The organism is Coleofasciculus sp. H7-1 (assembly GCF_057473865.1).
The window spans coordinates 1-54,327 of record NZ_JBYCCT010000072.1 but is presented as its reverse complement, the minus strand read 5'-3'; the positions used below and the strand labels follow the sequence as shown (position 1 = coordinate 54,327).

General features: G+C 47.3%; 66 protein-coding genes (1 of these 66 only partly in view). 39 read left to right on the top strand and 27 right to left on the bottom strand.

What is annotated here, in order from left to right; translation table 11 throughout:
• Positions 1-975, top strand: the 3' portion of a protein-coding gene (locus tag AC2VDX_RS20435) for a LysR family transcriptional regulator (RefSeq protein ID WP_378184437.1). 24 nt of this gene lie to the left of the window's left edge; 975 of the gene's 999 nt are visible here — the last part of the coding sequence; its start codon lies beyond the left edge, outside the window; the stop codon is at positions 973-975.
• Between the two features lie 77 nt (positions 976-1,052).
• Complete coding sequence (locus tag AC2VDX_RS20430) at positions 1,053-2,126, top strand: anthranilate phosphoribosyltransferase family protein (RefSeq protein ID WP_378184436.1); 1,074 nt, start codon at positions 1,053-1,055, stop codon at positions 2,124-2,126.
• A 177-nt stretch (positions 2,127-2,303) separates the two neighbouring features.
• Here AC2VDX_RS20430 and AC2VDX_RS20425 read toward each other — a convergent pair whose 3' ends face one another.
• The 4 genes from AC2VDX_RS20425 to AC2VDX_RS20410 all read right to left on the bottom strand — a co-directional run bounded on the left by AC2VDX_RS20425 (position 2,304) and on the right by AC2VDX_RS20410 (position 4,804).
• A complete protein-coding gene (locus tag AC2VDX_RS20425; RefSeq protein WP_378184435.1) occupies positions 2,304-3,239 on the bottom strand; it encodes an MBL fold metallo-hydrolase in 936 nt (311 codons plus the stop codon).
• An 8-nt stretch (positions 3,240-3,247) separates the two neighbouring features.
• Positions 3,248-3,640 (bottom strand): aspartate 1-decarboxylase, encoded by a 393-nt coding sequence (gene panD / locus AC2VDX_RS20420; RefSeq protein WP_378184659.1) that lies wholly within the window; start codon positions 3,638-3,640, stop codon positions 3,248-3,250.
• 182 nt (positions 3,641-3,822) lie between these two features.
• Positions 3,823-4,359 carry an inorganic diphosphatase gene (locus AC2VDX_RS20415; protein ID WP_378184434.1) on the bottom strand — a complete coding sequence of 179 codons (537 nt, stop codon included), beginning with the start codon at positions 4,357-4,359 and terminating at the stop codon, positions 3,823-3,825.
• Between the two features lie 253 nt (positions 4,360-4,612).
• The gene (locus AC2VDX_RS20410; protein WP_378184433.1) at positions 4,613-4,804 is read right to left on the bottom strand and encodes a TLTLP motif-containing protein; all 192 of its coding nucleotides are present in this window, start codon (positions 4,802-4,804) and stop codon (positions 4,613-4,615) included.
• Between the two features lie 331 nt (positions 4,805-5,135).
• Between AC2VDX_RS20410 and AC2VDX_RS20405 the strand changes: the two genes are divergently transcribed.
• The 3 genes from AC2VDX_RS20405 (at position 5,136) to AC2VDX_RS20395 (ending at position 7,024) form a co-directional block, all read left to right on the top strand.
• A complete protein-coding gene (locus AC2VDX_RS20405; protein ID WP_378184432.1) occupies positions 5,136-5,333 on the top strand; it encodes a hypothetical protein in 198 nt (65 codons plus the stop codon).
• 105 nt (positions 5,334-5,438) lie between these two features.
• Positions 5,439-5,942 (top strand): DUF4112 domain-containing protein, encoded by a 504-nt coding sequence (locus AC2VDX_RS20400; RefSeq protein WP_378184431.1) that lies wholly within the window; start codon positions 5,439-5,441, stop codon positions 5,940-5,942.
• Between the two features lie 119 nt (positions 5,943-6,061).
• A complete protein-coding gene (locus tag AC2VDX_RS20395) occupies positions 6,062-7,024 on the top strand; it encodes an alpha/beta fold hydrolase (protein WP_378184430.1) in 963 nt (320 codons plus the stop codon).
• Here AC2VDX_RS20395 and AC2VDX_RS20390 read toward each other — a convergent pair.
• A complete protein-coding gene (locus tag AC2VDX_RS20390; protein WP_378184429.1) occupies positions 7,021-7,179 on the bottom strand; it encodes a hypothetical protein in 159 nt (52 codons plus the stop codon). The genes AC2VDX_RS20395 and AC2VDX_RS20390 overlap by 4 nt on opposite strands.
• Before the next feature lie 199 nt (positions 7,180-7,378).
• Between AC2VDX_RS20390 and AC2VDX_RS20385 the strand changes: the two genes are divergently transcribed.
• On the top strand, positions 7,379-7,870 hold the full coding sequence (locus tag AC2VDX_RS20385; protein WP_378184428.1) for a DUF4278 domain-containing protein: 492 nt from the start codon (positions 7,379-7,381) through the stop codon (positions 7,868-7,870).
• A gap of 114 nt (positions 7,871-7,984) precedes the next feature.
• On the opposite strand, the gene AC2VDX_RS20380 is transcribed toward AC2VDX_RS20385, so the two are convergent.
• The gene (locus AC2VDX_RS20380; RefSeq protein ID WP_378184427.1) at positions 7,985-8,356 is read right to left on the bottom strand and encodes a DUF5615 family PIN-like protein; all 372 of its coding nucleotides are present in this window, start codon (positions 8,354-8,356) and stop codon (positions 7,985-7,987) included.
• Entirely contained in the window at positions 8,353-8,646 is a 294-nt protein-coding gene (locus AC2VDX_RS20375) for a DUF433 domain-containing protein (RefSeq protein WP_378184426.1), read from the bottom strand. The genes AC2VDX_RS20380 and AC2VDX_RS20375 overlap by 4 nt, the downstream gene beginning before the upstream one ends.
• 145 nt (positions 8,647-8,791) lie before the next feature.
• On the opposite strand from AC2VDX_RS20375, the gene AC2VDX_RS20370 reads away from it, so the two are divergent.
• Positions 8,792-9,829, top strand: coding sequence for a hypothetical protein (locus AC2VDX_RS20370; RefSeq protein ID WP_378184425.1), 1,038 nt, complete (start codon positions 8,792-8,794; stop codon positions 9,827-9,829).
• 55 nt (positions 9,830-9,884) lie between these two features.
• On the opposite strand, the gene AC2VDX_RS20365 is transcribed toward AC2VDX_RS20370, so the two are convergent.
• Together AC2VDX_RS20365 and AC2VDX_RS20360 are read right to left on the bottom strand one after the other, a co-directional pair.
• A complete protein-coding gene (locus AC2VDX_RS20365; RefSeq protein ID WP_378184424.1) occupies positions 9,885-10,148 on the bottom strand; it encodes a transporter suffix domain-containing protein in 264 nt (87 codons plus the stop codon).
• A 91-nt stretch (positions 10,149-10,239) separates the two neighbouring features.
• Positions 10,240-11,085, bottom strand: a complete 846-nt coding sequence (locus AC2VDX_RS20360; protein WP_378184423.1) for a carbohydrate ABC transporter permease — start codon at positions 11,083-11,085, stop codon at positions 10,240-10,242.
• A 141-nt stretch (positions 11,086-11,226) separates the two neighbouring features.
• On the opposite strand from AC2VDX_RS20360, the gene AC2VDX_RS20355 reads away from it, so the two are divergent.
• The 7 genes from AC2VDX_RS20355 to folE all read left to right on the top strand — a co-directional run bounded on the left by AC2VDX_RS20355 (position 11,227) and on the right by folE (position 18,358).
• Positions 11,227-11,922, top strand: coding sequence for an aldehyde oxygenase (deformylating) (locus AC2VDX_RS20355; RefSeq protein ID WP_378184422.1), 696 nt, complete (start codon positions 11,227-11,229; stop codon positions 11,920-11,922).
• Between the two features lie 91 nt (positions 11,923-12,013).
• Positions 12,014-13,597: a B12-binding domain-containing radical SAM protein gene (locus AC2VDX_RS20350; RefSeq protein WP_378184421.1), complete on the top strand. Its 1,584-nt coding sequence runs from the start codon at positions 12,014-12,016 to the stop codon at positions 13,595-13,597.
• Positions 13,598-13,764: 167 nt separating this feature from the next.
• Complete coding sequence (locus AC2VDX_RS20345; RefSeq protein WP_378184420.1) at positions 13,765-14,790, top strand: long-chain acyl-[acyl-carrier-protein] reductase; 1,026 nt, start codon at positions 13,765-13,767, stop codon at positions 14,788-14,790.
• A gap of 719 nt (positions 14,791-15,509) precedes the next feature.
• Positions 15,510-16,490, top strand: a complete 981-nt coding sequence (gene accA / locus AC2VDX_RS20340) for an acetyl-CoA carboxylase carboxyl transferase subunit alpha (RefSeq protein WP_378184419.1) — start codon at positions 15,510-15,512, stop codon at positions 16,488-16,490.
• Positions 16,491-16,496: 6 nt separating this feature from the next.
• Positions 16,497-16,652: a hypothetical protein gene (locus AC2VDX_RS20335; protein ID WP_378184418.1), complete on the top strand. Its 156-nt coding sequence runs from the start codon at positions 16,497-16,499 to the stop codon at positions 16,650-16,652.
• A 139-nt stretch (positions 16,653-16,791) separates the two neighbouring features.
• A complete protein-coding gene (locus AC2VDX_RS20330; protein WP_378184417.1) occupies positions 16,792-17,517 on the top strand; it encodes an SDR family oxidoreductase in 726 nt (241 codons plus the stop codon).
• A 136-nt stretch (positions 17,518-17,653) separates the two neighbouring features.
• Positions 17,654-18,358 carry a GTP cyclohydrolase I FolE gene (gene folE, locus AC2VDX_RS20325; RefSeq protein WP_378184416.1) on the top strand — a complete coding sequence of 235 codons (705 nt, stop codon included), beginning with the start codon at positions 17,654-17,656 and terminating at the stop codon, positions 18,356-18,358.
• 228 nt (positions 18,359-18,586) lie between these two features.
• Here the strand turns inward: folE and AC2VDX_RS20320 are convergent, their stop codons facing one another.
• Together AC2VDX_RS20320 and AC2VDX_RS20315 are read right to left on the bottom strand one after the other, a co-directional pair.
• Positions 18,587-19,081, bottom strand: a complete 495-nt coding sequence (locus AC2VDX_RS20320) for a peptidoglycan-binding domain-containing protein (RefSeq protein WP_378184415.1) — start codon at positions 19,079-19,081, stop codon at positions 18,587-18,589.
• A 193-nt stretch (positions 19,082-19,274) separates the two neighbouring features.
• Complete coding sequence (locus AC2VDX_RS20315; RefSeq protein WP_378184414.1) at positions 19,275-19,916, bottom strand: phosphoribosylanthranilate isomerase; 642 nt, start codon at positions 19,914-19,916, stop codon at positions 19,275-19,277.
• 129 nt (positions 19,917-20,045) lie between these two features.
• Here AC2VDX_RS20315 and psaK (AC2VDX_RS20310) point away from each other — a divergent pair, with 129 nt between their 5' ends.
• From psaK (AC2VDX_RS20310) to AC2VDX_RS20295, 4 genes are all read left to right on the top strand, one after another.
• Positions 20,046-20,324, top strand: a complete 279-nt coding sequence (gene psaK, locus AC2VDX_RS20310; RefSeq protein ID WP_378184413.1) for a photosystem I reaction center subunit PsaK — start codon at positions 20,046-20,048, stop codon at positions 20,322-20,324.
• A gap of 123 nt (positions 20,325-20,447) precedes the next feature.
• Positions 20,448-20,738 (top strand): photosystem I reaction center subunit PsaK, encoded by a 291-nt coding sequence (gene psaK, locus AC2VDX_RS20305; RefSeq protein ID WP_378184412.1) that lies wholly within the window; start codon positions 20,448-20,450, stop codon positions 20,736-20,738.
• 184 nt (positions 20,739-20,922) lie between these two features.
• Entirely contained in the window at positions 20,923-22,134 is a 1,212-nt protein-coding gene (locus tag AC2VDX_RS20300) for a site-2 protease family protein (RefSeq protein WP_378184411.1), read from the top strand.
• Between the two features lie 36 nt (positions 22,135-22,170).
• Positions 22,171-22,662 (top strand): DinB family protein, encoded by a 492-nt coding sequence (locus tag AC2VDX_RS20295; RefSeq protein ID WP_378184410.1) that lies wholly within the window; start codon positions 22,171-22,173, stop codon positions 22,660-22,662.
• Positions 22,663-22,673: 11 nt separating this feature from the next.
• Here the strand turns inward: AC2VDX_RS20295 and AC2VDX_RS20290 are convergent, their stop codons facing one another.
• The 4 genes from AC2VDX_RS20290 to glnA form a co-directional block, all read right to left on the bottom strand.
• The gene (locus AC2VDX_RS20290) at positions 22,674-23,444 is read right to left on the bottom strand and encodes a lipoate--protein ligase family protein (protein WP_378184409.1); all 771 of its coding nucleotides are present in this window, start codon (positions 23,442-23,444) and stop codon (positions 22,674-22,676) included.
• Positions 23,445-23,482: 38 nt separating this feature from the next.
• Complete coding sequence (locus AC2VDX_RS20285; protein ID WP_378184408.1) at positions 23,483-23,986, bottom strand: YbjN domain-containing protein; 504 nt, start codon at positions 23,984-23,986, stop codon at positions 23,483-23,485.
• 261 nt (positions 23,987-24,247) lie between these two features.
• Positions 24,248-25,366, bottom strand: coding sequence for a class I SAM-dependent methyltransferase (locus tag AC2VDX_RS20280; protein WP_378184657.1), 1,119 nt, complete (start codon positions 25,364-25,366; stop codon positions 24,248-24,250).
• 500 nt (positions 25,367-25,866) lie between these two features.
• On the bottom strand, positions 25,867-27,288 hold the full coding sequence (gene glnA, locus AC2VDX_RS20275; protein ID WP_378184407.1) for a type I glutamate--ammonia ligase: 1,422 nt from the start codon (positions 27,286-27,288) through the stop codon (positions 25,867-25,869).
• A gap of 472 nt (positions 27,289-27,760) precedes the next feature.
• Here glnA and AC2VDX_RS20270 point away from each other — a divergent pair, with 472 nt between their 5' ends.
• Complete coding sequence (locus tag AC2VDX_RS20270) at positions 27,761-28,099, top strand: hypothetical protein (protein ID WP_378184406.1); 339 nt, start codon at positions 27,761-27,763, stop codon at positions 28,097-28,099.
• Between the two features lie 165 nt (positions 28,100-28,264).
• Positions 28,265-28,774, top strand: coding sequence for an allophycocyanin subunit beta (gene apcB / locus AC2VDX_RS20265; RefSeq protein WP_378184404.1), 510 nt, complete (start codon positions 28,265-28,267; stop codon positions 28,772-28,774).
• A 133-nt stretch (positions 28,775-28,907) separates the two neighbouring features.
• Here the strand turns inward: apcB and AC2VDX_RS20260 are convergent, their stop codons facing one another.
• Positions 28,908-29,246, bottom strand: a complete 339-nt coding sequence (locus AC2VDX_RS20260; RefSeq protein ID WP_378184403.1) for a hypothetical protein — start codon at positions 29,244-29,246, stop codon at positions 28,908-28,910.
• Between the two features lie 412 nt (positions 29,247-29,658).
• Between AC2VDX_RS20260 and AC2VDX_RS20255 the strand changes: the two genes are divergently transcribed.
• From AC2VDX_RS20255 to AC2VDX_RS20240, 4 genes are all read left to right on the top strand, one after another.
• Positions 29,659-30,180 carry an HNH endonuclease gene (locus tag AC2VDX_RS20255; protein WP_378184402.1) on the top strand — a complete coding sequence of 174 codons (522 nt, stop codon included), beginning with the start codon at positions 29,659-29,661 and terminating at the stop codon, positions 30,178-30,180.
• Positions 30,181-30,194: 14 nt separating this feature from the next.
• Positions 30,195-30,581 (top strand): alr0857 family protein, encoded by a 387-nt coding sequence (locus AC2VDX_RS20250; protein ID WP_378184401.1) that lies wholly within the window; start codon positions 30,195-30,197, stop codon positions 30,579-30,581.
• 106 nt (positions 30,582-30,687) lie between these two features.
• Positions 30,688-31,047 carry a hypothetical protein gene (locus tag AC2VDX_RS20245; RefSeq protein ID WP_378184400.1) on the top strand — a complete coding sequence of 120 codons (360 nt, stop codon included), beginning with the start codon at positions 30,688-30,690 and terminating at the stop codon, positions 31,045-31,047.
• Positions 31,048-31,049: 2 nt separating this feature from the next.
• On the top strand, positions 31,050-31,490 hold the full coding sequence (locus AC2VDX_RS20240) for a hypothetical protein (protein WP_378184399.1): 441 nt from the start codon (positions 31,050-31,052) through the stop codon (positions 31,488-31,490).
• Between the two features lie 336 nt (positions 31,491-31,826).
• On the opposite strand, the gene msrB is transcribed toward AC2VDX_RS20240, so the two are convergent.
• The 3 genes from msrB to AC2VDX_RS20225 all read right to left on the bottom strand — a co-directional run bounded on the left by msrB (position 31,827) and on the right by AC2VDX_RS20225 (position 35,251).
• Positions 31,827-32,321, bottom strand: coding sequence for a peptide-methionine (R)-S-oxide reductase MsrB (msrB, locus tag AC2VDX_RS20235; protein ID WP_378184398.1), 495 nt, complete (start codon positions 32,319-32,321; stop codon positions 31,827-31,829).
• Positions 32,322-32,474: 153 nt separating this feature from the next.
• A complete protein-coding gene (locus AC2VDX_RS20230; protein WP_378184397.1) occupies positions 32,475-34,391 on the bottom strand; it encodes a GTPase family protein in 1,917 nt (638 codons plus the stop codon).
• A 115-nt stretch (positions 34,392-34,506) separates the two neighbouring features.
• A protein-coding gene (locus tag AC2VDX_RS20225; protein ID WP_486928234.1) for an IS1 family transposase occupies positions 34,507-35,251 on the bottom strand; the annotation gives its coding sequence in 2 pieces (ribosomal slippage) (positions 34,507-34,992 and positions 34,994-35,251; 744 coding nt in all).
• A gap of 86 nt (positions 35,252-35,337) precedes the next feature.
• Here AC2VDX_RS20225 and AC2VDX_RS20220 point away from each other — a divergent pair.
• The 11 genes from AC2VDX_RS20220 to AC2VDX_RS20170 all read left to right on the top strand — a co-directional run bounded on the left by AC2VDX_RS20220 (position 35,338) and on the right by AC2VDX_RS20170 (position 43,827).
• Positions 35,338-35,595 carry a BrnA antitoxin family protein gene (locus AC2VDX_RS20220; protein WP_378184394.1) on the top strand — a complete coding sequence of 86 codons (258 nt, stop codon included), beginning with the start codon at positions 35,338-35,340 and terminating at the stop codon, positions 35,593-35,595.
• A 187-nt stretch (positions 35,596-35,782) separates the two neighbouring features.
• Positions 35,783-36,106 (top strand): flavoredoxin, encoded by a 324-nt coding sequence (locus tag AC2VDX_RS20215; protein WP_378184393.1) that lies wholly within the window; start codon positions 35,783-35,785, stop codon positions 36,104-36,106.
• A 19-nt stretch (positions 36,107-36,125) separates the two neighbouring features.
• On the top strand, positions 36,126-36,383 hold the full coding sequence (locus AC2VDX_RS20210) for a hypothetical protein (protein ID WP_378184392.1): 258 nt from the start codon (positions 36,126-36,128) through the stop codon (positions 36,381-36,383).
• Positions 36,384-36,702: 319 nt separating this feature from the next.
• A complete protein-coding gene (locus tag AC2VDX_RS20205; protein ID WP_378184391.1) occupies positions 36,703-37,719 on the top strand; it encodes a GIY-YIG nuclease family protein in 1,017 nt (338 codons plus the stop codon).
• 140 nt (positions 37,720-37,859) lie between these two features.
• Positions 37,860-38,297 carry a hypothetical protein gene (locus AC2VDX_RS20200; protein WP_378184390.1) on the top strand — a complete coding sequence of 146 codons (438 nt, stop codon included), beginning with the start codon at positions 37,860-37,862 and terminating at the stop codon, positions 38,295-38,297.
• Between the two features lie 710 nt (positions 38,298-39,007).
• On the top strand, positions 39,008-39,814 hold the full coding sequence (locus AC2VDX_RS20195; RefSeq protein ID WP_378184389.1) for a phytanoyl-CoA dioxygenase family protein: 807 nt from the start codon (positions 39,008-39,010) through the stop codon (positions 39,812-39,814).
• A 1-nt stretch (position 39,815) separates the two neighbouring features.
• Positions 39,816-40,859, top strand: a complete 1,044-nt coding sequence (locus AC2VDX_RS20190) for a glycoside hydrolase family 43 protein (RefSeq protein WP_378184388.1) — start codon at positions 39,816-39,818, stop codon at positions 40,857-40,859.
• Positions 40,860-41,274: 415 nt separating this feature from the next.
• Positions 41,275-42,246, top strand: a complete 972-nt coding sequence (locus AC2VDX_RS20185; protein ID WP_378184387.1) for a sodium-dependent bicarbonate transport family permease — start codon at positions 41,275-41,277, stop codon at positions 42,244-42,246.
• A 4-nt stretch (positions 42,247-42,250) separates the two neighbouring features.
• Positions 42,251-42,562 carry a P-II family nitrogen regulator gene (locus AC2VDX_RS20180; RefSeq protein ID WP_190456342.1) on the top strand — a complete coding sequence of 104 codons (312 nt, stop codon included), beginning with the start codon at positions 42,251-42,253 and terminating at the stop codon, positions 42,560-42,562.
• 115 nt (positions 42,563-42,677) lie between these two features.
• On the top strand, positions 42,678-43,394 hold the full coding sequence (locus AC2VDX_RS20175) for a carbonic anhydrase (RefSeq protein ID WP_378184386.1): 717 nt from the start codon (positions 42,678-42,680) through the stop codon (positions 43,392-43,394).
• 91 nt (positions 43,395-43,485) lie between these two features.
• Positions 43,486-43,827, top strand: coding sequence for a hypothetical protein (locus AC2VDX_RS20170; RefSeq protein WP_378184385.1), 342 nt, complete (start codon positions 43,486-43,488; stop codon positions 43,825-43,827).
• Positions 43,828-43,907: 80 nt separating this feature from the next.
• Here the strand turns inward: AC2VDX_RS20170 and AC2VDX_RS20165 are convergent, their stop codons facing one another.
• Positions 43,908-44,405: a DUF29 domain-containing protein gene (locus AC2VDX_RS20165; protein ID WP_378184384.1), complete on the bottom strand. Its 498-nt coding sequence runs from the start codon at positions 44,403-44,405 to the stop codon at positions 43,908-43,910.
• Between the two features lie 355 nt (positions 44,406-44,760).
• Between AC2VDX_RS20165 and AC2VDX_RS20160 the strand changes: the two genes are divergently transcribed.
• Positions 44,761-45,006 carry a hypothetical protein gene (locus tag AC2VDX_RS20160; protein ID WP_378184383.1) on the top strand — a complete coding sequence of 82 codons (246 nt, stop codon included), beginning with the start codon at positions 44,761-44,763 and terminating at the stop codon, positions 45,004-45,006.
• Positions 45,007-45,049: 43 nt separating this feature from the next.
• Here AC2VDX_RS20160 and AC2VDX_RS20155 read toward each other — a convergent pair whose 3' ends face one another.
• From AC2VDX_RS20155 to ilvA, 5 genes are all read right to left on the bottom strand, one after another.
• Positions 45,050-45,271, bottom strand: coding sequence for a type II toxin-antitoxin system HicA family toxin (locus tag AC2VDX_RS20155; RefSeq protein ID WP_378184382.1), 222 nt, complete (start codon positions 45,269-45,271; stop codon positions 45,050-45,052).
• Positions 45,268-45,498 (bottom strand): type II toxin-antitoxin system HicB family antitoxin, encoded by a 231-nt coding sequence (locus AC2VDX_RS20150; protein ID WP_378184381.1) that lies wholly within the window; start codon positions 45,496-45,498, stop codon positions 45,268-45,270. The genes AC2VDX_RS20155 and AC2VDX_RS20150 overlap by 4 nt, the downstream gene beginning before the upstream one ends.
• 101 nt (positions 45,499-45,599) lie before the next feature.
• Complete coding sequence (locus AC2VDX_RS20145; protein WP_378184380.1) at positions 45,600-46,097, bottom strand: DUF29 domain-containing protein; 498 nt, start codon at positions 46,095-46,097, stop codon at positions 45,600-45,602.
• Positions 46,098-46,258: 161 nt separating this feature from the next.
• A complete protein-coding gene (locus tag AC2VDX_RS20140) occupies positions 46,259-46,849 on the bottom strand; it encodes a nucleotidyl transferase AbiEii/AbiGii toxin family protein (RefSeq protein ID WP_378184379.1) in 591 nt (196 codons plus the stop codon).
• Between the two features lie 260 nt (positions 46,850-47,109).
• Positions 47,110-48,621, bottom strand: a complete 1,512-nt coding sequence (ilvA, locus tag AC2VDX_RS20135) for a threonine ammonia-lyase, biosynthetic (protein WP_378184655.1) — start codon at positions 48,619-48,621, stop codon at positions 47,110-47,112.
• 149 nt (positions 48,622-48,770) lie between these two features.
• On the opposite strand from ilvA, the gene AC2VDX_RS20130 reads away from it, so the two are divergent.
• On the top strand, positions 48,771-49,343 hold the full coding sequence (locus tag AC2VDX_RS20130; RefSeq protein ID WP_378184378.1) for a transposase: 573 nt from the start codon (positions 48,771-48,773) through the stop codon (positions 49,341-49,343).
• Between the two features lie 348 nt (positions 49,344-49,691).
• Positions 49,692-50,789 (top strand): sensor histidine kinase, encoded by a 1,098-nt coding sequence (locus AC2VDX_RS20125; RefSeq protein ID WP_378184377.1) that lies wholly within the window; start codon positions 49,692-49,694, stop codon positions 50,787-50,789.
• A gap of 471 nt (positions 50,790-51,260) precedes the next feature.
• Here the strand turns inward: AC2VDX_RS20125 and AC2VDX_RS20120 are convergent, their stop codons facing one another.
• Together AC2VDX_RS20120 and arfB are read right to left on the bottom strand one after the other, a co-directional pair.
• The gene (locus AC2VDX_RS20120; RefSeq protein ID WP_378184376.1) at positions 51,261-52,547 is read right to left on the bottom strand and encodes a DEAD/DEAH box helicase; all 1,287 of its coding nucleotides are present in this window, start codon (positions 52,545-52,547) and stop codon (positions 51,261-51,263) included.
• A 301-nt stretch (positions 52,548-52,848) separates the two neighbouring features.
• A complete protein-coding gene (gene arfB / locus AC2VDX_RS20115) occupies positions 52,849-53,271 on the bottom strand; it encodes an alternative ribosome rescue aminoacyl-tRNA hydrolase ArfB (RefSeq protein WP_378184375.1) in 423 nt (140 codons plus the stop codon).
• A 96-nt stretch (positions 53,272-53,367) separates the two neighbouring features.
• On the opposite strand from arfB, the gene AC2VDX_RS20110 reads away from it, so the two are divergent.
• A complete protein-coding gene (locus tag AC2VDX_RS20110; RefSeq protein ID WP_378184374.1) occupies positions 53,368-54,219 on the top strand; it encodes a tetratricopeptide repeat protein in 852 nt (283 codons plus the stop codon).
• The last annotated feature ends 108 nt before the right edge of the window (positions 54,220-54,327 follow it).

Sequence of the window (54,327 nt, the reverse complement as noted above, 5' to 3'; positions counted from 1 at the left end):
TTTCTAGCAGTTGCTGAAACCGGCAGCTTTCAGCAAGCGGCGCGAAAGTGCGGGTTCACTCAGTCCACTATTAGCAGGCAAATCCAGTCTCTGGAAACGGATCTAGGTATTTCCCTGTTTCATCGCACGGCTCAGGCAAAGCTAACAGTTGGGGGCGATCGCTTTTTGCCCCGCGCCCGCAAAATTTGTCAGGAGTGGCAACAAGCCACGCAAGAATTAGCAGACTTGTTGGCAGGGAAGCAACCAGAACTGTGTGTGGCAGCGATTCATTCGGTTTGCGCCCAATACTTGCCGCCGGTGTTACAGCAGTTTTGCCGAGATTACCCGGCGGTGCAGCTGCGGGTGACATCGTTGGGAAGCGATCGCGCCCTCAAAGTTCTGCGAGACGGAATGGTTGATGTCGCGATCGTGATGAATAACCGCTTTTTAACGGCTAGCCCGGATATGGTGGTCGATGTCTTATACAATGAACCCATCGAAATCTTGATGGCGGCAAATCATCCGCTGACCAAGTTCAAACAGGTGCCCTGGTCAGAACTCGTTCACTATCCGCAAGTGGTGTTTAAGGATGGGTACGGGATGCAACGCCTGGTACAAGAGCGATTTTTGCGGCAAGGTGCTAATCTCCAAGCGGTGATGGAGTTAAATACGCTTGATGCCTTTCGCGGTGTCGTGCGGCAGGGAGAATTGATTGCTCTTTTGCCCCAGTCAGCTTTGGTAGATGCTCGCCAGGATGCAACGCTGGCGATTCGAGTCATTGATTCCACACCAGCGCCGGGGACGGCAAACTTAGCCGACTCGCTGGCAGATCCCAGCTTGTCTCGTCAGGTGGTGATGGTGACAACGCGCGATCGCTTGCTCATTCCCCCCATTCAGCACTTTTGCCAGATGGTACGCGACTTAGTACCGATGCAATTAGAAGCAGCGATTGACAACACTGTAATCTGCTCGGATGCCTCTGTACCTCTTAACTAATGGCTAATTGCAAAAAAAGTCTTTTGATAATTAGCCATTAGCAAAAAACTGACGACTACTGACTACTACAAAATACTATGAGTAATGAGTTCAGGGAAATTCTGCGAAAAGTGGGTAGTGGCGTCCACACGGGCGAAAATATAAGTCGCTCCGAAGCCGAGGAGGCGACGCGGATGATGCTACTACAGGAAGCAACACCAGCGCAGATTGGGGCATTTATGATCGCCCATCGGATTAAGCGTCCCACAGGCGAAGAATTGGCAGGGATGTTAGACGCCTACGACGGACTAGGGCAAAAACTGCAACCCATCGACTCAGAACGCCCGGTAATCGTTCTGGGGACGCCCTACGATGGGCGATCGCGCACGGCACCCATATCGCCATTGACCGCTTTAATCCTGGCAACGGCCCGACAGGCGGTGGTGATGCACGGAGGCGACCGGATGCCTACCAAGGAAGGCTTGCCACTGATTGAGATTTGGCAGGGATTGGGCGTCAATTGGGCTGAGTTATCCTTACCTCTCGTCCAGCAGGTCTTTGAGGCGACCCAACTAGGGTTTGTTTATTTGCCCAAGCATTTCCCCCAGGCGGCGGGACTGGTTCCCTACCGCGACCAAATTGGCAAACGTCCCCCCTTTGCGACGATGGAGTTAATGTGGTGTCCCTACGCGGGGAAAGCTCACATTGTAGCGGGGTTTGTCCATCCTCCCACCGAAGGGATGTTTCAAGACGCTTCGGCATTGCGAGGCAATCCCCAGTATTTCACAGCAGTGAAGGGATTAGAAGGTAGCTGCGATTTACCGCGCGATCGCACTGCGATTATTGGAACTTGGCAACCCGGTTGCCCTCCGCAACGCCTCCTGCTTCATCCCCGTGACTACGGCTTTGAGGGCAAGGAAGTCTCTTTAAACTCCACAGATGAGCTGGTACAAGAAATGCAAGCAGTGCTGCAAGGTAACAAGAGCGAACTTATGCAAGCAGCCATCTGGAACGGTGGTTTTTACCTGTGGCATTGCGGTCTCGCCCCAGATTTATCATCCGGTTTGACTCAGGCAGAAACCTTATTGTGCAGCGGTCAAGTTGCTCAGAAACTACAGGAAATTAGTCAAGTGATTTCTTCTTTAAGTTCTTCGGTCTTCAGTAGTCGGTAAGCAATTAAAAATGCTTGCATTAAAAATGATCAAATCCAGTCTAAAGCAAGCACTTTGATTTTTTTCTAGTATGCCAATTAAATGTGGAACAGCTTAGTCGAAAGAATTAGTAAAATATTTTGAGTTTTGAATTCAAGAACTCTTTTCTCACTCAAAACTCAAAACTCTCATTCCCGATTACCCAACGGTTAAAATCATTCCTTCACGGGCGAGTAATCCATTCGGAAACACCAACTGGATTTGCCCTTCCACTTGGTCGAGAAAATCATCGTCGTATTCTGGTTCGTAGCTAAACATCACCAATTTTTTGACGTTAGCCGCATCAGCCGCCTTGATGCAGGTTTGCCAGAAGGGATTTTCGCAGGGTTCAACAGCAAAGTCACCCGCGTGAGAAGACTTGCCTTTTAGCCCCGAACCTTTGTCTAGTTCAGGGGAAGTCGCATTGCAAATGAGTAAATCGGCTCCACGGGCTAAGTGCAGCAGCTTTTCATCTAGGACGTCCGGATCGTTGTCTGCACCCGTAGCGTAAACAGCCGTGTGTCCCTGCCAGGTGACTCGGTAGCCTACTGTCCCCAGGGAATTGTTGGTTGAGCAGGTTTCAATCGCGATATCGTCTACCGCGACCGTCTCGCCGGGAGTCAGGTCATAGAACTGTAGTTCTGATTGCATCACCTGTATGGGGACTGGAAAATTCGGAGGCGTCATCTGGTCGCTGAGACTTTGTTTAATCGATGCTCCATTAGACCCGGCTGCCCCATAAATATGAAAACAATTGCCCTTAATAAAGGCAGGAACGAAAAAAGGAACGCCTTGAATGCGATCGCTTTGGGAGTCGGTAAAGAATATGTAAGCTTCCACCGGCATTTGGCGGAGTAATTGATTACCCAGTAACCGCAAGCCGGTACCGCCATCAAAAATTAATCGTTTGCAGCCTATCCGCATTTCCACACAGGGGGTATTGCCGCCGTAGCGAAGCGTCTCCTTCCCAGCGGCAGGAATTTTGCCCCGCACACCCCAAAACTGCACCACAAACTCGGCGTCAGCGTGGGTTGACTGACTCGCTGTGGGATTGGAGATTTGAGGATTTGGTGCCGCTGGTTCTTTTGAAGACATATATTCGCTCAAGAAGTTAGCTGCACGCTTAGCAGTTCGTCGTAGCGGCGGACTTCTATTAACCGATTTTGCGCGTCTACGAGAACAACTTTAGGATGATAAGTTTTTAGTTCTTCTGGGCTAAATTGTCCGTAGGTCATGATGATTAAGCGATCGCCCTTCATTCCCAAACGAGCCGCTGCACCATTGAGTTCGACTGCCCCTGAATTTGCCGGTGCGGCGATCGCATAGGTAATCAAGCGCTCTCCATTCGAGACATTAACAACTTGTACCTGTTCATAAGGTAGTATACCGGCGGCATCCAATAGGGTTCTATCAATACTGATACTCCCTACATAGTCGAGATTTGCCCTAGTAAGCGTGCAACTATGAATTTTCGAGAGAAGAAGCGATCGCTGCATACAAGAAAGGTTATTAACACCGTTGAGAAAGTGCAAGGCGCTGATTGCTTCTCCTGCGATGCCTGCACTTTCCTCATGTTGTATCTATCAGCACTAGGGTTTGGCGCATGAAAAGTTTTCTCAGCTAAAGCTGATTCTAACGTTCTCAAACCACTTCATCCCTCAATTTTTCCCTCGTTCGCTCACGTAGCGCTGCTATCTCTACTCTTTTTGCTACCAGCTTTAATGCATTGTTCCACCAATGGCATCACTTGATCGACATCTTGCCAACCGAGAATTTCCGTGACCTTCTTCTCTAAATTTTTGTAGGTTTTGAAAAATTCCGCGATTTCGTCCAGTCGGTGTGGTGCCAGGTCTTTGAGAGATTTGACTTGGGCGTAGCGCGGATCTTTGTCGGGAACGCACAGAATTTTTTCGTCCCGATCTCCCCCGTCAATCATCTCTAACATTCCGATAGGTCGCGCTTGAATGACACATCCCGGAAATGTTGGCTCATCGATCAACACCATGCCATCCAGGGGATCGCCATCATCTGCTAGGGTGTTGGGTACAAAGCCGTAGTCATAGGGGTACTGCACCGAAGAATAAAGCACCCGATCTAGGGCAAAAGCTTGTAAATCCTTATCGTACTCGTACTTATTTTTGCTACCAGCAGGTATTTCAATCAGGACGTTAATTAGACCTGGTTTGGGTTGAGCAGGAATGCGTGTTAAATCCAAGACGTTTCTCCAAGCAACACAAAGTATTGGGGGTGTCCTGATGTCAGGCTGAAGGCTCTTGAGCCTTAACGTAGTTACTTTACAGCCGCTACGAATCGCACCCGTTGTTGAAGGAGGAATTAAGATATTCCTCCTTCTTCCTTCATCCTTTCAGATAGCCCTTGTGAGCATTCTACGGGAAGAAGGTCAACACAGAATCTCTGGCAGCCCAGATTCAAGGATTACGCTACATCCATTTGTTGTATCCTGAAGGTCAATCTTCGGGTAACGGGATTGAATAGCTGGTTTGCTGCTGCAAGCCTTCAGCGCGGCTTGGAGAGTAGTGAGCGATCGCAAACACAGGTAAAGTCAAAGTCAACAAAGCAATTGCAGTTCCCAGAAACTCTGCCCACCTATGCGGAGGAGGTTGGTCAGAAGAGTTGGAGGACTGGCTACTTAATTCCATAAAAAGATAATTGCAAACTCAACACGATCAAATGAAACAGTGAAAAGAGGGTAAATTTTGAAATCCTCTATTCTTAATTCTAGCGAGTTCTTCTAGGCTGTCTGTCGTCTAGTAAACAATCTCAATCTACTGATACCAGCTACCAAATGCCTTGATGAATGTCAACTGTCTTTGGGGATATAAAATTGCAGGTTGAAGGTGGAAAGATTTAAGGTTAGTTTAAATATTTAACTGGCAACTTGTTAACTGGCAACGATCGAGACTTAACTCTAGCGCCCGACGAAGCTATGATGCATAAGAGAAGCTCACACCGGAAGACGGAGTGGTAGCCATGTACATTCCCACCGCCCTTGCCGACGAACTCAAGCTCTACCTCAATTATCTGGCTGACAAGGGAGATACACAAGCGCAAACCCTGTTGACTCAAATCGAACAGATTGCGACTCCTATCTCAACGCTGACAACGCTAACGGCTGTGGAACAAGAAATGTCTTCCGCACCCCCGGAAGGGATGGGTTTGAGGTGTTGAACACTGATTCCAACAGCAAGAAGAAGCTTTGTTCCTTGTCCGTCAGTAGTCGGTGGTAACGATTTTTTTCACTACCTGCTACCCAATACCCCATCATCGATTCTGATGTCTCAGCCTCCTCCCAAGCCTCCGATAAGATCGGCAGACGCCAAGTCAGCTAGAATTAAGCGCCTGCGATCGCTTAGTTATCTTCTGGATAATGCGATCGCAATTCCGGGAACCTCCTACCGCGTTGGCATCGATCCCCTACTTGGACTTCTCCCTGGTGGCGGAGATATACTAGGAAGTGCCTTTTCAGCCTATATCGTGCTGGAAGCAGCGCTGCTGGGACTACCGCGAGAAGCTTTGGTGCGAATGGTGCTAAATATTCTTTTTGAGACTTTAGTTGGTACTGTGCCGCTGTTAGGGGATTTCTTTGACGCTACCTGGAAAGCAAATGCCAAAAACATGGTGCTGCTAGAAGCTCATCTAGCTTCTCCTCGGCAGAGTCAAAGGGCAGACTGGTGGTTTATCATTCTGCTGTTGGGTGGGTTGATGCTCTTTGTGATTGGCATCGCTGCTTTAAGTATTTTTATCCTGAATCTGCTGTGGCAAGCTATAAACAATTAAAAATTAAAAATTAAAAACTTTAATCCAGTTCTCCTTTCCAATCAGGTATTTTTAATTGCTTGCAAGCAAAGTTTCTTGGCTAACCCTGGAATTCGATTCTCAAGGGCATTGTACAACAGATGAGTAAGAAAGACTGGTGGGAAGCCACATTTCCAAACGGGCGTCAAACTATAACAATTTCTGATGCTAACGGGAATCCGGTAAAAATTGCTTATGGCGAAAAAGGTACGGGTAAACCGCTATTTTTAGTGCATGGAGTGGCGAGTTGGAGCTACAATTGGCGTAACGCGATCGAGCCGCTGTCGCAACATTTTCGCGTCATCTGTTTCGATGCGAAAGGACACGGTTTTTCCGAGATGCCACTACACCCGGAAATACTCGGTCATCAAGCACTTGAACTAGAGCAGATCGTGCGAACATTATGCGATGAACCGGCTGTTGTCGTAGCCCAATCTTTGGGGGCGTTAGTGACACTTGCCACTGCCCAAGCGCATCCAGATTTGTTCGCCCGATTAGTTGTAATCAATGTACCGATTTTCCTCAAACGATTGCCATTTTGGGGGATGCAATTATTAGCAGATTTGCCGTTAGATTTAGTTAAGATAGCGGATAAGTTGCGCGTGACCCAACTGTTTGCACCGCTACTGTGGCAAATTGTAGCCTTCGGGCGTCGGGAAGTTGTCGTTGATTGGACACAGATCACACCCGAAGAAGTTTACTGGATTACTTATCCGTATGTTGAATTTCCCAATGCTTTGACGAAAACTGCCGAGGATTTACAACACGCGGCGCAAGAAATTCAGCGCTTGGTAAAGAATGAACCGAATTTAATTCGTAACGTACAAGATAACCTGAATGCGATCGCGTGTCCGACTCTGATTCTCTGGGGCGCACAAGATCAATGGTTTCCCGTTACCGATGGCGAAAAATTACACGCCTGTATGCCTGATTCTAAGTTTAAGATTATCCCCGACTGCGGTCATGATGCGGCGGGAAGTCATGCAGATGCGATCGCATCAGAGATTCTTGAGTTTATGCGCGATACGGACTTTCTAAAATCAGAATCTTTGTATCGTTTTTAGCAGTAAAATTCCCCTAAGTATTGTCCATTTGATGCCAAATTCCAGTAGGGGCGGAAAGATACCGCCTCTACTAGCGATATAAACAAAGTCCGCGCCGCCACCAAAGGCAAGCGATGAGAGAGATGTGTCGCTGCATTGTTAGGTTGCGATCGCATTCCCGTCAGTTATGATAGTTTCTTCTCTGGCTTGGAACATCAGCCAGTTCTTGAATACGACCTATTTAGGATTAAACTCTTCAACCAAAAGGATGAGGCGTATTAATCCGCGAGTAGTACGCTAATTGGCACCAGCTATCCTATATTTTTAAATACACTTCCCAATTTAGTTTCAGAGGCGATTTCAGGGATGATAAATATGCCTTTATTTTTCCTCATGCCACTGGCAATGGTCTTGGTAGCTGTCTATATACTTCAAAATTCTGCTGACGAAATTTCCTATCTCGCCGCCGCAATTTCTATTGTTGGCTTATTTGTAAGTTTGGTTGTAGCGCCTTGGCAAATTCAGCTATTGCTGCTATTTCTTGGACTGCTAAGCGCGAGACGACTCTTGCAGCAATGTCAGCCTGTAGTTGAACCTGAAGCTCAACCTCAAGTTGAGTTTCAGGAAGACAACAAGACTCAACTCAGCTATCGCGGGGTTAACTACGACTCCACCCCTCCAACAGTTGAAGTAGCAGAAGTTGAAGTTACAGGAAAATACCGGGGTCAGGTTTGTAAACTCCGTAAATCAGAAAACATTCCTTTGCCTCAACCAACATCGGGATTAAAATATCGAGGTGCTACCGTGATTTCTCAAGGTTCCCCCACACCTCCGGTTGAAGAATCAAAACAGACGCCAGAATCTTAGCTATAGATACAACACCAGCAATTGAGCGAATTTTGCTGTAAGCGATCGCTCTGGTTGAATTATGCTAAAGCTAATAAGATAGCGATCGCTATCACCAGAGTCGAGTTCAAGCTGCTATTCAGCTCTAATGTAAGCGCCCAGGAACACCAGTTGGTTTCTCATTTCCTCGGCTGACTTAATAGCCATTAACTTCACGATTCCCCGTAACTGTTCGCCTACAGAGTAACTCTGACGTTCCGCAACAATAATTCCTGAATGCTCAATACCTTGTTCCATGTAAGTTTGATGTAACCGGCAGAAATCTCTCATATTAAAGCTGTAAATAACGCGGTTTTGCGCTGTTGCCCAGATTAGCTGTTGCTCATCTGTACAACTAAGATTATTAACTTCTGAAGTTGTCACTACGTCTATATCAGCATTTCGCAGAGCCTGTATCAAAGCTCGCCTAATCATATCTTCATCCAGATATAAACGAATCTGACTCACTTCAGCTTACCTGCGATATATTCTGCTTCTAAACGTTCATACTCGGCTTTTTCCTCTGCTAGATATGCCTCTATTTCATCTTTGTTGGCGTGATAATATGCCAAAGCTGCATATATCTGTGCTAGGGTCACAAACTCAAACTCCTCGGCAATCTCCTCTGGACTCATACCCTGTTTGTACAAAACGGCAATTGCTTGAACAGAAACTCTCCTTCCGGCAATTCGCGGACGACCTCCACAGGTTTCTGGAGTACGCACAATTAATGTCCCGATGTCGGTGATAGTTGACATATTTACCTCTGTAAGCTTTGGCTTATATTTTAACGTTGCAGCGATAGCGAAGCGCAGAAAGAGTCAGTTCGCGCTTTTGTGTTAAGGAGTCTTCGGCTACGGGTTGTGCCATAATAAGGCGATCGCCCCCCTTTGAGCGCTACTAATGGTGCAATCACCCGAATCTCCCAGCGAACTTGCTGCTGCCCTTCAGAACCCAGTCGATCTAAATTTCGATCTGCCCGATCCAGAGGATGAGCAGATTCCAGAGTTTGAGTTTCAGCAGCTGGTAGATAATGCTTGGCTGGTGTGCGATCGCTTCGACTTGCAGACGGAAATCTGGCGGGGGCGGATTTTGCGGGTGGTGCGAGATCGAGAAAAACAAGGCGGTGACGGACGCGGTACGGGATTTCTCAATTGGCTCAAAGAACGGGAAATTAGCAAAAGTCAGGCGTATTCCTTAATTCAACTGGCAAATAGTGCTGATACCCTCTTAGAGCAGGGACATCTTGACCCGGATGCGATTCGTAGCTTCAGCAAACGCGCCTTCATCGAAACCTCTAAGGCTTCCCCAGAAATCCAACAACTGGTGACAGATGCGGCAAATAAAGGCGATCGCATTACCAGGCGCGAAGTGCGGCAACTCTCCGACGAGTGGACAGCAATGAATTCAGAGTTGCTGCCAAATGAAGTCAAGGAAAAGGCAGCTGCGGGTTCTCTTCCCCCTCGATATCTGTCTCCTCTGGTGCGGGAAATGGAGAAATTACCAGAATCTCACATCAGCGCCCTGCAAGAAGAAGTCGCCGAGAACCCCGATGTCGATACGGTTAAACAAGTAACATCAGATGCCCGGAATTTATCTAAGTACCTAGACGCTGCCGCCCAAGTCCAGGCAATTGAGCGCACCTCGATTGACGTGGAAATGGCGCTAGAGGAAGCTTTGCGTCTGGGTTGTTTGAATACCGCCGCCGATATGGTGAAGCAGGCGGCGCAGCTGGAACAGACGATTGCTAAATTTTACATGACCTGGAAGCGGCTGGGCAGCCTGACGGATAGGCTGTATGTGGACACTGGCGCAAGTAGTCCTCATTTGCGATCGCTCCTTTCTTGTCTGGAACGCCTTGCTGGTGAAGTTGTGGAGGTGAGTCTGGATGATGAAGGCGATCGCACCATTCGCCTCAAAGTTCTTACGGATAACGCCTAAAACGCTTTCTCCAGATGCGATTAATTGCGTCTCTACACAGATACCGCAAAAAAGGTCAATTTGATCTCTTCTTTGGGCGGATCAATTTTTTAAACTTCTTCCAAATCGCGCCCGGATTCAAGTAACGCCGATATTTGGTTGCGGCTTCTTTTCCCACTAGCACCAAACCTACCCCAAAGACAATTTCTGCCACAACCGCAAGAATGGGAACTAATAAGGCTTTTTGGGCGATCGCTAACGGTAGCAAGGGCACTACTAAGAGGATTGCCACCCAAGGCAGGAAAGAGAAAACAATTAAAAATAAACCGAGTTTCTGCATATTCCTGATTGTGACAAATTGTAATAATATTGACAGGATGTATGCAGAATATCTTGTAAGGGCATATAAAACATCCCCTACAATCGTCAAACTAATTCTTAATCCCCGTCGCCGCAATTCCCCGAATGAACTGACGCTGTCCAACGAGAAAGAGTAACACTACAGGCACGGTAGCAATAACGACAGCCGCCATCAGCAAAGGCCAATTATTCGTAAATTGCTCCTGAAACTCTGCCAAAGCTAGCTGCACCGTCCTCAACTCTGGTCGCGTCGTAAAGATCAACGGCTTAAACAAATCGTTCCATTCCCCAATAAATGTGAATAGAAACAGCGTCACCAACGCCGGACGAGACAACGGTAGCATCACCCGCCACAGAATTTGCAGGCGGTTCGCCCCATCCAGCGCCGCCGCTTCCTCCAACTCCACTGGAATGGTTTGAAAATACTGCCGCAACAGAAAAATCCCAAATCCATTCGCCGCCGTGGGCAAAATCAGCGCCCAGTAAGTGTTGATCAAGTGTCCCCACTTTAAAACCAAAAAAATCGGAATCACCAACAGCTGAAAGGGAATCACCAGCGTAGCCAAGACAATCAACAGAATTGCCTGACGCCCCTGAAATTTCAGCCGCGCCAATGCATAACCGGCTAGTGCAGAGGTTATCGTCCCAAACCCAGTCACTGCTAGCGCTACTAGGGTTGAATTGGCAAACGCTAACAGAAAGTTGCCGCGCCTCCAAGCTTCGCGATAGTTGGCGAAGCTGAGATTGGATGGTAAAAAGCTCCCTTCAGGCGTCGCACCCACTTTGTCAAAAGAGGTAAGGAAGACGATGCCAAGCGGTAGTAGCACTACACAAGCGCCCAGCAACAGCAACAGCGGGTTCGCAAGCTGGGAAGGCTGAGTGACTGGCAATCGACCCTCTGGATTTTTGTTAGGCATGAATACTTACTTAAATTGGCTGATCCCGTTTGGCTCCAGGATAGGTACAGTACAATTATTAGATTAAGTTACATTACTATTCCACAGAAATTTTAGGTCGGTCTGGGATCGACCTATTCGTGAGGAGCAGACAGGAGATTTATGCCGTCGCTTGAGACTAACCTAGCAATTGACTTCCACAGCGAAACCTACAAAGACGCTTACAGCCGCATCAATGCGATTGTGATTGAAGGCGAACAAGAGGCTCATGAGAATTACATCAAACTGGGAGAATTGCTGCCAGATGATCGGGATGACTTAATCCGCTTATCCAAAATGGAGAGTCGTCATAAGAAAGGATTTGAAGCCTGCGGGCGGAATCTTCAGGTGACGCCAGATATAGAATTTGCTCGTAAGTTCTTCTTGGGACTACACCAAAATTTCCAAGATGCAGCAGCAGCAGGTGGAATCGTCACCTGCTTGGTGATTCAATCCTTGATTATCGAATGCTTTGCGATCGCTGCTTACAACATCTATATCCCCGTTGCCGATGACTTTGCCCGTAAAATTACTGAGGGTGTTGTTAAAGATGAATACAGTCATCTCAACTACGGTGAAGTTTGGCTGAAAAACCATTTCGAGGAATCCAAAGCAGAACTTGAAGCAGCCAATCGTCAGAACCTTCCCATCGTCTGGCGAATGCTCAACGAAGTCGAGAAGGATGCCAGTGTTCTGGGAATGGAAAAAGAATCCCTGGTTGAAGACTTCATGATTCAATACGGCGAAGCGCTGAGCAATATTGGCTTTACTACCCGCGATATCATGCGGATGTCAGCCTACGGGCTTGCCGCTGCTTAGTATAACTTGCGGGGGATGTCAAGTCAGGTAGTGAAATAGTAAGAGTGGGGAATTGCCTGAAACCAAGTCATCTAGTTTGAGGATGGAGTCAATGAAGGCACTTTTACTCTCCCCCACTTTTCCCCAGTCTTTCTGGTCTTATGACCGTTTTATGGAAATAGCTGGACTCAAAGCGGTCATTCCTCCCTTGGGAATTATCACAGTTGCAGCGCTGTTGCCAAAAGATTGGGAAATCAAGTTTTATGACCGCAATGTGAAGACTGAGACGGATGCAGATTGGGAGTGGTGCGACATCGTTATTCTATCGGCGATGCTGGCACAACGAGAAGATTTCCACTTCCTGATCAAAAAAGCCGTCCAGTTGGGTAAAAAGGTGGCGGTTGGAGGACCTTATCCAACCTCAGTGCCTGAAGACGCTCTCGCCTCGGGAGCGCATTACCTAATTTTAGATGAAGGAGAATTAACGGTACCAGAATTTTTGAAAGCGATCGCCCAAGGTCAAGAAAAAGGTGTTTTTCGCTCCATCGAGAAGCCGGATGTCACGCTAAGTCCCCTTCCTCGCTTCGATTTGCTGAAGCGGGATGCCTACTTGATGATGGCAATCCAGTTTTCTCGCGGTTGCCCATTTAACTGCGAATTCTGCGACATTATCAGCCTCTACGGTCGCAAACCGCGCACCAAAGAACCAAGTCAAACCTTGGCAGAGTTGCAAACCCTCTATGAATTAGGGTGGCGGGGTTCCCTGTTCATTGTCGATGACAACTTTATTGGCAATCAGCGCAACGTCAAGCGCCTGCTACGAGAATTGATTCCTTGGATGCAGGAACGCAACTATCCCTTCACCTTCATCACCGAAGCCTCTGTTAATTTAGCAGAGGATGCTGAATTGTTACAGTTGATGCGAGAAGCCGGTTTTTACGCCGTCTTTCTCGGTATTGAAACCCCAGATCAAGACAGCCTGCAAGTCACTCGAAAGCTGCAAAATACCCGCAGCCCGCTCTTAGAAGCCTGTCGCAAGATCAACGAAGCCGGACTGCTAATTTATGCAGGATTCATTCTCGGCTTCGATGGAGAACGCGCGGGTGCTGGCGATCGCATTCAAGCCTTTGTCGAAGAAACCAGCATTCCTCAACCCATGCTGGGCATTCTGCAAGCCTTGCCCAATACGGCTCTGTGGACTCGGCTCCAAAAAGAGCAGCGTTTATTAGAAGGAGTTGGCGTCACCGAGGTAGGCGATCAGAATTCCTTGATGAATTTTACGCCCAGCCGACCTCTGACAGAAATTGCCAGAGAGTATGTAGAAGGCTTCTGGACAATGTACGAACCCCAGAACTATCTCAGACGCTGTTTTCACCAATGCCTCAACATTGTTCCGCCCACAGGAAGAACGCAAAATATGTACTTTCCCGCTGGCAAAGGACTGCGGCTTGTCGCCCAGTTAATTTGGCATCAGGGCATTCGGCGACCTGAAATTCGAGGTCAATTTTGGCGACAGCTTTGGGTAATTCTACGCAAAAAGCCTCAATTTTTAAATATGTACTTGGGCTTGTGTGCTGCTGGAGAGCATTTCTGGGAGTACCGCCTTTTAGCTAGAGAACGGATTACCCAACAGCTAGGCTACGATCCGATAATGCCAGCATCACCCGAACAAAAACCCATGCTTGTAAACGCCTGATGCGAGCTTTTAGCTCTCTATAAGGCAAGAAAACAGCCCTTTTAAATGAATTTCCAGCTGCCGCTCAGAAGAGCGGCAATTTTTTGTACTATTGTTAAGAAGTATTTAACTATTTTTTCGCTTTTAACTCTCTTTTCTCTAATCCACAGGCGTAGTTAGAACTGTTCATGTTTGGTTTAATCGGTCATCTTTCCAATTTGCAACACGCTCAATCTGTCGCTAGAGAGCTTGGCTACCCAGAATATGCCGACCAAGGGCTAGATTTCTGGTGCAGCGCTCCGCCCCAAATCGTCGATCACATCACTGTCACTAGCATTACCGGGCAAAAAATCGAAGGTCGGTATGTGGAATCTTGCTTTGTACCAGAAATGCTTGCCAGTGGGAGAGGTAAGACGGCAGTTCGGAAAGTTCTCAACGCAATGGCTCATGCTCAAAAACATGGCATTAACATTAGCGCGCTTGGCGGCTTTTCCTCAATTATTTTTGAAGAATTCAACCTGCATGAAAGTAAGCAGGTTCGCAACATTAAACTGGAATTTGAGCGTTTTACCACCGGCAACACCCATACGGCTTACATTATCTGCCGCCAATTGGAAGAGGTGTCGAAAGAGTTGGGCATTGATCTCAATAAAGCGACTGTGGCGATTTGTGGAGCCACAGGCGATATTGGCAGTGCTGTCTGTCGCTGGCTAGATGCTCGAACTGAGGTGTCAGAACTGTTGCTGATTGCCCGTAAGCAAGAGCGATTGCAAGCTTTGCAGGCGGAACTAGGCAGGGGCAAAATCATGGGACTGGAAGAGGCGCTGCCTTTGGCTGATATTGTAGTTTGGGTAGCCAGTATGCCCAAGGGTGTCGAAATTGACCCCACGGTTTTGAAAAAACCTTGTTTGCTGATTGATGGGGGCTATCCGAAAAACCTGTCAACAAAAGTTCAGCATCCGGGCGTCTACGTCGTCAATGGGGGCATTGTGGAGCATTCCCTGGATATTGACTGGCGGATTATGAAAATCGTCAATTTGATGGAAGTGCCGGGACGCCAGTTGTTTGCCTGTTTTGCCGAATCGATGCTACTGGAATTTGAAAAGTTGCACACCAACTTTTCTTGGGGACGCAATCAAATTACCGTAGAGAAGATGGAGCAAATCGGTGAAGCGTCCGTGAGGCACGGATTCCGACCGCTGTTGAGTTATTAACTTTACTCTCGTTTCTCATTCCCAGTCTCCGACTGGGAATGAGGTTTGATTGGCGAAGAGCCAGTTTACATAGCGAAGCGGCAGCCGGACTACGCTCTGGAGCCAGTCGGTAGCACAGGCGTAAGCAAAGGCAAAGCAATGACAGGCAAAGTTTACCAGTAAACCGAGAGACTGTGACTGAAAGCGACTCAAACTGTAAATCCGCCATTCCCGGAGTCTTTAATCCAATTAAGGATTGATTTATGGAGGATTGAGTCGGAAATCAGTTTCTAGAAAGAGTGATTTCTGAGTTTTCGCGTTATCTTTTTGAGAGTGCGATAGCGAAGCGCTGACTTGTCAGTTCGCTTGCAAGACGACTGCACCAAAGTCTGATTCTTTCGTCCTTCTTTTCATTAACAACAAGCTGTTGATAATAAAGACTAGAGAAAAGTCACACTATATGGAAGCTTTTAGAACTTAGCGGGAAAAGTCAGTTCAATTAAGGCTAAATCTTCAATTAGCACTAAAACGGCTATATCTTTGCCATTTCAAGGCAAAATCACTTGTTTGTCGTCAGCTACTACCTGCTGTATCGTCTCCGGCGAGATTTTAGGGTAGTTCGCTCAGGTTCAAGCGGGCAAAAATCGGAGCGTCAAGGTAGATTTCGATTTCGTGCATACTCTACAAGGTAGGATGTTGAGATAATGTACTCAATGTTATAGGTTATAGAAATCCTTAAGGTGGCAAATCCTGAGCGCAAGCCGTTACTTCTAGATTTTGAAAAGCCTCTGTCCGAACTAGAGGCACGAATTGACCAAATTCGCGAACTTGCAGAAGATCAGGACGTCGATGTCTCCGATCAGATTCGTCAGTTGGAGGCACGAGCAGTGCAACTTCGTGAGGAGATTTTCAATAGTTTATCCCCGTCCCAGCGACTGCAACTGGCTCGGCATCCTCGGCGTCCCAGTACATTAGACTACATCCAGGCGATGAGTGATGAATGGATGGAACTACATGGCGATCGCGGTGGGAATGACGATCCGGCTTTAGTTGGGGGTGTGGCTCGTCTGGGGGGGCGTCCCGTCGTGATGCTGGGTCATCAAAAAGGGCGCGATACCAAGGATAATGTCGCCCGTAATTTTGGGATGCCTGCTCCAGGTGGCTACCGCAAGGCGCTACGGTTAATGGAACACGCCAACCACTTCGGAATGCCGATTCTCACGTTTATCGATACGCCGGGAGCTTGGGCTGGTGTGGAAGCGGAGCAACGGGGACAGGGAGAAGCGATCGCCTATAATTTGCGGCAGATGTTCCGCCTGGATGTCCCGATCCTCTGCACCGTCATCGGGGAAGGCGGTTCCGGCGGCGCGTTGGGAATTGGCGTCGGCGACCGACTATTAATGTTTGAACACGCAGTTTATACTGTTGCGACCCCCGAAGCTTGTGCCGCGATTTTGTGGAAAGATGTCTCCAAAGCTCCCCAAGCAGCCGCAGCGCTAAAAATTACTGCTTGGGATTTGAAAAGCTTAGGCATTCTTGATGTTCTGTTGCCCGAACCTGTTGGCGGCGCTCATGGTGAGCCGCTTCAGGCAGCTGCCATCTTAAAAGACGCTCTGTTGCAAAACTTAGAAGAACTCTCCCAGATGACTGCTCAACAGCGGCGGGAGCTACGTTATCAAAAGTTTCGGAGCATCGGTGTTTTTACAGAAATCTCTGCCTAACGCAGGTTGACCCTAGAAGACGCTGTGACGAGTGGTATAATTAACAAGGTAACAAATTATTACAAGTTTCTCAGTTTAGACAAGTTGCTTTCTAAGAAATTAGCGATTAGCTGGCAAGCAATTAACGGAGATGAGCGAACCCGTCATCGACAACGACTCTAAAAAGGAGAACTGTACGTAGTAAGCGTTCCCCTAAGCGATCGCTTGAGCTTTTTCGCTTTCCTACAGGGTAGCCAAACCGAACGGGAAAGGTAAGCTAGAGAGCTGATGGCTACCTAATCAAAGAATATGGGAAGAATTGATGACTTCTCCAATCGAACGGCGTGCCTTGATTACCGGAGCCAGTAGTGGGATTGGCAAGGCGACAGCTTTGGCGTTTGCCTCATCGGGAATCCATGTGGCTTTAGTAAGCCGCTCTGAGTCTAAATTAGAGGCAGTCGTGGAAGCTGCCGCTAAGACAGGCGTGAAAGCGAAAGCTTATGCCCTGGATCTGGCCGATATTGAGCAGGTAAGAGAAAAGGTCTTCGCGATCGCTGACTCTTTTGGCCCGATTGATATTCTGGTTAACAATGCCGGTATGGGCTACACCGGCGAGATTATGTCAACACCTTTATCAGACTGGCAGCGAGTGATTGACCTAAATCTTACCAGCGCGTTTCAGTGTATCCAGGGAATTTTGCCCTCCATGCGCGATCGCGGCTCTGGGATAATTATTAATGTGGCATCAATTGCCGGTCAGCAACCTTTTCCTGGCTGGGGTGCCTACAACGTTAGCAAAGCTGCTCTAATTGCCTTATCTAAAACCCTCGCAGCAGAGGAACGTGCCAAAGGCATTCGCGTTGTGACTATCTCTCCTGGTGCTGTCAATACCCCACTTTGGGACACACAAACGGTTCAAGCCGATCTGAACCGTTCAGCCATGTTAACACCAGAAATCGTTGCCCAGTCGATTCTGCATATGGCTCTCGTGCCAGAACAGGCAGCGATCGCGGAATTAACCTTAATGCCGAACGCTGGCGTTTTATGAGTGTTGAGTTTTAAATTATAAGTTAAAACCTGAATTCATCACTCAACAGTCTCCAAAAATCCCTAACTAACTCATCACTCAGCGCTCAAAATTCATCACTCTGTTAACCACTCCAAACCCTAACATAGACTGAATCATGACTACTGCTTCTTCCTTCGGTTCTAGTGGCTCTAACCCATCAGGCGATTTGAGCGCCAAAATTGCTCCCCCGCGACCTGACCGCAACACAATGAATGGTAGAGAACCCAATTTGCAGCCACCTCCGGAAGAACTCAACGATGAGATGATGAGTGCTGTAAAAACCCTGCTACTGGGAGTGGGCGAAGATCCGGAACGGGAAGGCTTGCTCAAGACGCCTAAGCGAGTAGCAGAAGCAATGCGGTTTCTAACCAGTGGCTATACTCAGTCGCTAGAAGACCTTGTCAACGGAGCTATCTTTGATGAGGGTCACAACGAGATGGTTCTCGTCCGGGATATCAATGTCTTTAGCCTCTGCGAACACCATATGCTGCCATTTATGGGTAAGGCGCACGTCGCCTATATCCCTAACCAAAAAGTGGTGGGCTTGAGCAAGCTTGCCCGCATCGTTGAGATGTATTCCCGCCGCTTGCAGGTACAGGAACGGCTGACGCGCCAGATTGCTGAAGCGGTGCAGGCGATCCTTGAGCCAAAGGGAGTCGCCGTTGTTATGGAAGCTACCCATATGTGTATGGTAATGCGGGGCGTCCAGAAGCCCGGTTCTTGGACTGTTACCAGTGCAATGGTCGGTGTGTTTCAGGATGAGCAAAAAACTCGTGAAGAGTTTCTCAATTTGATTCGCCACCAACCCGCTTTCTTTTAAGCGTTGTTTGCAGTAAGAGCGGGGAGACCTCGCTTCTACTAAAGAGAAAAACTCCTGATTTCTCAAAGTGAGGACACGGCACTGCCGTGTCCTGACAACGTATAATGAATCGGGTTTTTATACCATTTGGTTATGAGGCGCTACATTAACGATTTCCCCAACCCCCCAATCAATTGCAGGGCTAAGAAATCTATATGTTGCAAACAAAAAACAAAATGGTTTTTAAACTCAGCATCCCCCCATTTGCTGACGCACTTGAGAAAGAGCATACCAAGTCTTTTCACCGACAATTCCGTCTACTACTAAACCGTTGCGTTTTTGGAAGAATCTAACAGCAGCATCGGTGTGCGGTCCAAATACGCCGTTAATTTGATCGTTAAAATCACCTGCTACAAATAGCACCTGCTGAAGTGTAATCACCGCTTCACCTTTAGCGCCCCGTTTCAGCATTGGCATATTAACCGGAGCGCCTGTATAAAGCGCTTGCCAAGTCAACGGTCCTACAATGCCATCTTCTTTGAGAAAAACCCAATTTTGGAAAACAATGACGGCATACTCTACTTCTTCATTAAAAATTCCGTGAATAACTCCGAAATAAGCGCACTTTTCAGTTAATATTTGTTGCAATTCTCTAACTGCCGATCCAGAGCTACCTAATCCCAGAACGGGTTTATTAAACTGAGCTTGATTCGTGAAAGTTTGATTTGATTCGTTAGCAAGCATGATGTGGAGTCCTTTGGATTTGTTGGTGTTCTACATCTCCAAAGTACTTTTAAGAAAGTGCTTGTTACTTCGCACGGTCGGGTAAACTAACTGGATCGGTTTGATATCGTTCTAGCTGTTCACCCATTAGCAGGAGGCGATAGCGAAGCGCAGAAAAAGTCAGTTCGCTCTTTTGCCATCGCCTGAAGCTACCCTACAACTTGAACCGTGTTCCCCGCAGTTTCTCAAACAAATCCGCAACTCTATTTAAATCTTTATCCCCAGGCGATCGCTCGACGCCACTAGATAAATCAATGCCGCTAGGATGCAGTTGAGCGATCGCGTCCAAAATATTATCTGGTGTCAAGCCCCCGGCAAGCAACCAGGGGCAGCTAGGATGGAACTGTCGCAGGTTCTCCCAGTCCAGCGTTTTGCCAGTGCCTCCCAACATTTGAGGATGATAGGCGTCCAGCAACAAGGTATTCACACACTCTGCATACGCATCTGCCTGAGTTAAATCCTCTGAGGTTTGCACTCTCAGCGCTTTGATGATTTCCACGCTGGGCAGCAACTGGCGCAACTGATGGCAAAATTCTGGCGTTTCCATACCATGTAACTGCACGCCTGTCAAGTTCCCAACAGCGACACATTGAGAGATTTCTTCCGGCGTCGTGTTGGCAAAGACGCCAATCCGGTCAATGTCAGGGGGTAGCCGTTCCATCACGGCACGGATTTGAAATGCACTCACGTAGCGCGGGGAGGAGGACACGCAAATGAATCCCAGGGCGGTTGCTCCCAGTTGCGCGATCGCTTGCCCTTGATCTGGTTTGGTAATCCCGCAAATCTTGACTCGCATTGAATTTTTTTCGATTTGTATCAAAAATTAATATAACTGTTAACTGTTAAAACAAATTCTGGCTTTTTACTAAGAGGTTTCTATAATACTTTGTGTTTTGATATTTGTGTCAAAGCAGGAGACAAGAACTTGATTCACTTGACGATACTAGCTGCCTTACAATCTACCGTTCCCGCGACCCCATCGTGGACTCCAACTGTCGGATTGGTGATGATTCTGTGCAACCTGTTGGCGATTGCCATCGGTCGCTTTGCTATCCAGAAGCCAGGAATAGGGCCAGACCTTCCTCTAGATAAGCCCGCTTTGTTCCGCAATTTTACCTTGCCTGAACTCCTAGCGACAATGAGTTTCGGTCACATTATTGGAACAGGCGTCATCCTAGGATTAACGAACGCGGGTGCCCTTTAAAAGGCAATTGTTTCTGCTTTGGGTGACTTAAAAATTTAGCTCATCCATAAGAAAGAATAAAGAGTTCCCGCCGCGTTTTATAATCCCTTCGTTGCTAATTTTATCAATGCAGGAGAAAAGAAATTGATTGACTTAAGTTTACTTGCAAGTTTACTTGCAGCAGTGCAGCCGACTGTTCCTCCAACACCAGCATTCAGTCCCTCTGTATTCATTGTCATGGCTGTTTTCAACATTCTGGGTCTTTTCGTTGCCCGCAATGCCGTCCAAAAGCCGGGAGTTGGCCCCAAACTGCCTTTCGTGCTTCCCGGTTTTGGCAACAACTTTAGCCTCGCTCAATTTATTGCGGGTCTGAGTTTTGGTCACATCCTGGGAACAGGTGCCATCTTGGGACTGACTAACACGGGTCTCCTGTAGAAACCATCGCGTCTCGATAATAACTGTCTTTTAAGTGAAGTTGGTAGGGTGGGCACTGCTCGCCAATTGCCCTAATTGTAGGCAAGGCTCACTCTCCTACTTCACGCTTCATTAGTCATCGTTCAACCTTCTACAAGAGCCGTCGTATATCCTGGTAAGTGCAGGGTAAGAATAGGAAAGTTTAATGCAGGCAGCTTGGCGAGTTGGCTCTCTATTCGGAATTCCGCTATTTATAGATTATTCGTGGTTTTTTATTTTAGCTTTGATCGCCTTTGCGAACGCCCTGGATTTCTCACCAGTATTGGGGCCAGTGCTAGGCGGGGGTGCGGGATTATTAATGGCTTTGTTGCTGTTTGGCTCGGTTTTACTGCACGAACTGGGTCACAGTTTAGTCGCGCGATCGCAAGGCATCGAAGTAAATTCGATTACTTTATTTCTATTTGGCGGGATTGCGGCGATTGACCGGGAATCCAAAACCCCAGGCGCAGCCTTTCAAGTGGCGATCGCTGGTCCTGCGGTTAGCTTAGTGCTGTATTTGCTATTTAACCTACTGGCTCATGGGCTGCCAATATCCGGTATCGTGCAGGTCATGGCATTAGACTTGGCGAAGATTAACTTAATCTTGGCATTATTTAACCTGATTCCCGGTCTCCCCTTAGATGGCGGACAAGTTGTGAAAGCAGCCGTGTGGAAGTTCACCGGAAATCGCTTTCAGGGCGTCCGTTGGGCAGCCAAAAGCGGTTTAATTTTAGGTTGGGGAGCGATCGCTGTGGGAATGTCGATTATTGCGTTCCAGGATCAGTGGTTCAGTGGCTTCTGGATTGCCTTACTCGGCTGGTTTGGTATTCGCAATGCCCGTTCCTACGACCGAATGACCACCCTCCAAGAATCCTTGCTCCAGATAGTGGCTAAAGACGCCATGACCCAAGAATTTCGGGTTGTGGATGCAAATAAGACCTTGCGCCAGTTTGCCGATGAGTACATTCTGGAAGTTGCAACAGTTGCCTCTCACTTTCCGGTTTACTTTGCGGCGAGTGAAGGTCGCTATCGCGGTTTAGTCTCTGTTGAAGATTTGCATTTTGTAGAGCGTAGTCTGTGGGAAACTCAAAATCTGCATAGTATTGTGCATCCCCTGACGGAAATTGCCACTGTTGAAGAGAAAATGCCCTTGGTGGAAGTGATTAACTGCATCGAAGCCAAGCAGTTAAATTGGATGACTGTCCTCTCACCCGCTGGGACAGTCGCCGGTATTATCGACCGGGGCGATATTGTCCGCGCTGTGGCATCGAAGCTAAATTTACTCATTTCCGATGCAGAAATCAAGCGCGTCAAGGCAGAGGGCACCTATCCGCCGAGTTTGCAGTTACAAGCGATCGCAAAATCAACAACTGATTAATTGACACTAGGATGACACTAGGAAACGAGTCTGAATATGCTCATACAGCACTTCCAGATGCTCGCACGCTACAACACGCTAGCAAATCGCAGACTTTATGAAGTTTGCACTCGGCTGGACGATGTAGAACGTAAGCGCACCAGACCCGCTTTTTTCAAAAGTATTCACGGGACGCTTAATCACATCATGGTAGGCGATCGCATCTGGTTGTCGCGGTTTGAGGGCAAAGAAGTCCCCTCCACCGGACTCAACGCGATTCTCTATGAGGATTTCGACCAGCTTACAAAAGCGCGTATATCAGAAGATGAGCGCATCGAAGCCTTCGCGGCTAGTTTAAACGACGAATTCTTGAGCGGTACGATCGAGTACCGCAATAACCAAGGAAATATCTATATCGATCCGGTTGATTTGTTGATCGCACACTTTTTTAATCATCAGACACACCACCGGGGACAAGTTCACGATTTGTTGACGCAAACAGAAATTGCCCCGCCAGTTCTAGATATGCACCGAGTTATCCGACCTTAGAGTTAGTAGCGTTAGCATTGTCCATATTTATTCTGTGAGGAAATCGCTAATTCTGGCTGCGCCAAAATTTCCTGCCACTCCTCTTCTGATAAAGGCTGCACCCGCATCTCGACACCAAAACAATCGCTAGCTGCTACCGTCAAGGCTTCTACAACTGTGGGAATTAGCGCCTCTCCCTGTTGATTAATCGGTAGCTTGATCGGCGTCACAGCCTCGCCAAACACCTGCTCAAACAGCGTGGCGTCCGGCGACAAACGCATCGATCCGTGCTGCAAAATGGTATTGCCTCGCCTCATCTGGGCGCTACCAATTAATTTAGAATTATCCGCTAAAACTAAATCGGCACCCGTAGCGGTGCCAAAACAATTGGGATTTTGAATGTAACCCCGTCCTGCCGAACCGTAGTGCAATTCTAAACCAAGCGATCGCCATCCTTGAATCAAAAACTCACAAATTTCCTGGTACGCTTGGATGGGACTGCCAGCTAGTCCCGACGTTACCACCATGTAGGTTAAATCGCCCTGGTGCAGCACTCCTCGTCCGCCAGTCGGACGCCGCACCAAATCTACTACACCCGCCGCAGCTAGCTGCTGCCAAGATGCAGGCAAGCGGTGTTGATGATATCCCAGGGAAATTGCCGCTGGAGACCAGGTGTAAAACCGTAAGGCTGGGGGATGCAAACCCAGATGGTGCTGCTCCAGTAACCATCGGTCGATTGCCATCTGGACACGACCTGACGCTTCCAGCAGCGGAATCAAACGCCAATAGCAGTTATTGGTCATTTGTCATTTGCCTAAAACCAATGACCAATGACCAATGACTAACTACCAAACTCAGCTTGTAAAGCTTCGTCGTTATTATCTGCAATCGTTGCTACAACGGTGACAGCGCGGGAAATTTCTCCGGGAGAAAGCTCTGCGACAGTGCGAGATGTTAGCACTACCACTTGGTTATCCACAATGCCAAAACGGGATTCAAACGTGTCCGACCAATTCATTTCCAGAAGTTTCCGCATCAAAAGCGGTTCGTTCGTGGCAGGTAGCTTCAGGACATAAGACCAAACGGTGAAAGTATCCTCCTCAGTGATACCCGTGAGTTGCACAAACACCTCAACGCTACCGTACTTAAATTTCCAAAGATAGCTGCTGTCTTCGCCACGGCTCACCATTGCCGTATCGTCCTGATCCAGGCTGGAGATAACGGTTTGAATCACATCAACATAGTTGACTACCGTTGCATCCTCGATCAGCTCATTGGTAACTATATCCTCAGTTGACAGTCCTTGGGTGGAAACACTTTCCACAGCAGGCTGGTTGGTGGTCATAATACCTTCTGCTTATCGTTTTGCGGTTTGCCTAGACCAACTCTATCGTTTAGAGGCACATTTGGAGGACACCTCTAAAGATTAGTTTTTTGTTTTCAAACGTTAAGTAGCCCAATAAGTAGCCCAATCATCGCCGCATAGGCGATCGCTCTCGCCTTTAACTTCTTCCTTTTATTCTCGTTACCAGGACGGGTAGACCACCCTAGTAACGAGCGTTAGCACGGGTTTCGTCTGCTTCTACTGCTTCTCGACACCCGCGTTTCAAACCATTAGTTGGCGATCGCTTAAAGACTGTTCTCCATCTAAAGCCGTTGTCTTGTCAGAAACCGGCTTATGAGCAATCAAATACTTGCTCATAAAATGAACTTCAGTCGAAATATTCTCAAAGCCTGCTTTCTCCAACCGTTTCACCAAATCATCCCTAATGTAATGTTTGTAGTACGGCTCGTGGAATGTTTCTGGAAAGTTTTCCATCAGTGGCATCAAGTCTGGAGCATCGCTGACCTGAATCGAGTCGCAGATAATAAAGACTCCACCCGGTTTCGTGACTCGGTAGCACTGCTCGATTACCTGCTGACGCACCGCTGCCGGAAGCTCATGGAAGAGAAACACGCAAGTAACCGCATGGAAATGCTCATCCACGTAGGGGATTTTCTCAGCATTCGCTTGTAGGAGTTGGGGCAATTCTCCAGGATTTTCAGATAACAACTGATTCGCCTTCCGCAAGTAAGCGGGTGACAAATCTATCCCAAACAGAGATGCTTCAGGCAAAGCGCCCCGGATTAATTTCAAAGTGCGCCCCGTTCCACTAGCCACATCGAGAATGCGAATTTGTCTGGGTGGAATAGAATCAAAAGCTTTCAGCCCTTGTTTCAATGGCGCGAGAATCCGTCGCCGCATCGCATCTGCCGTGCCACCAAAAAGAATTTCTACCTGCAAATCATAGAGATTGGCTGACCAATCACTTAAGTAACCATCAGTTTGATGATGGAAGTTTTGCAGGTAGTAGCTAGGATAACCATCCGTAGAAATGTTTGGCGAAAATTCTTGATACCGCTTCTGTTTAGCCCGCTGATGTATTTGCAGCGTATCCAGCCAAACCATCGGATAATAGCGGAAAAAATCGCTCCATGAGTTATCAAACAGTAAGCTAGCGGGATATACACCTCGCTCGGCATCCTGCCAATCAGCTTCGATAATCCGATCGTGCCTTTGTTTCAGTTTTTGTATAACATCTGGCGGAATCGGTTTGGTTTTCACCTCTACCTGAGGAGAAATTAAATTCAGCAACTGCGAATTTAATATTTTATGAGCTAAACCAAAGTAATTTTTGCCTTGCTGAAAAGTCTGATAGGTCAGCTTGGTTAGAGTCTCAGTAATAGTAGTTGCTGGGTCAAGGTTTGAGGTTGACTGCATAGAGGCTAACAAGGGGTGCTGAAAACTGAGTATGACTATGAAAAAGCTGAGCAATTATATGTCTTTTTGTTAAGACATATTTTTTATGTTAACGCAGTTTTTCCAACTGCCATCTGTCTCCAGTGGGACAAGAAAAAGAGCCACCCCTAAGGGTGGCGGGCTAGGGATTAAGCGTTTTTCAGGATGGGGTTTCCCCATTTCTACAGCTTGGAACGCTTTAAGGGAGGCAGACTGAAAGACTATCCAAAACTCCTGAAACCCTTTAAAAATCGTAGGGAATGGTAGAGCGTAAGCGAAACCCAACAAACTAAACCAGTGCTGGGGAACGTGAACTCAAAGAGAGCCTACACATCCGAGATTTGTCAGACAATCAGGAGGCAGAGTCTGCATTAGAAGCAAAAGCCTAGCAAAAATGTCAGGCTTTGCCTCCACACAATTTGCATTCCCATCGAGTAAATGAGGAATTAGCAATCATAGTAGAGAGCGAACTCGTAGGGATGGGGGCGCAGCCGCATCGGGTTGACTTCGTTATCGAGCTTGTATGAAATCCAAGTTTGGATGAAGTCTGGGGTGAACACGCCAGTCTCGGTCAAGAAAGCGTGATCGCTTTCCAATGCCTCCAGGGCACCTTCGAGAGATCCTGGGGTGGAAGGAACGTTCGCCAGTTCCTCTGGGGTCAGGTCGTAAATATCCTTATCCAAGGATTCGCCGGGGTCAATTTGGTTCTTGATACCATCTAGACCCGCACAGAGCATGGCAGCAAATGCCAAGTAGGGGTTAGAAGTCGCATCCGGACAACGGAACTCTAAGCGCTTGGCTTTAGGATTGGTACCAGACAGCGGAATCCGAATCGAGGCAGAACGGTTGCCTTGGGAGTAAGCCAAGTTCACGGGTGCTTCAAAACCGGGCACCAAGCGCTTGTAAGAATTGGTCGTGGGGTTGGTCAAAGCCAACAGCGCCGGTGCGTGCTTGAGGATGCCACCGATGTAGTGCAACGCCATTTGACTTAAGCCAGCGTACTTATCGCCTGCGAATAGCGGCTGTCCATCCTTCCAAATCGACTGGTGGGTATGCATCCCAGAACCGTTGTCGTTAAACAGTGGCTTCGGCATGAATGTGACTGTTTTGCCATATTTCTTGGCAACGTTCTTGATGACGTACTTGTAAGTCATCAGATAGTCAGCAGCTTGCACCAAAGTTGCGAAGCGGAAACCAAGTTCGCACTGACCGCCGGTAGCAACTTCGTGGTGGTGCTTTTCAATCGGCACCCCGCACTTCGCCATCGTCAGCAGCATTTCTGTCCGCATATCTTGCGAGGTATCCGTCGGCGCGACTGGGAAATAACCCTCTTTGTAGCGGGGTTTATAACCGAGGTTGCCACCCTCTTCTTTTTTACCAGAATTCCAACGTCCCTCCACGGAATCTACGTGGTAATAGCCTTCATGCTGGTTTTGGTCAAAGCGGACATCATCAAAGATAAAGAATTCAGCTTCTGGACCAATGAAGGCTGTATCGCCAATGCCGGTAGAAATTAGGTAGTCTACTGCCTTCTGAGCAATAGTGCGGGGGTCGCGGCTGTAAGGTTCGCCCGTCCGGGGTTCGATAATGCTACAGACTATGCTTAAAGTCGGCTCTGCCATAAATGGGTCGATCCAGGCAGTTGTCGGATCTAGCACCATCGCCATGTCTGATTCGTTGATGGCTTTCCAACCCCGGATACTGGAGCCATCAAAGGGTACGCCCTCGGTGAAGCTACTTTCGTCAATTTGGTTCTGATACATCGACAAATGCTGCCAGATACCCGGCATATCGATGAACTTGAGGTCAATGATCTGGATGTTTTTTTCTTTGACGTAAGTCAAAAATTCTTGCGGGGTCTGGAACATTATGACGGACTCCTTAATTTCTAAGCTGGCTCAGTCTGGAAAGCAGAAAAAACAGTAAGAGCGATCGCCAGGGTTGGTGAATCGTCAAGTCCAGATGGGTAGAACCTGGATTGAAAGCAAGCCTTTTCAGGTGAGACTTCCCTATCCAGAAGTACAACTTTCCTGGCTGAAAATCTTTTTTCTCCCCTTTTGCCCATCTCAAGAACTCTCCCACTCAATCCCCTGTCCGCGCTTATGCGCCGCTACGCTAACAGTCTTCAGCCTTTTTTCAAGACGGAAGGCATCAATGTACTGGATCATCCTAGGGATAGGTGCCAGGAGATTTTGTATTCAGCTATACAGAATAGGGGAGTCCGGATTGATCCCGGAACTATAAAAAGTTAAAATTTGTAGCAAGATTTACAAAAGAATCTCATATACAGCAACAATTTTACTAATCAGTAGCTTTTGCTACTTTTGTGCGGGGGGAAGCATGATGTTTAATTTAAATACGGATTTTGAGCAAGATTTTGACCAACAAGAGGCATTTGAGTATCGACCTGGGACGAGAGTGGAGCTAAAGCAGCGTCCTGGAGTAGTTGATATTATTGCTGAATATGACCCGATGATGGTGCCGCCCATCTGGTTGCTCAACGATCCGCAGCCGCGATATCCAGAAGAGCTGACATTACTGCCAGTGCCGATGAGAGGCGTCTGTTGGTTGAAGCCGGTGAGCCGTCGTCGAAAAGCTAGCTCTACGGGTCAGTCACGGGATGGCAACCTGATGCGCCAGAGGGCTTGCAGCATCACCCCGGAAAAAATTGCTCTCTAAAAATTGTAGCGATCGCTCTCAACATTAGTGAAGATGCTTGTGGAGATGGAGATATGCTAGTGAAAGTGTTTGTTGTTGTACACTACACCCTAGAAACTGGGTATGCAACAGCACACTAAACAATAGAAAATCATCTATATAGCTTGTTGTTGGGAGAGCAATTTCATGCGCGACGCAGTCACAAACCTGATTAAGAATTACGATGTTACGGGTCGTTACCTGGATCGCAATGCCGTAGATTCCCTGAAATCCTATTTTGAAACCGGCACAGCACGAGTCCAGGCGGCTGCTGTGATTAACTCCAATGCAGCTTCGATTGTGAAGCAGGCGGGGTCACGGCTGTTTGAAGAACTGCCGGAACTGATTCAACCAGGCGGGAATGCATATACGACTCGTCGCTATGCTGCTTGTCTGCGGGATATGGACTATTACCTGCGCTATGCCAGCTATGCGTTGGTTGCAGGTGATACGAATGTGCTGGATGAGCGGGTGCTGCAAGGTCTTCGGGAAACTTACAACTCGTTGGGAGTGCCGATTGGCCCCACCGTGATGGGCATCCAAATCATGAAGGACATTGTGAAAGAACAAGTGGCAGCGGCTGGGGTTACAAATACAGCATTTGTGGATCAGCCCTTTGACCACATGACCCGCGATTTAAGCGAACAGGATGTCTAAGCAGCTAATAGCAATGAATAATTAACGATTAGCTAAGAGCTGGTGAGCGATCGCACTTTTTACCTTGTACTGGGGTAGAGTGCGATCGCTTTTGTTTATGCTGTACTAACGCTAATTTGAAGACACCAAAAGCCTATCTCGATGACAAACTCTCAATACTTAAAGGAACCAGATCGCCATGATTGGTAAATCCTAACAGCATTGGCTCCTGCGGTCGGATAAACTTGCCCGTCAGTACACAGCGTTGTTCTTGCTGCGCTGTGGCGGGAACGCTAGAGAGGATATCAGACCTGGAGAATTGAGGTTTATAATCATCGGATTTCTGCTGCACGTAGTTCCAGAGGATATCTCGAATCAAAGCTTGATATCCCTGATGACCTGCGAGTTCCTTGAGTTCTTCCTTCAGTTCTCTCTCCAAGCGTATGCTGGTGACTTCCATTTCAGTAGTTGAGGTGCGAGGTAGGGTACGCATGATTTTTCTCCTAAAATTTGTGGACAGATTAGTAATACAAGTGTAGTATATTGAAAGCCACATTCAAGTTAAACCATTCAAGAAGCCTTCCTGTGAGACATACACCTGCTTTCTCCATCTCATCAGCCAGCGATTCCTACTCCTTAACGGGTTGGGAATCAGTCGGTGCGGGCGTGGAGTTTCTTTTTATGGGTGGATATGGTTGCCAGGGGCAAGGTAGGGAGATTGATAAAAATTTGGAGCGCCATAATAGTGGGAGTCTGCGGTTTGCAGAACCCGAACTAAACAAACCAAGCGGGAGGTACAGGCTAAAAGTAGCTGTACCAACATAGGACGAGAAGACTCAAAAAGTTTTTCCAGCCCCCGCTTCTAATTACCAGAGGCGGGGGTTAATTGTATGAGGAGCCAAGTCGTGACAAGCGCAACTGACGTGTTAGGTAGGTCGGTAGTTGTATTTTCCCAGAACTACTTGCCCATGAGCCGGGTCAATATTAAGCGAGCGATCGCTCTATTGATCGGTGGTAAAGCCGAACCTTTGCAGTTTAGCGATGCAGCTGGCTGGCAAGTGCGATCGCCCAGCGTGGTGATCGATGTGCCAGAACAAATTCGCCTCACCGTCACGAGTGCAGAGCGAGTTTGGAAGGTTCCCCCAGTGAACCGTCGGGAATTGCTGCGGAGAGACCATCACACCTGCCAATACTGCGGCAACACGAAACAGTTGACGATCGATCACGTCCTTCCCTTATCAAAGGGCGGAAAACACACCTGGGACAATGTAGTTATCGCCTGCGAAAGGTGCAATCAACGCAAGGGCGATCGCACTCCTACTCAAGCGGGAATGCCCCTCCGCACCCAGCCTAAAGCCCCCATGCACCCTGCTGTTGCCTTTGCCGAACAGTTCTGGCGCGAACAGCACGATCACCTGGATTTGTAAGGAGACACCAAGCAATGCTGAAATTAACTTACACCGAAAACGGCTTTTACTTGGAGTGTCTAGCTCAATCTCTAGAAGAGTGGGTGGCACGGCGGGTGATTTTGGCGCTGCGAGTGGGTACCCCCATCTCCGTCGAACCCAGCACCGCTTGCTTCTTGCTTCCGGCTTGTTTGCCAGAAATCGGACGGTTGGCAGATGAAGCGCAGCGGGAAGGTTCGGAAATTATTGGCTTGTGTGCTTGCGATGCCGAGTACGTTGAAGTCTGCCTGTATGGTAGTTGGGTGGATGGAGGCTCAAAAAATGGAGAGGGTGTTTTTGTGACTGCAATGAGCGATCGCGCTGAATTCTTCCTCTTCAAGCTTTGGCAAGATGCACAAGCTTGTACCTCCTCCTTGAGGTAACTGTAGGGGCGCACCGCAGTGCGCCCTTTTCATCTTGACTCATTTCCACAGTTAATCTAAAAATAGAATAGGGTTCAAAGGATTTTTTAATTTGAGGAATATTCCTGTGTTTTTAGAAAATAAAAGAATTGCGGGAATAGCAAAATATGCCTTTAGTAAACACGAAGCCTTAAACCAAGCAAATTTTACTGCTTTGAATGTAGAGAGCCTCAAAGGTACTTTGTCTTACTTCTCTCATTCGTACTCTAAGGGAGAAATTAGCGATAAGGCATTTGAGGCTTTAGTACGCTATGCCTGTGCAATCTTTATCGATAATGAAGTAGAAGAAAGGGTTCAAGAAGCTTTGGAGCATAAGCTTACGCAGTTCTGGAATTCAAAATTATCGCCAGCATTAGAAGAATACATTTCTGACAGAGAAGCAACTGTTTATAAAGCTAATCTATCTCGGCTTCTGAGGAGCAGATAATTATGTCTGAGCAAGAACCTCAATTTAATGAAAGCTACGATAATAAAAAAGAAACACAAAATGATAGAGGAGATTTAGATAATATTCCTGCTGAATTAGAAAATCTGCCTGCAGAAGTAAAAAGAGTGGTGCAAGCAACTCTCTCAATGCAACGAATTTCTACACCTTTTGGTTCCCCACTTCAAGGCAAGATTAACGAAGAGCATATCTCAAAAATACTTGAGATTGTAGAAAAGGATGATGAGAGAACGTTTGCTGATGCTCAGTCAGCTCGAATGTACACTCTTATTAATACGATTATTATTTTAGGATTTTTAACGGTTTTCTTAGTCAATAAAGATGTAGAAGTTTATAGAGAGCTACTGAAGTTGACTGTTGCTTTTGCCGGTGGCTTAGGAAGTGGCTTCGGTTTGAAAGGCTATTTAGACAGAAAAAGCAAGTAGTCTTTGCATCTGGGAAATGACACAGATGACTAACACACTGAATAAGGAAGAGTACACTAAGCTACTTGCTGAAACTTCGCCACGAGGCATTGACACAGAGACAGAGCATAAACGCCTAATAAATGAAGTTAAGGAAAATTGTAGGGAATGGTTGAGGAAACGTTACCCAACAAAATCCTAAAAGTGTTGGGTAACGTTTCCTCAACCATTCCCTACTGGGCTAAGAGGTTTTTGGCGCTAACTGAACTGTATTAACCCATAATTAACTCAGGCATTTTAAAAAATTGGTCAACACTTCTAAAACACCTGCCAAACGATGCAGTCAAACAGGAATCGTCAGCCTGCAATAAATTTAAGCGCAGCACCGTTCATGCAGTAGCGTTTGCCAGTCGGGCGTGGACCATCGTTAAACACATGACCTAAATGCCCACCGCAGCGATGGCAATGCACTTCAACTCTGGTCATAAAAAGTGACTTGTCTGTGGATGTGCCGATTCCACCTTCAATGGGAGCATAAAAACTGGGCCAACCAGTATGGCTGTCGAATTTAGTTTCAGAGGTAAAAAGCGGTAAGTCACACGCCGCACACTCATAAATCCCTTTAGCGTATTGCTTATCGAGAGGGCTAGCCCCAGCACGTTCGGTACCGTGTTGACGTAGGACGTTAAACTGTTCGGGCGTCAAAATTTTACGCCATTCTTCCTCAGTTTTGTTGATTTCAAAGTTATTGTTTGAAGCTGCCATAACTCCCGATCTCCCAGTTAGATAACGTGATAACCATGCCGCACCTACGATTGCTGCGCCAGCCTTTAAAAGATAACGTTTTTTCATGCTGCATTATTCAGTTGTCGGTGTGAACCAGCCAGTTCAACCTTGAGAGAGTTTATTTGGCTCTATCTCTAGGATGCGCGATCGCCCTGAATTAAGTCTGATAACCTGCTTAAAATTCGCTAAGAAGCCTGGATCAGATAAAGAGGCATCGGCTCAAATTTGCTTGAGATAAAATTCAAACCGTTCCCGGAGTTGTTCAACTGTCAGATTTTGAGTCCAATATTCCACTAAAGCGTGACCAAATGCCCAGGCATTGCGTTCTGGTGAAGCGGGGTTTTCCAACAGCAAAGACCAAAGGGATAGCAGGTCAAAGTTGATAGGGTTTTCGCCCGGATTCAAGAGCGAGAACAAATCATACGCCATCTGGAGTTTGCCAATGACAACCGGCAATTGTTCCACGGGAATTTGGTCTGCCAGCAGATATGCTAAGTTTGGTCGTCCGGTTGTCAGCGTGGCAATGAACTGGAGGACGGGACTTTTGAGCAGTGCAGCCAGTCCCTGTGTAGTTGTCATCTGGAAGGTGTAGCGGTCGATGATTTTGGCAGCAGCGACAGTGCGGGCATCCAAGTTACGCAAAAAACGGGCAAGGCGGAGTTGCTTAGTAGGCGCGATCGCATCCACCAGTGCCAATGATAGTGCGTCCACTCCCCATGCAGCTCGACCCGTTTTCGTGTCACCTGTGACGACGGGTAGAACCAGATTGCAGAAGTCGCCTAGAAGCGATTTGCGATACTCGGTAGCTTCCCGAATCGCCTTTTCCTTCGGGCGATCGCCTGCTTGCCAGTCGTAGGGAGGTTCCCACTCGCGGATGGGGCGCAGACGATCCACCTGAGTGACAATTGCGATAGCGCTCAAGTCTGCAACTTCTGCCTTCATATCTTTGAGAAAGTCCATATCCATTTGCAGTGCCGGATCGAGGGCAGGAGTGACTAATAGCAACAGATCCGCGTTGGTGGCATAATCCAGCACAAGCTCTCGTAAATCCGCCCGGTTCACTTGTTCGTAACCCGGAGTATCCCAAAGTGTCAGGGTTTCCCCCAATTGGCTCTGCCAGTGGTAATTCTGAATCTTATCAGTGCTGGGTAACACATCGACTGCGGCTCGATCTGCTTGAAATAGTGTATTAATCAAGCTACTTTTTCCAGATCCGGTTCGTCCCACCAGCAGAATATTGACGGGTTTTTGCTCAACCACTTCGACGGGTTCTACTTGAGACAAGATTTCTTTGAGAGTTTGTGTTTTTGCCTTGGGTAACGTCGGTGTGGAAACAGAGGATTCTAACGCTGGTAGTGTAGTAGTGCCTCCGTAAAGAGCGATCGCTTGCCGACATAAGTTTCGGAGGGCAGCTTCCCGGAGCATCTGGCTCAAATTCCCCAGCAATTCCTGATTTGCCTGGTTACTAGAACGCTGAGTGACTTGTTTTGCCACCGCCACCACCGGATTCAAGAGCCACTGCGCCCAGTTCCATACTTGCCAGAGTTTACGAGCCGATGGCTCCAGCTTGCGATAAACGCCGTATGCTTGGTATGCCTGCCCAATCGTGACCCGATCGAGGGCAGGGGATAACTTCTGTATCCACCCGTCCAGATCGTCCACCGTTCCCCGAATCAGCCCGTAAGCTTGAGTAACGTGAATGTTCAGCAGGGGATACTTTACTTCAGGATGGTAGACATGAGCGATCGCTACCACAAGATCCTGGCATCGCTGCCAAAAGGTTTGCCAGTCTTCCCAAATCGGGCGATCGCTCTGTGCGGCTTTCAGGATCTCTTGATAGGCGACTTCTGCTTGATTTACGGCATCATTTGCTGCTGGTAGCCCTACAGTGTCGCCTGCACCCGATTCTAGTTCAGCGCTGACCTCAGCCATAACAGATTCTATTTGCGCGATCGCTGGTCGAGTCCACTTAACCAGCAGCCAACGCCAACCCACGAATACAAGAGTAAATACAGCCCAGATCCAATTAATCCGCCACTCATGAATCTGCAACCCTGCCGATACTAGCAAGAAACCGACGATCGTTGCGATCGGCGTTGCCAACACCACCCACTGCCACACCTTTAATTGCACCATTGTTCCAAACCTGTCTCGATTCGACTGCTTATACCGTTATTGTCGATCTAACTTCCTCTGATGCTAGACCCCATAATGCGGGATAAGGTAATGTTCTAGACCTGTGTATTGGTTGTCATACAGCCCGCCCAAATTCATAGCGGTTGATGAACAGTCCAATCACCGTGTCATGCATCAAGACAGATTTAGAGAAGCAAATGGTTTTGCGCGCCAACCGTTTGATCCGAGTCCTTAGCGTTAAGTGTTTTCGTTCAATGCGCTGAGTGTTCGTTTTACCAACCGTATGCTGTTCGGGCTCGAGCAATCGCAAGTAAGCCCCCCACCTATCGGTGTAAAACTGCTGGATGCCAAAGGGGGTGAGCAAGGTCATGAGCGCTGAGAGGGCGGCATCTTCATGGGGCGCTAGAACATAGCCCAGCACGGCACCCGTTTGATGGTCGATGGCATGCCAGAGCCATCGTTGCTGCCGCTTTGATTGTACAAAGCTCCACATCTCGTCCATTTCCGCTTCGTCTACCCGCACTATCATGGCTGCGGTGGGAGGAGTTGGCTTCTGCTCTAACACGGCCCGGTTAACCGGCTCCAGATGCCGATGTTTTTTTTAACTCCTCAATCACTGTCGTCGGACTAACCTTCAGCACCCGAGCCGTATCCCGAATGCCGCTGCCATTCATCGCCATATCACTGATTTGCCGCTTGACCTCAGGCAAGTAGCCTCGGTAGGTGTAGTCACGGATGAAAGAGGCACGCGAACACTGGGTGTTGCGGCAGCGATAGCGCTGCTTACCTTCATCACTTTTGCCATTTTTGACGACATCAGGGGTGTGACAAGTGGGGCAGCAAACGGGTTCGAGAACCATGAGCAGAGAGTGGGTATCAGGACTCTTCTATTTTGCCGTGAAACACAGGTCTAGAACACTACCAGCAATATGAGGAAGAATAACTGATGGAAGCTGAGTATGATTTTAGCCAGGGGAAGCGGGGAGCAATCGAGCCAACGCCGCCAGGGAAAACACGTATCACCATCCGATTAGATGATGATGTCTTAGCATGGTTTCGCGAGCAAGTTCATCTAGCAGGTGGGGGAAATTATCAGACGTTAATCAACGATGTACTTCGCCAGCATATCCAACAGCATCGCGAACCATTAGAAGAAACGCTACGGAGAGTTTTACGAGAGGAACTTGAGCGGATGGGGAAATGAAGTGCGATCGGCATTGCCGATACTACCCACTGCCACACCTTTAATTGCACCATTACCCCACCCCTACCTAAATTAGACTTCTTATACCGCTATTGTCGATCTAACGTGAGCTTTGCCGTTAGACCACAGTTAAGCAGTGATTTTTGGTAGAGTGTAGCGGATATTTGAGTCAAGCAAGCTTGCACTTGTGGAGAGAATTCCAGACGAAGCTTTACTGGTTCGAGGAGGTCGCAATCTCCCAGAAGATATCCAACGTGGAACGGGAACCCACCCTAGCGGCGTGACGGGAATTTCCGTGGAATGTGCAGTAGGATTGTCTGTAGTGGAGTTGGCACCAGTAATCCCTCATAGACAGGTTGGTGTAACTACAGTGGGCGAAGTTCGGTCTTTAGGTGGGGATGTAATCCGAACATCCGGCAGAAGTCCAAATCATGCCACCTTGACTGGCTTAACTCCGGAGCAAATCAGCAGTCTTCTGACACCTGCCATTCCCAATCCAGCTCGGCAGTAGTAAGCAGCAAAGGAAGCACATGAGTCAACTAAGAGTCTTTGCAGATTTTCATAATGCCGATGTCCAGGGTCGCTTACGTTTGAACTGTATTGGCACAATTGAAGACTTGGCTCTTCAAAACATCAAGTTGCACGATGGTCAGTTGCTGACGCTGTACAGTGAAGATTTGGAAGTGGATGGAGTAGTGCAATATTCTGAAGAAGAACATTTGTGGGTTGCCGTCATTGATTGGAATGGAATCAAGCAACTGGAAGACCTTGCACTTCAAGTACAATAGCAACATAATTTACTGCTAACACGACAATCCAAATTTAATCTTGCTATCCACACCCTAATCCCTTGAATAAGCACCATCTGGCACTAGCCAGTCAAAGCTGAAATGCTCTGGTGGCATCATTTCCCGCTGCCTGAAAGCTTATATTGTCGGGATTCCTCCACAGCGCCGAGCGTTACGTTAGCCATTGCCAAATTAGGTGCAAAGATGTGTGCTAAACGGAGTATCAGTTGTAAGAAGAACGACGACACGCCGTTAGATTATTCACTAAATCGGGAATATTAGATGTAGAGACTGCACGTAGCAACTACAGAACACAAACATGAACGCAGAAGAACATATCCGCCGACTATCCCATATAGCTATAAAAAGCAGGGATCTACTTCCCGAACAGTCGGGAATCTATTACGTAATAGACGAAAAATCTATAATCTGGTATATAGGACAGGCAAAGAACTTGCGTAGCCGCTGGGCGGGCGATAGTCACCACAGATTCTATCAGCTACAAAAGCAACGTAAGAAGCAATTTACAATCTACTACGAGCTAGTAGCTGAATTGCAGCTTGATGCTATAGAACGGCAGCGAATTGAACAATACAGCCCACAGTTGAACGGGACTAAAGTTAAGATTAAGAAGCTACATCCCACAGAGACACTCTTACGGGAAACGCTAGTTATCCTTGCACCGTATAGCTTTGTACTAGGTATAGAATCGCCCCGAAAAGAAGACCTTAAGCTCATTGAGGATTCTGTCTTTTGGCAAGATGAGTGGAGAGTTCAGAAAGCAGTGTTACCTCTTAAGGTGATACACGTTTGTATTAATTTAAATGAATTAGGAGAAGCTATCAAAGATCAAGACTGGCTGTCAATGTGCCGTTTCCTTAAAAAGGTTTTTAGGAAGCGAAGTAACTATTCAGACAATTGGGCTTGTAAAGGTAAAATAAGTTATGAATATTCAGGTATGTTTTTCCTGAGAAGACTGTTAGTTAATGGTGTTGCTATAGAAGTCTATGTAACTAACCAAGAAGCAGTGGCACTCATTGAACACTACGAATTAATTCAACTTTCTGGAGTAAAAATTCGATCTGTTAATGACCTATCTTTGGCTGTGATAAAAAATAAGTGCCAGCTAAGAGTTGTAGGAATGTATGCATATTCTGAACCCCAAAATCAGCTATACGACCAATATCGCCGCTCAGCTATAGCACGACTATCTCCATACAAGGAAGATTTGGTTAAACTGTTGTTTAACGAAGACTTAGACACAAGCAAACTGCAAATCTTCTCAATAGAGCGCAAGACTAAAGAGGAAAACAATGCTGTCTTTCTGCAAGGTTAGCTAACCTTGCACTCAAGAAAGAGTATCTCAAGACACTGTTAACAGAACGTAGACTTGACTTAAACCGTTATCAGGTCAACAAGTACCTAGAAAGGATACCCACAGATGACAGTTATATTGAAAATAATCATGCTAAGAGAATGATTGTCTACGTAAAATCTTTTATTTACGGCGACCTTCGTAAACCTATTTACTACGGTAGAATGATACATGGTCAAAAAGGTAACACATACCAATCGCCAAATTTGCTTGACTGTCCCTATAAAGAAGTCTACTTAGCATCCACAGTAGACCGAGCATTTTGGTTACTATTAGAAACCTACTTGTCGGATTTTGTCAAAGTAGAGCTTAACGAATCAGAAGGGTATATAAACAAAGCGTATGTGTCCGCTAGAAAATTTCTAGTGCCTGTTATGCTGACTGTAACCTTAAATGGGAAGTGGAAAGCAGACATTCCATTGGGTTCTAAAGATGATATGTCATACAGCGAAGTTGCAAATATTATCAAAAGCCGTTTACAGGCAAGTGGAATACCTAAGCTAACTTTCTCATTGAAATCTGAGTCTACACGTACCTAGCTACTACCATCTTGCTCCTCAAAAATATGGCTCTCAAAAAAGAGCGCCAACTACTGAAGAAAGCTACAGAGCGATCGCCTGTGCCACAAAGCCAGCAGCGATCGCGTCTTTAACACCACGCTGCACCGGACAAGCGGGCGATAGCGAAGCGCTGACTTGTCAGTTCGCTTACCGTGCCGTAAGCATTCGCCATCTCATCGTCAGTCTTCATTGAGATAAAAATAGTGTTGCTCAACTTGCAACATTAACTCAAAGTTTTTTTAAGATTTGAGGTAGCGATCGCTATTTCGCATCTATCGCGAGGAATAATAGTATTTAGTATCTGAGGCTACGTTTTTCTCTCTAGCAATGAGGAATCAGTTTTAGCAGCAGCGATGTAACTTCGAGAAGCTAGGTCACTAAGGCTTGTGGATATGGAAATGACGATTGGACGATAGTCGTTAATAATTCAACCGTTGCAGGATGAGTGAAGGTTGCACAGCTTCATTCTTTGCCCGCTGATTAAGCAATTCGGTCACAATTTCATCTAAAAGTTCAGGAGATTCCATAAGCGCGAAACGTGGAAATTACTGAACGATTGAACACCTGGTTAAGCAGTAATTACACGGAAGGTTTTGGGAGCAGCAAACTCGCTTCCTGAAACACTTTGCTCTTGTAAAGATAGATTTTACTTCAACTCTAACGCCCTGAATTGGAGCAGGAACAGCAACATGATTCAAACTACAGATACAGCTAAGTTTACGACGACTGACCTGAATCGCTTTGCTGAAGAACTTAATCGAGATGGAATTTGTGTAATTCGGGGTTTGTTGGACAGAAGATTGATCGAAGAGTGGGGAGAGGCTTTTAATGAATTATTCCGAAAGCGCCAAAACCAACCGGGAGGTTTGGCACCCCGCGAACAATCCCGCTACTATCTAACTTTCCCCTGGGTTGCTCCCTTTGCCAATGTAGATGTGTTTGCGAATCCAGTAATTTTGGGAATTCTCGATCGCGTATTTTACCAAGAATATAAGATGGTGCAGTTGGGGGCTGATATTCCAGTACAGGGTTCGGATTACCAAGAAACTCACCGGGACTTTCGCCCACTTTTCTCAGATCAGATAGTAACGCCACTCTACGCGCTGGCGGTTAACTTTCCGCTGGTAGAAGTAACGGCAGACAATGGGCCGTTTCAAATGGCGCGGGGGACTCATGTCTTGCCTCGTGAGGAAGGGTTAGTGAAGGTCGCTGCTGGCGAAATTCCGATGGAGTCCTTTTATATGCAGCCGGGTGATGTGATGATTCGCTCGCCGTTGGCGCTACATCGAGGCTCGCCGAACCGGACAAACACTCCCAGACCGATGGTTGTGATGGGCTATGTGATGCATTGGCTGCATACCGCGAAAGTGGACTTGACTGTGCAACGGGACTATTATGAAAGTCTGCCAGAGCCAGTAAGGGAATTACTGCGGTGCCAAGTGGTGGAGCAGTTGCCGGAGAACAAAGTTGAAACCTACGTGAATTTTAAGTATTAGGATGTCTCAATTTGAGCCGACACCTGAAGAATTCCCAAGCATTCGCACCTACACTAATCCGGTGTACAACGGCTATTTTGCCGATCCGTTTGTTTGGGAACACCAGGGGGTATATTACGCAATCGGCACGGGTGCAGCAGAAGCAGAGGGAGAGGTGGACGAAATCGGCGAACGGCGCGTTTTTCCCCTCCTGCGCTCTGAGGACTTTGTAAACTGGGAGTTCGCGGGTAATGCACTGTTGCGCCCAGACCCTACTCTCGGCGATAACTTTTGGGCACCGGAAGTTGCGTACTGCGAACCGACAAGGTCGGCGCAACGCGATCGCAAGTTCTATCTTTATTACTCAGTAGGGCATGAAGACAAGAACCATCAGTTGCGGGTTGCAACTAGCGATCGCCCCTTAGGACCTTATCAAGACATCGGTGAACCCCTCGTAGACCCCAAATCGTGCCCTTTCGCCATCGATCCGCATCCCTTTCGAGATGACGACGGGCAATGGTATCTGTTCTACGCCCGCGATTTCCTGGACACAGAAGGAGGCGTAAGGGCTGGAACTGCGCTGATGGTAGACCGATTGGTAGGGATGACAAAACTAGCTGGAGAGGGGAAAGTTGTTTTACGCGCCCGCTGTGACTGGCAACGGTTTCTAGCAAACCGTCTGATGTACGGCGCGAGCTATGATTGGCATACCTTAGAAGGCCCTAGTGTCCGCAAATATGCAGGTCGCTACTACTGCTTTTACAGTGGTGGGCGCTGGGAAACGGAAAACTACGGTGTCGATTATGGCGTTGCAGATAGCGTCATGGGTCCTTACTCCGATGCAGGGAATGAAGCCGGACCCCGCGTATTGAAAACTGTTCTCGATCGGGTTCTCGGTCCTGGTCATAACTCGATCGTTGTCGGTCCCGATGGTCAAACTGATTATATCGCTTACCATGCTTGGGATACGGGCAGATCGGCGCGGCGAATGTGCTTGGATAAATTGATTTGGACGGCGGATGGCCCGCGCGGCGATGGTCCCACCTGGACATTGCAGACTATATAACAGTGCATAATAACAGTGCATAGCGATCGCGCTCTTCGTAACCGAAGCAATTCGATCCGCTCACGTCCGACTGCTTGCGGTAAGAAATACTTACGTAAGTATGAGCATATCGAGAAATGCCAGTGCCTCCTCCATCTTGTGGGGAAGCACTGGCATCTTCACTAGAATTCGCCTGTAGCCCGTGCTGTTGTTGCGGTCGCGAACCCTTCAGCGATTGTCAAACCCAGCGCCCGACTGATTCCGGTGTTTAGAAAGGTTTTATTTATACTTCGTATAAAAATTTCCTATATCTTTTTAGCGGCTCAATTGCCATACAGTGGTTCTACGCAACCTCTGATGCCTAGAACTACTGTGTTACTTCAGTCATGATTAAAACCTTTTTCAAATTCTTGGTTATCCAGGATGGGGAGTGGATATGGATACAAGCCTGATCGTTTCTAATATCTTGAATCCACCAATCCTATTCTTCTTTCTAGGTATGGTGGCAGTTTTTGTTAAATCGGATCTGGAAATTCCGGCTCCTTTCCCAAAGTTACTGTCACTTTATCTACTATTTTCCATTGGCTTTAAGGGAGGAGTGGAACTGATCAAAAGCGGCTTAACCCAGGAAGTGATATTCACCATGCTGGCAGCCATATTGATGGCGTGTGCTGTCCCGATCTATACCTTTTTTATCCTGAAGCTGAGGCTAGATACCTATGATGCAGCTGCGATCGCTGCGACTTATGGCTCCATCAGTGCCGTAACTTTCATCACGGCAGGAGCTTTTTTGACCGAGTTGGGGATTGATTATGATGGTTATATGGTTGCAGCCCTAGCGCTTATGGAATCTCCGGCTATCATCGTCGGGCTGATTCTGGTCAATCTGTTCACACCCAGCCAGGGAGATCGGGACTTTTCCTGGCCCGAAGTGTTGCAAGAAGCCTTCCTGAATAGCTCCGTATTTCTGCTGGTTGGTAGCCTGATCATCGGAGTCCTAACTGGAGAACGCGGTTGGCACACTTTGGAACCCTTTACTCAGGGATTGTTCTACGGTATCCTGACCTTCTTTTTGCTCGACATGGGATTGGTTGCGGCTAGAAGGATTAAGGACTTGCAAAAAACGGGCGGTTTTCTCATTTCTTTTGCAATACTAATCCCAATCGTCAATGCAGCCATTGGGATTGGTATTGCAAAATTTATCGGAATGCCCAAGGGAGACGCACTCTTATTTGCGGTGCTTTGTGCGAGTGCTTCTTATATTGCTGTTCCCGCCGCTATGCGCTTAACGGTTCCGGAAGCAAACCCTAGCTTGTACGTTTCTACCGCCCTAGCTGTAACGTTTCCTTTCAACATCATTGTCGGAATTCCTGTATATCTGTACGGAATTGAGATGCTTTGGAGATAACATCATGCATTCAGTTAAACGAATAGAAATCATCGCAAATTCAGTTGAACTTGGCAAAATTTTAGACAGCTTAAAAAAATCAGGTGTAACGGGGCACCTAGTCATCCGAAATGTTGCCGGACAAGGGCTTAGAGGCGGTTCTGAAGATTTAGACATGACGATGCTGGATAATGTCTATGTCATCGCGTTTTGTGCGCCAGAAAAACTTAAAGGTGCGGTGGAAATTATTCGACCAATCCTCAACAAGTTTGGAGGCAGCTGTTACATTTCTGATGCGATGGAAATTCGCTCGACAAGATGCGTTGCGTCGCTGTAAGGTGGCTGCTTCTGTCTTCTGTGAAATCTGAAGAAACTAAAAAACAAAAACAAAGTCTAGCTTCGGCTTTGAACTTTGAATCGTTTATTCTGCAACTTTTACTTCTTTAATAGCGATGAATCAAAACAATGGGTTGATGGGGCGGCGCAATTTCTTGAACTTAACGGGAACTGGCGGAATAGCACTGATGGCTGCTGTGACGGGAAGTGCATTCTGGGGCGTGCAAGCAAACCGAGCGATCGCTGCGACTCTTGAGCCTTCCAACCCCGATGCCGCCCTAAAACGGTTGATGGAGGGCAATCAACGGTTTGTGCAACATAAGGGCAAGCATCCCGATCAATCAGAGGAACGCATTAAAGAAGTTGCCCAGGCACAACACCCTTTTGCAACTCTGCTAACCTGCGCGGATTCGCGGGTGCCTCCGGAAATTTTGTTTGACGAAGGACTCGGTGATTTATTTGATATCCGTGTTGCCGGAAATATCGTGACGCCGGAGGTGCTTGGCAGTCTGGAATATGCTGTAGCTGTCCTCGGCACTCCTGTGATTATGGTTTTAGGTCACGAACGCTGTGGTGCTGTCACCGCCGCAGTCCAAGGGGAACGTCTCCCTGGAAACATGAATTCTTTTGTTAAAGCCATCAAACCCGCGATCGCTAAGGCAAAAGATGAACCGGGCGATCCGGTTGATAATGCTGTAATTGCAAATGTTCGGTATCAAATTGAGAAATTAAAACAAAATTCAACGATCGTTTCTGAACGATTGCTGGATGAAAAGCTCAAAATTGTCGGAGGTCGTTACGATCTTGATACCGGAGAAGTCACGTTGATTTAGGATCTTGCGATCGCTTCTGTTGCAATCATTGGCACTTCCCCACTCTAGGAGTTGTTAGCAGTGGAGCGATCGCGCTTGATTCAACAGAACAATGTCAATACCGAAAAAAGGGACAAGAAGGATTATTGTTGACCGAGAGATGCTTCTTTGGTTGATCCGAAGAAAAGCTACTAATACTCAGTCAGACTACGGGTGCGGGTATCTTCATGTTGCCGTAGAACACGCTCAAGAACCTGGCTCGGTGTTAGTGATACTCACAGATAAGCCTCACCCACAGGATTGGAGAACAACTGAAGTAAGACCAGTAAAGCCTTCAGATATAACAGGATGGATACTGCAAGCAAAGCAAATTGGATGGCAACCTAAAAAATCAGGAGTTCCATTTGTTGTTAAAGTTGCAGGTGAATGCCTTAAAAAGTATAAATTTTTATAGAGCATATTCAAAGGAACTGAAACGATCGCACGGTCTATAATCCCAACCCATTGACTGTAGCATTTCGGCAGAATAACCTATTATTCCATCACTTCATCCGCCGCAGGTTCACCCGGATAAAAGCCATTCCTAAAAATTTCTTCCAATGTATATGAGCCATTCTCCGGGAAGGTTTTTAGCGGCAGGTTTGTTTCTCCTGTTGCCAAATCTCTACCACTCTCATATATCTTTTGCAATGCTTCCTCAAGATAGGGCTTAAGGCTGGGATTTTCTTCCAATAATTCTTGAGTATCCCGACGCTGTACGCGAATCGTCATCAACCAGGTACGGCTTCGTTGTTTTGGTTGATATTCCCATTTTAAAAGATGTCCAATTAATACCTTTAAACGATTTCTCAATTCTGCACGTTGTTGTTTCCCCAACGATTCAATCTCCTCAATTAAATTAGGCAGATCGAGATGACTCCACTGCTGATGATGCAGGAGTTTAGCCTGTTCCTGAGTCCAAGCATAGAAGTCAGTTTCATAAAGACTTTGCATTAAGGTTCCCGGTGTCTGTTCAGTTTGTGGTGTTTGCATAAGAAAGTAAAAACCTGGCGATCTTTTTCCAATTCTATTAGGAGTCTAACAACGCTAAGCTAAGCGATCGCTTAGCGTGCGTGTAGCGCGATCGCACTATCCCGAAAATAGCTTGTTCGCTCGTGCATCGAATTTTCTACAGCAGCCTCACCCCTCCAAGTCCTCCTGCTTAACCATCTCCAAGGGTAGCTCTAGCGCCTCTGCAATTTGCTCGTCGCTTAAGCCAAACTGCCGTAATTTATCAATTTTAATCTTACTTTGATTCTTGCTGCGCTGCTGGAAGTTAGGAATATCTGGCTGATTTTTATCTGAGGTGGCATTGGGGATATCTGAGCAAACATTGATATAGCCAATTATGTTGCTATTACTTGCAGAAGCGGCTAATGAAATTCAACAACTCCTCAAACAGTTAGAGAAAACCAATCTTACTGAGGCTGAAAAGATTGCCTACGTTAATGATGAAACTACTCGTAGCTTCAAGCGTCGTGTAGTTGGTGCATTGCAGGCTGGTAGTGAAGCTGCTATTGAAGAGTTCTTAGACAATCCCTATGTCAACATTGGGAAGGCTATTATTAAAGGTTGGATGAAGAAACTAGAATAGGTTGTGGTGCGATACTGCATAACATCTCTGTCTTGAAGCTGTCTCACAATAGTTCAATGAATTCGTCTACACTCAAGTCCACTTGTCGGATGATCGCACGTAGAGTCCCTCGATCTAGCTCATCGTGATTTGGTATGCTGACTGTCGTTTTAGGTTCTTCACGAATTAGAATGATGTAACTGCCACGTTGCCAAGCTACAACCAAGCCAATCTGCTCAAGTGCCTTGACACATTTTGCACCAGAGATGACAGGCAACTTACTCATACAAGCACAACTTCAACTCTATCGTCTGGAACAGGTTCGCCACGAGTTTGCAGAACCTCGACGTAGAGAGCGATCGCCTCTTCGATATTGGCTAAAGCTTCTTCACGGGTTTTTCCCTGACTGATACAGCCCGGTAAACTTGGTACCTCGACAACAAAATAACCATCCTCACCAGGATACAGCAGCACTTTTCGCCTAGATTCAACTTGAGGTTTTGCCACAGTCATTGTTCAACACCTGCTCGGTTCCTGCTTTCAAATGCTAACACTCAGTAGAGACAGAGACTGGAGCGATGCAAACAGGAATCAACACAGCGATCGTGTCGCTCTTATTCCATTACATCATCTGTTGCAGCTTCACCTGGATAAAAGCCATCCCTAAAAATTTCATCTAACGTATAGGGGCAACTCTCCGGGAATGTTTTTAGCGGCAGGTTTGTTTCTCCTACAGCCAAATCTCTACCACTCTCATATATCTTTTGCAATGCTTCCTCAAGATAGGGCTTAAGGCTGGGATTTTCTTCCAATAATTCTTGAGTATCCCGACGCTGAACGCGAATCGTCATCAACCAGCTACGGCATCGTTGTTCTGGTTGATATTCCCATTTTAAAAGATGTCCAATTAACACCTTTAAACGATTTCTTAATTCTGCACGTTGTTGTTTTCCCAACGACTCAATCTCCTCAATTAAATTAGGCAGATCAAGTTTGCTCCATTGCTGATGTCTGAGGATTTCCGCTTGTTCCTGCGTCCAGCTATAGAAGTCAGTTTCATAAAGACTTTGTATTAAGGTTTCCGGTGTCTGTCCGGTTTGTGGCGTTTGCATAAAAAGTCAAAATCTGGCGTTCTTTGCTTTATTCTAAAAAATTAGAGCCGCCTGTGATGAAATCACCCCATCCCAAAAACAGCTTATACGCCGGATTCTTGTTTTCATCCCCATAGCGATCGCCCAGTGTATCGAGAAATGCCTTGGGGGAAAATCATATACTAATAACCTTCATCTTCTTCCGGCTCGATCGCGATTTCCACAACTTCCCGCCACAGTTCCAGAATGTTCTCACTTGTTCCTAGTGCTGTGAGACAATTTAACACTTCGCCCGACTCCTGCTTCAGTTCGGGAAACGCCAATAACAGCATTGCCAAGTCGCGCCAGTCGGTACCCGATTTTGGCTTTCCCCGCCGCTGATAGTACGATATCACCTTACTAGCAATTAGCTCTGCTGGAGCCATTACTAACACTTGTTCGATGCGTTGTGCCTCTGGTAAATCGCTAACTTTCCTCATATCTACTAGGTGACGGTTGCCTGATTTATGCACCTGATAGAGTCGGTATCCTTGTCCTTCTTTAACTTCTCGAACACGCACGGCGATATGAAATTGCTGGCTCAAGTATTCGCGTAACTCTTGGACTAATTCTTCTGCTCGTACCGACATTAAGTCAATATCCTGTGTCATGCGCGGTTCGCCGACATAGGCATTGACTGCCTGTGCGCCAAACACCACTACGTCGTCGCGGTTCCGCAAAAATTCAAATACCGCAGCTTGGATAGTAGCCAACGGCAAGGGTTCGTTTGTCATAAACTCCCGGAAGCTCAGGATGTCAGCGCCAAGCATAATAGTTACTATCGAAGAAATTTAGCAAGTCCAGCAATTTGTTTTTGCGTTCCATACGCCTGAATCTTAGGCGACTTTCAATCTGAGAGCAACTACCAACCTACTAAGAAAGCTTTATTTGCAGGACTTACGCAAAGCTTATACATATAGCGTTTTTTCGGGTTCAATCCCCCTGTGGTTGCCCACACTATGTGGTGATGTGCGGTGAGTCCTGATTTGATTTCTTACCCCAAAAACAGCTTATACGCAGGATTCTGGCTTTCATCCCAATAGCGATAACCCAGTGTATCGAGAAATGCCTGCCACTGTTCCATCTCATGCGGCGGAACCTGCATCCCTACCACGATTCGCCCGTAGTCTGCGCCGTTGTTACGGTAGTGGAACATACTGATATTCCAATCCGGACTCATAGAACTGACAAACTTCATCAATGCGCCGGGACGTTCGGGAAACTCGAAACGATAGAGTAATTCATGGTGCGCCAGGGGAGAACGTCCGCCAACCATGTGACGTAAGTGCAATTTGGTCAGTTCGTCATCAGTTAAGTCAAGAGTTTTAAATCCGCAAGCTTCAAAACTTTCTGCCATCTTTGCAGCATCGGCACGGTTTTGAATTTGCACGCCGACAAAAATATGGGCTGATTTTTCATCGGCAATGCGATAGCTAAACTCAGTAAGATTGCGCCTGCCAAGACATTCACAAAACTTGCGGAGACTGCCTGGTTCTTCAGGAATCGTAACGGCATAAATAGCTTCGCGGCGTTCGCCAAACTCTGCTCGTTCTGCCACAAAGCGGAGGCGGTCGAAGTTCATGTTAGCACCGCAAGCAACGGCAATCAGCGTTTGTGCTTCGATTTGCTCCCGTTCGACATAGGCTTTGGCACCTGCGATCGCTAATGCCCCCGCTGGTTCTAAAATCGATCGCGTATCCTCAAATACGTCTTTAATTGCGGCACAAGTGTCATCTGTACCCACCAGAATAATCTCATCCACATATTGCTGACACAGCCGGAAGGTTTCTTCCCCCACTTCCCGCACTGCAACCCCATCAGCAAATAAACCCACCTGCGATAAGCGCACTCGTTTCCCTGCTTTCAGCGATTGATGCATAGCATCGGCATCCACTGGTTCAACGCCAATAATCTTAATATCGGGACGCAACCGTTTCACATACGCTGCAATCCCAGAAATCAATCCGCCACCCCCAATCGCTACAAAAATGGCATGGATGGGTTGCTGACATTGTCGCAGAATTTCCATCCCAATCGTACCCTGTCCAGCAATGACGTGCGGATCGTCAAAGGGGTGAATAAAGGTTAAGCCTTTTTCTGCCTCTAGCTGACGGGCAAATGTATATGCATCGTCGTAAGTATCCCCATGCAACACCACCTCTCCCCCTCGCGCTTTGACGGCATCTACCTTAACCTGAGGCGTGGTGACTGGCATAACGATAATCGCTTGGGTTCCTAGCTGACGTGCAGCAAGGGCGACTCCTTGGGCATGGTTCCCAGCAGATGCGGCAATTACACCCTGCGCTAGCATATCCGGCGACAGGTTCACCATCTTGTTGTAAGCACCCCGCAGCTTGAAGGAAAACACGGACTGCATATCCTCCCGCTTGAGCAGTAGTTTATTATTCAGCCGTGCAGATAGGTTAGGAGCGTATTCTAGAGGGGTTTCTTGGGCGACATCGTAGACACGAGCCGTCAGGATTTGTACCAGGTAGTCGCAGAGCATGGGCACAAGGGGTTAGCAGATGGCGGATGGAAGACAATTTTACTTCACTGGTGGGTTGAGATCCCCGACTTCTTTAAGAAGTCGGGGATCTGAAACAAGTCGGGGATCTGGGGGAATACTACTAAAGACAGATTCTGTGACTTGTACCCATGCCGCAAAGACGGATTCGACTACAAATCGGGAACTTTTACCATATTTACAATCGGGGAAACAATCACCAAGCGATTTTTTTCGAGCGTGAGAACTATCTTTATTTTCTGCGATTAGTGAGGCAGCATCTCACAAGCAACGGAGTAGATGTTGTTACTTACTGTCTCATGCCCAATCATTACCATTTCTTGGTTTACCTGAGAGATGAGAACTTGTCTAATGCAATGAAATCGCTCTCACTCTCCTACACAAAAGCGATTAATCAGCGGTTCAATCGGGTTGGGGTATTATTTCAGGGGCGGTTTCAAAGTATCCACGTTGACCGAAGCGATTATCTGGTCAATCTTTCACGCTATATTCATCTCAATCCGGTGAAAGCAAGACTAGTGCAGCAGGCTGGAGAATGGGAGTTTTCCAGTTATTTGGAATATGCAGGCTTACGGAAAGGAACGTTACCCAAAATAGAGTTTATCGGAGCGCAGATTGAGGGAGATTTGGCTTATCAGCAGTTTTTAGCGGATTGTCAATTGCCCGATAGCATTGGTTTCAAACGACTGCTGCTAGACGAGTAGCCTGAGAGATTAGATGCCCGACTTCTCTAAGAAGTCGGGCATCTTCGGTCATGTCGAAGAGTATGACCGTCTGAACGTTGAATATAGGGCGAAGCTGTAGTAAGACAGATTCGTTTTTATGAGCAGATAATTAATCAAATTGTGTTTCTCATTGCCTACATCGAAAGAGTTTGAATTAGAGGAAAAGAGAAATCAGGCATCTTTAGAGTGGGGATGTTGCGTTTCCTCATGTCAACCCAACCTACTGCGACGAGAGATCGCACGGGGAAAAGGTTTCCGAAGATGTGGTACTTAATTCTTATGAACGGTATCATACCCCTACCCGACTCGTGCAGAAAATCAAAAAGGATGTCTAACTACGCTTCTGACCGTCTTAAGCAAAATGCTGAAAGAATTATGCAACTGTGGGAGGTTCGAGCGCGTGATGAAGTCAGTGCGTCAATGCATCAGGATTCTCTTGTCTTGCAAAATTCACTACCTCAGTACTTAAACCAACTGGTAGATGAACTCTCAACCAGGATTGACAGGACGCCTACCCGAATCGCGACCGACAAGGTAGAGAGCAAGCGGATTGGCAAACAGCATGGACATGAGCGGGCGGGCTATGCCGACTACTCGATGAGTCAACTCATCTTTGAGTACCACATCCTCCGTCAAGTAATCTTTCAAGTTTTAGAGGAAGAAGCACCTTTAGAAGTGCAGGAACGAGATATTATTATCGGCTCTATTGAGCAAGCCGTTAATGACGCGGCTACTCAGTTCTCAAAGACGCTGCGAGATATTCAAGAGCTATTTATGGTGACGCTGACTCACGATCTTAGAAATCCCATTAATGTTGTGAAAATGGGAACTCAACTGATTCTGCGTCGGCTTGAACGAGGAGACACCCACTTTGATGTGGCGGCGAGAATGATCGGCGCGATCAATCGCCTGGATTCGATGATTCAAAATCTGCTGGATGCAAGTCGGCTGCGGGCAGGACAGAGCTTGAAGTTTGAAGTTGAAGAATGCGATTTAAATCTGCTAGTCCAGAACATAGTGGAAGATTTGAACTTCGCTTATGGAAAGCGGTTTGTTGTCGTCTCTGATTCTGAGGTCAGGAGCTATTGTAGCCCTAAAGAAATTCGGCGGGTAATTGAAAACTTAGCCATTAACGCCGTGAAATATGGCGATCCTACCGCGCTGATCACCCTCAGGCTTCAACAAACTGAAACGCAGATCAGCCTTACCATCCATAATGAAGGCGATCCGATTGCCCTAGACGCTCAATCAATCCTATTTCAACAATTTCGGCGAACCACCTCTGCTGAGGAGCAAACGGGATGGGGATTAGGATTATTTCTAGCAAAGAGTATAACTGAAGCGCATCAAGGTACGATTGAGGTTGAAAGTTTGGAGGGCAAGGGAACAAACTTTATCATTCAGTTACCAAAAGTTCCTCTTTAGGTAGCAAAGCCTTTAGCGATCGCATCGATTAAATCGTCTGGGCTTGAGTGTTTTCCCGATATGTCAACTACTCAACAGAAGAATCAGGGTTACAGTAATCTACGTGAGTGAAGGAATCTGACTGGTAGTGAGATCGCGCATATTGCCGTAGGTTGCGAAAACGCAAGGAAACCCAACATCTCTTTATTTACTACCAACACGACAATTCCATTCAATCGGACTATCCACACCCCAATCTCTTGTAGAAGCGCCGTTCCGCATATAGCGATGAAAACTGGAAGCAAAGTTGAGGCGTGACCGGCACAATGCTCATCTTGAAGCTATAGCAATCCTATTTGAGTTGTGAGATACCAGCGGTTCAGATCCCCGACTTCTTAGAGAAGTCGGGGATCTCGCCTTCACGAATCATTTAGGATTGCTATATAAAAGCGTAATCGCTTTTCATGAGTCAAAAGAGCGATCGCTGGGGGCTTAAGCAGTGTGAAGCCGTTTTCGAGCGCGACCTGGTGAGGGGGACTTTTTGCTGCGGGTGGGTGTGGATGGCGTCTGCGGCTTTGTGCGGTTACTGCGACCTTGATTTGTGCGCTGACGCTTCGGTTGGTCTACCCCGCTCTTAGCTGGGGAGGTTGGCTCGTAGCCTGGAATCACGTCTTTGACAAGGGTTTGATTGAGCAATCGTTCAATGTCTTTGAGGAATTGATATTCATCTTCGCTGACGAGGGAAACGGCTCGTCCAACGTTTCCAGCGCGACCTGTGCGACCAATGCGATGCACATAGTCTTCTGGTACATTGGGGAGTTCAAAGTTGACTACGTGGGGGAGCTGATCGATATCTAGACCCCGTGATGCTAGGTCGGTGGCGACTAATACTCGCACTTTCCCTTGCTTAAAGTCTTGCAGGGCACGGGTGCGGGCTGCCTGACTTTTGTTACCATGAATTGCAGTGCTTTTTAGCCCATCTTGAGCAAGTTGCTCGGCTAGACGGTTGGCTCCGTGTTTCGTGCGGGTGAAGACTAGTACCTGTTGCCAATTGTGGAACCCGATCATATGAGAAAGCAGCTCTCGCTTGCGATCGCGATCGACCGGATGCACCACCTGCTCTACCTGAGAAGCGGCGGTATTACGGGGAGCCACTTCGATCTGGGTCGGAGACTTTAGCAGGGTGCTGGCAAGCTGCTGAATCGGTTTAGAGAAGGTGGCAGAAAACATCAGCGTTTGCCGAGATGCAGGTAGCGTTGCCAAAATTCTGCGGATGTCGCGGATGAAGCCCATGTCTAACATGCGATCGCATTCATCCAGCACCAATATCTCTATCTGCGAGAGATTGACAGTCTTTTGCCCAACGTGGTCTAGCAACCGACCGGGCGTAGCGACTATAATATCAACTCCCCGACGCAGTGTTTGAACTTGCGGTACAATTCCCACACCGCCATAGACTACTGCCGATCTCAGCGACAGGTATTTACCATAAGTTTTGACGCTATCGTTGACCTGGGCTGCCAGTTCGCGAGTAGGGGTGAGAATGAGGGCGCGAGGCGTGCGATGCACCTGGTTGGCGTTGGTGGTACCCAGGAGTTGCAGTAAAGGCAGGGTAAAGCCAGCCGTCTTGCCCGTTCCAGTTTGAGCGCTGGCGAAAATGTCTTCGCCTTTCAATATGGCGGGAATTGCCTGCTGCTGAATGGGAGTTGGCTCAGTGTAGCCAGAGTCAGCAACAGCACGAAGCAGGTCTGTCGAAAGACCGAGATTATGAAATGTCATGGATGCGATCGCTCCTAGTGGTGCCCCTATCCCAAATCAAATGCCTGGGGCCAGTCTAAGAGCAGGAAATTTGTGGTTCAGTTGGATGGCTTGAATGAGCTTTTTCCAATGCGCCAGTAACAGACCGGAATGTACTGGCAAGAAACTCATTCTAACAGCAATTATGACAAAATATCTTAAAGAAGCTTGGGCTGAGCCACGCTCATCACAATGCTCTCCCGATCTTAGGGGTTTGTTTAATTTTGACACTTTTACTCAAGTCGCTCTTCTACCGCCGTCAACGGGACTAAGGCAGAAACTCTTATTCATCCGTAGCTTTCCCTCGCATTGTCTTAATATGCGATCGCTTACTTTTGCTATCAAGGCGCTTTCTTTGAGAGCTGCGAGTGGGTTTGCTGGGTTTGCGTCGTTTGGGTACCACGACTGCACTTCTAATCAGGGTTTGCAGTCGGCTCAACGCTTCCTCCCGATTCTGCTCTTGGCGGCGGTGTACAGTCGCCTTAATCACAACGACCCCATCCTTGGTAATACGCTGGTCGCTTAGCAATAAAAGCCGCTCTTTATAGCGATTGGGTAGCGAGGAAGCTCCAATGTCGAAGCGCAGGTGAATCGCGGTCGCCACCTTATTCACGTTTTGTCCCCCCGCCCCTGGAGAGCGAATCGCACTAATCTCGATCTCCTGTGCTGGGATGACTACTGTGTTGGAAATTTGTAGATAATTCATAAGTAAGATGAGGACAATACGCCGTTCTCCTAGGCAAGCGGTAGGCAGGTTCGGGAAGTCGGTGACGATTCCAGCATAGAATAGCAGACTCTTCGTTTGCGACTATCCCTGTCCGTTTCTAGAAATGTGTTTATTGACCATTCCAGTTATCAAAGAGTTGGCGGTTCGACTGAAATCTGGCTGGTGAGACTCATGGAGCAGCCCTCAGCAGAACAGTCAGTTCCAGAGAAAGGGGGAAGTAGTAGCCCAAAGTGCAGTGTTTTGAAATCAATTAAGATGCTCAGATCAACGGTTATTACAAATTTCTTGTTTGGTGTTTTGGTGTTGTTAATCGGAGCCATGCCTGTTGCAGCAAGTTCTTCTTCTGATGCGACGAATGCAGCGCTCATCCGCGCCCAAACCTTAAATAGCCAGGGTACACGTCAACTGGAAATTGGACAGGCTGAAACTGCTCTAGAAACCTGGAAACAGGCAGAAGCTGCCTATACAGCAGCAGGGGATGAAACGGGCATACTGGGTAGTCAGCTCAATCAGGTGCAAGCCCTGCAAACTCTTGGACAATATCGCCGTGCAAAAAGCTTGTTGGAACAAATCAGCGATCAATTGCACCTCCTACCAGATTCTCTACTGAAAGCCAGTAGCTTGCGAAGTTTGGGAATCACCCTATTTCATGTGGGTGATGTGCAAGAGAGCCACAGGATTTTACAGTCAAGTTTGCAGATTTCCCAACGCTTGAAGGGAGATACAAGCAGTACGCTACTGGCTTTGGGCAATGTGGTAAGAGTGCGACAGGATGATCCAAATGCGATCGCGTTCTACCAACAAGCTGCCGCAGTTGCACCAGATAATTTGATTCGGCTTCAGGCACAGTTGAATCTATTCAGCCTCTTAGTCGAAAACAATCAAACTCCACAGGCATTACCCTTATTCAGGGCTATTTCATTCTAAAGATTGACTTCAAGTGGTTCAAGCTGAACCCACAACGACGCTGAGCTTGAGCCATGTTGTCAAAGCCTAAATCACGATACAGGTTGAGAGCTAGATTGCGGGCGACTG

Coding starts and splice junctions, on each gene's coding strand:
- AC2VDX_RS20425 (WP_378184435.1), bottom strand. CDS start 3,239: ATGTCTTCAAAAGAACCAGCGGCACCAAATCCTCAAATCTCCAATCCC.
- AC2VDX_RS20400 (WP_378184431.1), top strand. CDS start 5,439: ATGTCTCAGCCTCCTCCCAAGCCTCCGATAAGATCGGCAGACGCCAAG.
- ilvA (WP_378184655.1), bottom strand. CDS start 48,621: ATGCTCTGCGACTACCTGGTACAAATCCTGACGGCTCGTGTCTACGAT.
- AC2VDX_RS20410 (WP_378184433.1), bottom strand. CDS start 4,804: ATGGAATTAAGTAGCCAGTCCTCCAACTCTTCTGACCAACCTCCTCCG.
- AC2VDX_RS20185 (WP_378184387.1), top strand. CDS start 41,275: ATGGATACAAGCCTGATCGTTTCTAATATCTTGAATCCACCAATCCTA.
- AC2VDX_RS20320 (WP_378184415.1), bottom strand. CDS start 19,081: ATGCTTGCTAACGAATCAAATCAAACTTTCACGAATCAAGCTCAGTTT.
- AC2VDX_RS20190 (WP_378184388.1), top strand. CDS start 39,816: ATGTCTCAATTTGAGCCGACACCTGAAGAATTCCCAAGCATTCGCACC.
- AC2VDX_RS20180 (WP_190456342.1), top strand. CDS start 42,251: ATGCATTCAGTTAAACGAATAGAAATCATCGCAAATTCAGTTGAACTT.
- AC2VDX_RS20205 (WP_378184391.1), top strand. CDS start 36,703: ATGAACGCAGAAGAACATATCCGCCGACTATCCCATATAGCTATAAAA.
- apcB (WP_378184404.1), top strand. CDS start 28,265: ATGCGCGACGCAGTCACAAACCTGATTAAGAATTACGATGTTACGGGT.
- AC2VDX_RS20350 (WP_378184421.1), top strand. CDS start 12,014: ATGAAGGCACTTTTACTCTCCCCCACTTTTCCCCAGTCTTTCTGGTCT.
- AC2VDX_RS20150 (WP_378184381.1), bottom strand. CDS start 45,498: ATGACTGTGGCAAAACCTCAAGTTGAATCTAGGCGAAAAGTGCTGCTG.
- AC2VDX_RS20355 (WP_378184422.1), top strand. CDS start 11,227: ATGCCGTCGCTTGAGACTAACCTAGCAATTGACTTCCACAGCGAAACC.
- AC2VDX_RS20330 (WP_378184417.1), top strand. CDS start 16,792: ATGACTTCTCCAATCGAACGGCGTGCCTTGATTACCGGAGCCAGTAGT.
- AC2VDX_RS20175 (WP_378184386.1), top strand. CDS start 42,678: ATGAATCAAAACAATGGGTTGATGGGGCGGCGCAATTTCTTGAACTTA.
- AC2VDX_RS20260 (WP_378184403.1), bottom strand. CDS start 29,246: ATGCGTACCCTACCTCGCACCTCAACTACTGAAATGGAAGTCACCAGC.
- AC2VDX_RS20365 (WP_378184424.1), bottom strand. CDS start 10,148: ATGCAGAAACTCGGTTTATTTTTAATTGTTTTCTCTTTCCTGCCTTGG.
- AC2VDX_RS20375 (WP_378184426.1), bottom strand. CDS start 8,646: ATGTCAACTATCACCGACATCGGGACATTAATTGTGCGTACTCCAGAA.
- AC2VDX_RS20125 (WP_378184377.1), top strand. CDS start 49,692: ATGTCTAACTACGCTTCTGACCGTCTTAAGCAAAATGCTGAAAGAATT.
- AC2VDX_RS20345 (WP_378184420.1), top strand. CDS start 13,765: ATGTTTGGTTTAATCGGTCATCTTTCCAATTTGCAACACGCTCAATCT.
- AC2VDX_RS20160 (WP_378184383.1), top strand. CDS start 44,761: ATGTTGCTATTACTTGCAGAAGCGGCTAATGAAATTCAACAACTCCTC.
- AC2VDX_RS20220 (WP_378184394.1), top strand. CDS start 35,338: ATGGAAGCTGAGTATGATTTTAGCCAGGGGAAGCGGGGAGCAATCGAG.
- folE (WP_378184416.1), top strand. CDS start 17,654: ATGACTACTGCTTCTTCCTTCGGTTCTAGTGGCTCTAACCCATCAGGC.
- arfB (WP_378184375.1), bottom strand. CDS start 53,271: ATGAATTATCTACAAATTTCCAACACAGTAGTCATCCCAGCACAGGAG.
- AC2VDX_RS20405 (WP_378184432.1), top strand. CDS start 5,136: ATGTACATTCCCACCGCCCTTGCCGACGAACTCAAGCTCTACCTCAAT.
- AC2VDX_RS20270 (WP_378184406.1), top strand. CDS start 27,761: ATGATGTTTAATTTAAATACGGATTTTGAGCAAGATTTTGACCAACAA.
- AC2VDX_RS20285 (WP_378184408.1), bottom strand. CDS start 23,986: ATGACCACCAACCAGCCTGCTGTGGAAAGTGTTTCCACCCAAGGACTG.
- AC2VDX_RS20165 (WP_378184384.1), bottom strand. CDS start 44,405: ATGCAAACACCACAAACTGAACAGACACCGGGAACCTTAATGCAAAGT.
- AC2VDX_RS20390 (WP_378184429.1), bottom strand. CDS start 7,179: ATGCGATCGCAACCTAACAATGCAGCGACACATCTCTCTCATCGCTTG.
- AC2VDX_RS20300 (WP_378184411.1), top strand. CDS start 20,923: ATGCAGGCAGCTTGGCGAGTTGGCTCTCTATTCGGAATTCCGCTATTT.
- AC2VDX_RS20315 (WP_378184414.1), bottom strand. CDS start 19,916: ATGCGAGTCAAGATTTGCGGGATTACCAAACCAGATCAAGGGCAAGCG.
- AC2VDX_RS20155 (WP_378184382.1), bottom strand. CDS start 45,271: ATGAGTAAGTTGCCTGTCATCTCTGGTGCAAAATGTGTCAAGGCACTT.
- AC2VDX_RS20195 (WP_378184389.1), top strand. CDS start 39,008: ATGATTCAAACTACAGATACAGCTAAGTTTACGACGACTGACCTGAAT.
- AC2VDX_RS20295 (WP_378184410.1), top strand. CDS start 22,171: ATGCTCATACAGCACTTCCAGATGCTCGCACGCTACAACACGCTAGCA.
- AC2VDX_RS20210 (WP_378184392.1), top strand. CDS start 36,126: ATGAGTCAACTAAGAGTCTTTGCAGATTTTCATAATGCCGATGTCCAG.
- AC2VDX_RS20120 (WP_378184376.1), bottom strand. CDS start 52,547: ATGACATTTCATAATCTCGGTCTTTCGACAGACCTGCTTCGTGCTGTT.
- AC2VDX_RS20200 (WP_378184390.1), top strand. CDS start 37,860: ATGATTGTCTACGTAAAATCTTTTATTTACGGCGACCTTCGTAAACCT.
- AC2VDX_RS20250 (WP_378184401.1), top strand. CDS start 30,195: ATGCTGAAATTAACTTACACCGAAAACGGCTTTTACTTGGAGTGTCTA.
- AC2VDX_RS20385 (WP_378184428.1), top strand. CDS start 7,379: ATGCCTTTATTTTTCCTCATGCCACTGGCAATGGTCTTGGTAGCTGTC.
- AC2VDX_RS20290 (WP_378184409.1), bottom strand. CDS start 23,444: ATGACCAATAACTGCTATTGGCGTTTGATTCCGCTGCTGGAAGCGTCA.
- AC2VDX_RS20370 (WP_378184425.1), top strand. CDS start 8,792: ATGGTGCAATCACCCGAATCTCCCAGCGAACTTGCTGCTGCCCTTCAG.
- glnA (WP_378184407.1), bottom strand. CDS start 27,288: ATGTTCCAGACCCCGCAAGAATTTTTGACTTACGTCAAAGAAAAAAAC.
- AC2VDX_RS20395 (WP_378184430.1), top strand. CDS start 6,062: ATGAGTAAGAAAGACTGGTGGGAAGCCACATTTCCAAACGGGCGTCAA.
- msrB (WP_378184398.1), bottom strand. CDS start 32,321: ATGAAAAAACGTTATCTTTTAAAGGCTGGCGCAGCAATCGTAGGTGCG.
- AC2VDX_RS20240 (WP_378184399.1), top strand. CDS start 31,050: ATGTCTGAGCAAGAACCTCAATTTAATGAAAGCTACGATAATAAAAAA.
- AC2VDX_RS20230 (WP_378184397.1), bottom strand. CDS start 34,391: ATGGTGCAATTAAAGGTGTGGCAGTGGGTGGTGTTGGCAACGCCGATC.
- panD (WP_378184659.1), bottom strand. CDS start 3,640: ATGCAGCGATCGCTTCTTCTCTCGAAAATTCATAGTTGCACGCTTACT.
- AC2VDX_RS20360 (WP_378184423.1), bottom strand. CDS start 11,085: ATGCCTAACAAAAATCCAGAGGGTCGATTGCCAGTCACTCAGCCTTCC.
- AC2VDX_RS20145 (WP_378184380.1), bottom strand. CDS start 46,097: ATGCAAACGCCACAAACCGGACAGACACCGGAAACCTTAATACAAAGT.
- AC2VDX_RS20170 (WP_378184385.1), top strand. CDS start 43,486: ATGTCAATACCGAAAAAAGGGACAAGAAGGATTATTGTTGACCGAGAG.
- AC2VDX_RS20130 (WP_378184378.1), top strand. CDS start 48,771: ATGCCGCAAAGACGGATTCGACTACAAATCGGGAACTTTTACCATATT.
- AC2VDX_RS20140 (WP_378184379.1), bottom strand. CDS start 46,849: ATGACAAACGAACCCTTGCCGTTGGCTACTATCCAAGCTGCGGTATTT.
- AC2VDX_RS20430 (WP_378184436.1), top strand. CDS start 1,053: ATGAGTAATGAGTTCAGGGAAATTCTGCGAAAAGTGGGTAGTGGCGTC.